A 57671-nucleotide genomic window follows, 5' to 3' on the forward strand; every position below is an offset into this window, starting at 1 on the left:
TGTGGGAGAGTATGTCGTCGCCTTTCTTTTGGAAACCCTGTCCATATCGGACGGGGTTTTCTGTTTTATGCCCGTTTTTTTTTTTTTTTTAAGTTTTAAATCTAAAATCTAAATAACTTATTCTTGAGTGAAATATTTCCATATTTTTGTTTTACAATTTTATATAAATAATTATGAAAAACATTTTCTCAAAAAATGATTCTGACGAATTCATAAATCGTATTAATCAATTAAAAAATGATTCTCAACCGCTTTGGGGTAAAATGTCAGTAGATCAAATGTTGGCTCACTGCAGTGTTACCTATGAAATGGTATATGATAATATTCATAAGGAACCTAATGCTTTTATGAAATTCTTTTTAAAGTCATTTGTGAAGAAAAATGTTGTTAATGAAGTGCCTTATCCTAGAAATATTAGAACTGCGCCTCAATTTATAATTATAGGTAATCGTGATTTTGATGCTGAAAAACAAAGGCTTATCTCATATATTAATAAAACTCAGGAACTAGGAGAGCAAGAGTTTGAAGGAAAAGAGTCTCATTCTTTCGGGACATTGAGTTCTTTAGAATGGAATAATATGTTTGCAAAACATTTGGACCATCATCTTGCACAATTTGGTGTTTAAAATCAGATAATTATGAGATTCATTATATTATTAGCGTTTTTCTTGCTTGGAGTATCAGCAAATGCGCAAAAGCAAGAAGTGCAAAAAACAATTGAAATATTTTTTGAAGGTTTTCATCAAAAAGATTCTATGAAAATAAAATCAGTTTGTTCGGATAAAATTATTTTGCAATCTATTAGTGAAAGTTCGATAAAAGGAAATAAATTATCTGATGAAAAAGCAAATGCCTTTTATAAATCGATTGCTTCCATTCCGGTTAATATGAAATTTCAAGAAAAGATTTTAAGTTATAATATTCAAATTGACGGTGCAATGGCGCATGTTTGGGCTCCATACGAATTTTATTTGAATGAAAAGTTAAGTCATTCGGGAGTTAATACATTTACTTTGTTTAAAGAAAAAGATTCTTGGAAAATAATTTACTTAATAGATACTAGAAGAAAGTAGTGCTTTTATTACGCTACTTCTGTGGCATAATATAAGCAAATATCTGCTAAAAGACATTCTTCACACTTAGGTTTTGGTCGACATGTCTCTCTTCCTAGAAAAGAAATTGCCATGCCAATTTCTGACCAGATATTTTTTGGTAAAACCTGCATTAGATCTTTTTCGACTTTATTCCCGTCTTTGCTTTCTTTTATTATTCCAATTCTTGGAGCCACACGAATTACATGTAAATCAGCAATAATTCCTTCTGCTGGTTTTCCGGTTTCCCTTAAAATAACATTGGCAGATTTTCTTCCGACTCCTTTTAATGCTGTTAATCCTTGCATTGTTAACGTAATATCGTCATCATTTTTAATCGTTTTCGCGATTTCTAATATCCAGTTGGCTTTTGTTCCAAAATTGCGAACTTTACTTATATATGGAATTAATGTTTCTAAATCTGTTTTAGCTAAACTCTTAAGTGTTGGAAATTTTTCAAATAACAAGGGGGCTATTTTATTGATATTAGCATCAGAATCCTGTGCCGATAAAATGACCATAACCAATAATTGATATGTGTTTTGGTATTCTAAAGGATGTCTTTTTCCTTTATATTTCTCTAAAATTGGTTCTAATTTTGCTTCCCAATCTGACGTTTCTCCAAATAAATTCATATCAAATTTGTTTTAAGTTAATCATGATAAAAATATAACTATCACAAAATTAGTTAGTTTTGATGAAATCTAAAGTCTTTTTGATCACATTTTGATTTCCAAGGATTTTACGATGCCCTAAACCATCGGTCAAAAATAAAGTTCCATTTTCGAGATTTTGATGAATATGAATTCCTGCCTTAACTGGAACTTCTGGATCGTCATTATCATGAATTACTAAAACCGGGATTTTTACTTTTTGGGCGGCTCTATACGCTGAAAAATTATCCATTTTTACTTGATATTTATCTTCAAAACGATCTCGAAGACGTTCGCTAATTTCTTGTTTTAAGCCTAATTTAGAAATAAATTCATCTAAAATATCCTGAACAATATCGCCACTTCCGATTATAATTGCTTTATCTACTTTAAGTCCGTCTTTAAGCGAATTTAAAACAGACATCCCCCCAAGGGAATGACCAATCGCAAATTCAAAAGGCCCAAATTGCTTTTCAATTTCTAATATTGAGGCAATAAATTCGGACATGATGGTTGATTTTCCTTTGGATTTTCCGTGCGCAGGAGCATCAAAACTTACTGTCGAATAGCCATTTTTTAAAAGTTCATCTGCAATTTTAAATAATTGAGTTCCCCTTCCTGACCAGCCATGAACAAGTAAAATTTTTCGATTACTGCTTCCATAATGATAGGTAACAATGTTTTTATCGATTTCTGGAACATGAATTATTTTTTGAACACTTTTAGAATCCATTTCCAGTTCTCGTTTTGGAACTTTATGTTTTATAGGTGTCGTAAAAAGTTTTGCTGCGTATGATGTAACTAATTTGGTTGAAATAAAAGCGCAAATTTTACAGGATATAATAATAAACTGTGGAATTTTTAATGATTTAGTAGGATTAGTTTCCTTTTTTGACATATTAATAATTTTTTTTTGACCGCTGGATTCTCCTTATTTTTTTCCTAAATTTAAAGAACATAAAAATAGCATATTATTGATTAGTTGAAGAAAAAAAATAAATTAGTGATTGCTATTTATTACTGTTATAAATTTTTAGGATGGAAATATTTCATTTAAGTGCAGAATGTTACCCGATGGCAAAAGTTGGCGGATTAGCCGATGTTGTTGGTGCATTGCCTAAATATCAGGCAAATGCAGGTCACCAAGTAAGAGTTATCGTTCCTTGTTATGACACAAAATTCAGAAGAGAAAATGATTTTGAATGTGTTCATTGGGGAAATGTAAAACTCGGAAATTTCAATTTTCCTTTTAGTGTTTTAAAAGAGACTTCTGATAAGCTTGGATATGAATTGTATCTTATAGAAATTAAGGAATTGTTTGATAGACCAAATGTTTATGGCTATGAAGATGATATTGAACGCTTTATCTCTTTCCAAATTGCAAGTTTAGATTGGATTGTTGCGCGCAATAAAGTTCCAGATATTATAAATTGTCATGATCATCATACGGGAGTAGTCCCTTTTATGATTAAGTATGCTTACAAATATGAAAGTTTACAAAGTGTAAAAACGGCAATTACAATTCATAATGGTTTGTATCAGGGATGGTTTGGTTTTGATAAATTGCATTATTTACCGGAATTTAATCTAATTCATGTTGGATTTTTAGAATGGAATCATTCGATTAATTCATTGGCGGTAGGTGTGAAATGTGCACAGGCTGTTACTACGGTTTCTCCAAGTTATCTTAATGAAATAAATCGTTATGCAAATGGATTGGAATCCTTATTTAATTCAGTTAGAACTAAATCTAAAGGGATTTTAAACGGAATTGATATTGAAGTTTGGGATCCATCGAAAGATAAAATGATTGAACATCATTATTCAATTGATACTTTTGAAATTGGAAAGCAAAAAAACAAAGAAAAGCTTTGTGAGCAATTTGATTTAGATCCTTCAAAACCGTTATTTAGTTTTATTGGGCGTTTGTTTGAAGAAAAAGGAGGTGATTTGCTTCCACAAGCTTCTGCATTAGCATTATCTGAAAATTTTGAAAACATTAATATACTGATTTTAGGATCAGGAAATTCAGAGATAGAAGCGCAATTAACACAATTACGCAACGATTATAAGGGCAATTACAATGTTTTTATTGGATATAATGAAGATTTGGCGCATTTAATTTACGCTGGTTCTGATTATATTTTAATGCCTTCTAGAGTAGAACCGTGTGGTTTGAACCAGATGTATGCCATGCGATATGGAACAGTTCCAATTGTAAGAAGAACGGGTGGTTTACGAGATACTGTGATTGATTTTGGTGATGAAGGAAATGGTGTTTGTCACGACCAAGCTTCAGTTGGCGATATTTGTTATTCTATAAATCGTGCTGTAAAGTTGTACGATGATAAAATAAATTTCAACAAAGTTTTAAAAAGAGGAATGTCTGCAGATCATTCCTGGGAAAGAGTTTGCCAAGAATATATCGAAATATACAACTTAATAATTCAGCAAAATGAAATTTAAAAAGAAAAATGTAGTTGCCATTATTTTAGGAGGAGGACAAGGATCACGCTTGTTCCCATTGACAGAAACAAGATCTAAACCAGCTGTTCCTATTGGAGGAAAATATCGTTTGGTAGATATTCCAATTTCAAATTGTATTAATTCGGATATTTTTAAAATATTTGTTTTGACACAATTCAATTCAGCATCATTAAACGCTCATATTAAAAACACCTTTAATTTTAGCATTTTCAGCCAATCTTTTGTTGATATTTTGGCTGCAGAACAAACTCCCGATAATCCAACTTGGTTTCAAGGAACCGCAGATGCTGTAAGACAATGTATGTCTCATTTTTTGAAACACGATTTTGATCATGCTTTGATTCTTTCTGGAGATCAGCTTTATCAAATGGATTTTAATGAAATGTTAGAAGCCCATATTGCGGCTGACGCTGAAATATCTATTGCAACTTTGCCTGTAAATGCTAAAGATGCGCCTGAATTTGGAATTTTAAAGACTAACCACGAAAGTGTTATCCAAGCTTTTATAGAGAAACCTCACGCTTCATTATTGCCAGAATGGGAATCTGAAGTAAGTGAACAAATGCAGGAAAAAGGCAAAAAATATTTAGCTTCAATGGGAATTTATATTTTCAATAAATCTTTATTGGAAGAGTTGATGGCAAATCCAGACACGAAAGATTTTGGAAAAGAAATTATTCCGCAAGCTGTTGGGAAACATAAAATCTTGAGTTATCAATATGAAGGATATTGGACAGATATTGGAAATATTGAATCTTTTTTTGAAGCAAATATTGGTTTGACTGCTGATATTCCAGAGTTTAATTTATTTGATAACGATAATAAGATTTTTACAAGACCAAGATTGCTTCCGCCATCGAAATTTAGAAATTCAATTATCAATCAATCATTGATTTCAGAAGGTTGTATTATCAATGCAAAAGAAATTAAAAGCTCGGTAATTGGTATTCGCTCTAGAATTGGTGTTGGAACTGTTCTTGAAAACTGCTATGTGATGGGGAATGATTTCTATCAAGATTTAGATGAACTGAATCACGAAGCAAGTGTCAATAAAATTCATGTTGGAATTGGAGAAAATTGCTTCATAAAAAATGCTTTAGTAGATAAAAATGTGCGTATCGGAAACAACGTTCATATTAGTGGAGGAAAGCATTTAGATAATTTTACCAATGAATTATATAGTATAAAAGATGGTATTGTTGTCATTAAAAAAGGAGCGATTCTTTCAGATAATTTTAGAATCGAATAAACTTAAAATGAAATTCTAACAGAAAAATTCCAAATCCCAAATTTCAATTATTGCTTAAAAACAAAATATGACAAAAGTAATTACGCATTCTCTTTTTACCGATTTTGATATCGATTTATTCAAAGCTGGAAAACATTTCAAATTATATGAAAAGTTGGGAGCACATTTAATTGAATTGAATGGAGTAAAAGGCGTTTATTTTGCTGTTTGGGCACCTACTGCAAAGTCGGTTTCTGTTGTGGGTGATTTTAATTATTGGGTGCAAGGCGAGCATGAATTACAAGTTCGATGGGATTCTTCGGGAATTTGGGAAGGATTTATTCCTGATTTATCAAAAGGAGCACTTTATAAGTATAAAATCGAATCTAATATTGACGGGATTGTAACTGAAAAAGCAGATCCTTTTGCTTTGTATTGTGAAAAACCGCCACATACTGCTTCTGTTGTTTGGGATTTGGATTACAATTGGAAAGACAATAGTTGGATGGAATCCCGTCATGAAAAAAATGCTCTCGATAAACCCTATTCAGTTTATGAAGTGCATTTGGGGTCTTGGAAACGTGCAGAACATAATCGCTTTTTGACATATCTGGAATTGGCAGATGATTTGGTAAAATACGTTAAAGAAACTGGTTTTACACATGTTGAATTTATGCCAATTATGGAATATCCATATGATCCTTCATGGGGATATCAACTGACAGGATATTTTGCGCCAACTTCTCGTTTTGGAAAACCGCAAGATTTTATGGTTTTGGTTGATAAGCTACATCAGGCTGGAATTGGTGTGATTTTAGATTGGGTTCCGTCGCATTTTCCTGATGATGCTCATGGCTTAGGTTTTTTTGATGGTTCTCATTTGTATGAGCATCCAGACAGAAGAAAGGGGTATCATCCAGACTGGAAGAGCTTGGTTTTTAATTATGGGCGAAATGAAGTTCGTGCTTTTTTGATTAGCAACGCTGTTTTTTGGCTTCAGAATTACCATGCTGATGGATTAAGAGTTGATGCTGTTGCTTCAATGCTTTATCTTGATTATTCAAGAAATGATGGCGAATGGGAACCAAATATTTATGGTGGAAGAGAGAATTTAGAAACCATTAGTTTTCTTAAAGAATTTAATGAGGTAATTTATTCTAATTTTAATGGAGTTCAGACAATTGCAGAAGAAAGCACTTCTTTTCCAATGGTGTCAAGACCAACCTTTACTGGTGGTTTGGGGTTTGGAATGAAATGGATGATGGGCTGGATGCACGACACGCTAAAATACTTTCAAAAAGAAACGGTTTATCGAAAATATCATCAAAATGATTTGACTTTTTCAATGACGTATGCTTTTACAGAAAACTTCATGCTTCCGTTTTCACATGATGAAGTAGTTTATGGGAAAAAATCGCTGATTTATAAAATGCCTGGAGATGAATGGCAACGTTTTGCTAATTTGAGATTGCTTTACGGATATATGTTTACACATCCCGGAACAAAATTGTTGTTTATGGGATCTGAATTTGGACAAACTGATGAATGGAATTTTGAAAAAAGCTTAGATTGGCATTTGCTTCAATATGATTATCATTCCGGAATCAAAAAAGTAATTACAGATTTGAACGCATTGTATAAATCTCATCCAGCATTATATGAAAAACAATTTACTGGAGAAGGTTTCGAATGGATTAATTATTCAGATCATCAAAACGCGGTTGTTTCTTACATCCGAAAAGGAAATATTCCGAATGAAAATTTAGTTGTGGTTTGTAATTTTACGCAAGTAGTCAGAGAAAACTATAGAATTGGCATTTCTGAAAAAGGAAAATTAAAAGAAATTTTCAATAGTGATGCTGTAGTTTATGGTGGAAGTGGTGTTGGAAACTCAAAATCAATAAAAATTGATATTTCTCCTTATGATGGCAGAGATTATTCGGTCGAATTAATTTTGCCTCCTTTAAGTGTTACTGTTTATTCTTTTGAGTAGAAAATTCGAACCAATTTTCAGTAATGCTGTTTTATCAATTTTGTGTTTTTAAATTATCGAATTATTGATTTTTTGTAAACTAATTTATAACTCATTCAGAAAAAACGTTTTCGTGAATAAACCTTTTATTCATAGTGCTTTACCAAGTTTTTTTGTATGTTTGAAGTAAAGATAGAGTTCTTAAATTAAGACATTAGCGTTATGATTACAAATACTTCATTAGAACATAAGGGCAATTTATTTCCGTCAAAAATAGTTTCATATGAACACGAGGGAGATTCTATTTCTTTTTACACGGATAATAATGTAATTTTAAAAGTCACAATTCTTAGAGACAGTTTAATTCGTTTTCGTTTTACCACAAAAGGTTATTTTAGTAATGATTTCTCCTATGCAATCGATAAAACGCAATTGCACGGGTATAATTTTTTGCAGGTTGATGAAGACGAGAATTATTTTGAAATTAGAACCAGTAAAGTGGTTTGCAAGATCAAGAAAGCTGATGTTCGCTTGTCTATTTATGACTTAAATGATTGTTTGATTCTTCAGGATGAACTTGGGTTTCACTGGGAAGAAAGCTACGAATATGGCGGAAACATTGTAAAAATGAGTAAATCGTCAAAAGACGGAGAATGTTTTTACGGTCTTGGAGACAAAGCCACTCAAATGAATTTAAAAGGCAAAAGAGTAGAAAATTTTGCTACAGATCAATATGCTTATCATAAAGATCAAGAGCCACTATACAAGGTTGTTCCGTTTTATATCGGATTGCATAACCAAAAATCTTATGGTGTTTTCTTTGATAATACTTTTAGAACTTTTTTTGATTTCTGTCAGGAAAGAAGAAATGTGACCAGTTTTTGGGCAGAAGGAGGTGAGATGAATTATTACTTCATTTATGGCCCGCAAATGCAGGATGTGGTTACAACTTATACCGATTTAACCGGAAAACCTGAATTACCGCCACTTTGGGTTTTAGGATATCATCAATGTAAATGGAGTTATTATCCGGAAAGCAAAGTAAAAGAAATCACTTCAAAATTCAGAGAACTCAAAATTCCGTGTGACGCCATTTATTTGGATATTGATTACATGGACGGTTTTCGATGCTTTACATGGAACAAGGAATATTTTCCTGATCCGAAAAAGATGGTTGCTGAATTGGCCGAAGACGGTTTTAAAACCATTGTGATCATCGATCCCGGAATTAAAATTGATAAAAACTATTGGGTTTATAAAGAAGCTTTAGAAAAAGATTATTTCTGCAAAAGAGCCGATGGTCCTTACATGAAAGGGAAAGTTTGGCCAGGAGAATGTAATTTTCCTGATTATACAAATCCCGTAGTTAGAGAATGGTGGGCAGGATTATTTAAAGAATTAATTTCAGAGATTGGAGTAAAAGGTGTTTGGAATGATATGAATGAACCGGCTGTTATGGAGGTTCCAAATAAAACTTTTCCGATGGATGTGCGCCACGTTTACGACGGAAATCCGTGCAGTCACAGAAAGGCGCATAATATTTATGGAACCCAAATGGCGAGAGCTACTTATCACGGTGTAAAACGTTTTGCGTATCCAAAACGCCCTTTTGTCATTACAAGATCGGCTTATTCGGGAGCTCAGCGTTATACATCATCATGGACGGGAGATAACGTTGCGACTTGGGAACATTTATGGATTGCAAATATTCAAGTGCAAAGAATGTCAATTTCTGGAATGGGTTTCACAGGTTCTGACATTGGAGGTTTCGCTGAACAGCCAACAGGCGAATTATATGCACGTTGGATTCAGTTAGGCGTTTTCCATCCGTTTTGCAGAACGCATTCTTCTGGAGATCATGGAAACCAAGAACCTTGGGCTTTTGATGAAGAAGTAATCAATATCACCAGAAAATTTGTGAGCTTGCGCTATCAACTTCTGCCGTATTTATATACCATGTTTTGGCAATATATTGAAGAAGGTATTCCAATGTTGAAACCTTTGGTTTATTACGATCAAGATGACACGCAAACGCATTATCGCAATGATGAATTCATCTTCGGAAATCAAATTTTGGTTTGTCCAATTCTTGAACCTAACGCTGTAGGTAGACGTATGTATATTCCTAGAGGCGAATGGTATAACTTCTGGACTAATGAACTTTTTATTGGAGGAAGAGAAATTTGGATTGATACTAAGTTTGATGAAATCCCGGTTTTTGTAAAAGCCGGTGCTATTATTCCAAAGTACCCTGTTCAGCAGTACGTTGGCGAATTAGAGTTTGATGAATTGACATTGGATGTCTATTATAAAAAAGGCAAAGAGCAATCAGCAGTTTATGAAGATGCTCAAGATGGGTATGATTATAAAAAAGGACGCTATAGTCATTTGTCGTTGCGAACTATAGGAAAAGAAAAAGAATTGATTATTCAACTTCATAAGGAAGGAAAATATGATACGCCTTATTCCAAGTATAAAATCAATTTAATTGGTCTTCCATTTAAGGTTACGGAGATTGAAGTTGATAATGAAAAAATCGAATTTGATAAAATTGGTTTCGAACAAAATAATTTCTTGATCGTTGATAAAGAGTTTAATGAACTTCATATCGTTGGCGAATAAGTAAATTCTGTTAATCTTTTTCAAAATTCTATAATAATTTAGCTTAAATTTAGATGTATTTTTGTTTGTGTTTAAATTTTTAAAATCATGAAAAAACATCTAATTCTAGGAATTTTTACAGCTGTTTTGGTTTACAGTTGTGCAACAAATCCAATTACAGGGAAGCAGAATTTGAATTTTGTTTCTAACAGTGAATTATTTCCATCTTCATTTCAACAATATAATCAGTTTTTAACTGAGAATAAAGTTATTACCGGAACGGCAGATGCAAAACTTGTAGAAACAGTAGGGTATAAAATAAAATTGGCTGCTGAAAAATATCTCAATTATTTAGGACAGACACAATATCTAAAAGATTATCGCTGGGAATACAAACTTGTTGATAATAAAGAAGTAAATGCATGGTGTTTGCCTGGTGGAAAAATTGTAGTTTACTCAGGTATTTTGCCAATAACCCAAAATGAATCGGGTTTGGCAACCGTAATGGGGCACGAAGTTTCTCATGCCTTGGCTAATCACGGTGCGCAAAGAATGTCTGCAGCACAATTGCAGCAAATAGGTGGCGCTGCTTTAGGAGCCGCGACAAGTGGACAATCTGAAGCAACACAACAAATTTTTGCTCAAGCATACGGAATTGGTTCTGAAGTAGGAGTAATGTTGCCTTTCAGCAGAAGCAATGAAAGTGAGGCTGATAAAATCGGTTTGACTTTAATGGCAATCGCAGGTTATAATCCTGAAGATGCAGTTACATTTTGGAGCAGAATGGCAGCAAAATCTGGAGCATCTGGAACTCCAGAATTTATGAGTACACACCCATCTGATGCGTCAAGAATCGCAAATATAAAAGCATTAGTTCCTGAAGCTAAAGCAATAGCAATGAAAGTGGGAACTATAAAATAAAACTTTGTCACAAAAAATAAATTTAAAGCTATTCGTTTTTCGAATAGCTTTTTTTATTTTATTATTTATTAATATATGAATCGTATAAATTGTATTCGATTGTGATAAAAAATAGATAAATTCGTAGCGCATTAACAAAACCATTTCTATGAAAAACCTACCAAAAGGAGATAAAAAATTATTAAATGCTTGGGCATTTTATGATTGGGCAAATTCCGTTTACACATTGACAATAGCATCGGCAGTATTTCCAATATTTTACGAAGCATTATTTACAGATCGAGGTCATTATATTGATGTTTTCGGTATGCATCTTAAAAATTCTGCTTTAATTAGTTTTACTACTGCAGCGGCGTTTTTGGTGGTTTCTTTTATTTCGCCATTATTGTCTGGAATTGCTGATTATGTGGGGAATAAAAAAGCATTCATGAAATTTTTCTGCTATTTAGGAGCTTTGTCATGTATGGGGTTATATTGGTTTGATCTTGGAAATATTTATATCGGATTGGCATTTTATTTCTTAGGATTAATTGGATATTGGGGAAGTTTGGTTTTTTACAATTCTTATTTACCAGATATTGCTTTTGAGGAGCAGCAAGATAAAATTAGTGCCAAAGGCTATTCTTTAGGATACATTGGTAGTGTGATTTTATTGCTGATTAATCTTGGCATGATTATGTTTCCAAAGACTTTTAATATTACAGCAATGGAAGCAATGCGTTACTCTTTTGTAATGGTAGGTGTTTGGTGGATTCTTTTTAGCCAATATACTTATTATTATTTGCCAAAAGGAAGTAAAGAAAATGGTCAAAAACTAACAAAAGATGTTGTTTTTAATGGTTTTAAAGAATTGAAAAAAGTGTGGAGCTTGTTGAAAGAGAATGTTCCATTAAGACGTTATCTAGGTGGATTTTTCGTTTCAAGCATGGCCGTACAAACTGTAATGTTAGTAGCAACTTATTTTGGTGCGCAGGAAATTCAGTGGGCATCAAAAGAAGAAGGGACAATTGGCTTAATTATCTGTATTTTAATTATTCAATTAGTAGCAGTAATTGGTGCCGTAGCGACATCAAGAGCTTCTGCAAAGTTTGGAAATATTCCGACTTTAGTTGTAATTAATGGAATCTGGGCCGTATTTTGTGCATTAGCCTATTTTATTACGCTACCAATGCAATTTTATGTTATGGCAACGATTGCAGGATTTGTAATGGGTGGAGTTCAGGCACTTTCACGATCTACTTATTCAAAATTATTGCCTGAAACAGAAGATACAGCTTCTTTTTTTAGTTTTTATGACGTTGCTGAGAAAATCGGAATTGTAATAGGGATGTGTATTTATGGACTAATTGACCAGCAAACAGGAAGTCCGCGCAAAGCAATTGTCGTTTTAGCAATTTTCTTTCTAACATCAATCTTCCTTTTAAGAAGAGTTCATAAAAAAGAGGCACTTTAAGCGCCTCTTTTTATTTAATAAAGTATTAAGAAAATAAAACTCAATAATAAAAGACGTATGATTGTTCGATTTTTGATTGAATGATTTTATTAAAATCTTTTATTATTGAGTTCTTTTAATTTATGCTTTTGAAATACTTCCTGATCCAGAAACCTTTGTGTCTTTTTTTCCTGGATTTCCACTATATGTAATGTCACCTGAACCAGAAACTCTTGCTGTCAAGCTTTCATTGCAATTTAGTTTAACATCGCCAGAACCTGAAACCATTACTTCAGCATTTTTAGATTTCAGATTAGCAGCTTCAATATCGCCAGATCCAGAAAGTTTAATAGTCAAATTGTCTGAACTACCTTTTAATTTGATGTCACCTGAACCACTCAAACTGAAGTCAAAAGAATTTGCGACAACATTTAAATCAATATCTCCAGAACCTGATAATTTAGCTGAGAATTTATCATTTTTAATTGCATCTTTAGCTACAATATCTCCTGATCCAGAAAGATTTAATTCTGAAATTTTTTCAAATGGAACTGTGATCTCAACTTTTTTTCCTGTGCTAGGGCGTATATTTGTTCCTTTCTTTACATGAATTTTCAATGCGTTGTCTTCAACTTCAACAACAATTGCTGACAAAATATTTTGTTCACCTTTAATGATGATTTTACCTTCTTTTCCAGCTACTAAATCAACATCAAAAAAACCTGATATTTTGATTGCGTCATATTCTGAAGTTGTTCTTGTTTCAGTTACAACATTTCCGTTTCCGTTAATTTTTTCTGTTTGTGCACTTGCTGTAAAGCCAATTAAAAGCGCACTGTAAACTACTGATTGAATAATTTTTCTCATGGTTTTCGATTGTTTAAAATTATTGTTTTTTGATTAATGATACGTTTCCGTAATTTGAATTAATTATTACTTTATTCTGACCTTTCTTTTTATGGTAACCGCTTATGCTTTTTGAATTGTTTTTGACTTCGCTTACATTAATCTCAAGATCGTCTCCATTTTTGATGCCTCCATATTTGGTATTAATGTCAAAATCAAAAGCATAATTGTAATTGTAGCCTAATGAAATATCAGTATATCCAGAGTTAATGTTTACATTGTTTGCCTTTTCGGTAAGTGAGCCAATTGTTACTTTACTGTAATTTGTATTGATGCTTAGATTGCTTGATACTTCGGCAACAGACACGGTTAGATAGTTTCCAGAACCTGAAAAAGAATTTACTTTTTGAAATTTCAGATTTCCGTAATCAGCTTCGTATTTAATGTTTTGAGCATCAGCAACTATTAGATCTGTATATTTTGCATCAAAATTGATATTTCCAGAATCATTGATTTTCAAACCAGAATAGCGAGCTTCTACAGTTCCATTTTTCATATAATCGATTGATGAATTTTGACAATATTCGATATTTAGTCTGTTTGTGGCATTGTTCAATTTTCCAAGAGTAACTTTTCCATATTTACAGCTAATGTCAGTTGCGCCTTCAATAGACATTGTTGTAATATTTCCGTATTTGTTCATCAACTTTACGGTTCCGTTTTTCGGAATTTTAATTACATAATTGATCTCAAAACTATTGCTGCTTCCTCTTCCTTTGTTAGTTGAATTTCCAATTTGTGTAACTGCAGTAACCATTGATTTCAAGGCAGTAATGTCAACATCAATCGTGTTGAGTTTTTCGTTTACCCAATTTTCATTTCCGCCAGTAACTTTAATCGTGATGTCAAGATCTACCTTGTCTTCGTCCCAAGTCGATACAGAAATGTTCCCATATTTATTATCGATATCAATTCCTGCGTTAGAATTTACGATATAGGTTTTTTTGATGTTTTTTTGTTTTGAAATATTCGTGTCATCATTTGAAAATCCCAAAAACGGAATCAAGATGAATAGGATTAGAATTTTATAATGTCTTTTCATTGCTAGTGTTTTTTAAATTTTCGTTTTCTTCAATTCGTTTTAAAACCGTCTGCAAAAAGGAAATTCTAGTTTGCAGATTGCTAATCATGGCATAAATAATTTGTTTGTTTTCGCCGTTTTTTTGCAATTCATTAATGATTTTTTGATAGTCAGCATCAAAAACTTTCATTTGTTTTAATGCATCATTTATGATCTGCTCATTTTCGGGTGAACTTTTTTCTTTAAGTTTAACCAGCTCGTTATCAATCAGAATGTTGAAAATAGAATCTGTGCGTTGTGTCTCTTTAGATGCAAATTTGAATTCCTTTGGTTTGTCATTTTTATAAAAAACAGTTATTCCCAGCATTAAAACTATAGTTGCTGCAATTGCTGTAGCGAACCAATAATTTCTCTTTTTAGGCTGTTTTTGGTTTAATTTGTTCAAGAAGTTTTCCTGATGATTCGGATTTAATTCTTGAACATCCCATTGGTCTTCAAACTTGTTGAATAATTGATCTAAATTGTCGTTGTTATTTTCCATTTTCATATCTCCTCTAATTTTTTTCGCAAACTTTCTTTTGCTCTGCTTAATGTAGTTCGGCAGTTTTGATAACTAATATTCAAAATTTCGCTTATTTCTTCTTGATCGTAACCTTCTATGTAAAATAGTGTCAAAACCATTCGGTAGCTGTCTTTCAGGCTTAAAATAGTGTCTAAAACTTGTTTTACTTTTAAAGTGTTAAAATCAATGGTTTCAGAATATAAGTCATCGTTATCTTCGATTTTATAAAGCGTCTTGCTCAGATCATCAATCTGAAAAGCATTATTCTTTTTGTAAAAATCAATACTATAATTGATCACAATTTTCTTCAGCCACGCGCCAAAAGCAACTTCCTGTTTGTAGTCGTTTATTTTTGTAAATGCCTTCAAAAAACCTTCTTGCATGACGTCTTGTGCAAAATGTTCGTCTTTTACTATACGATAGGCTACGTTGTACATAGCTTTACTGTATCGGTTGTAAATTTCAAATTGGGCTTTCTGATTGTTCTCTTTACAAAGCGCGATTAATTCTTCGATATTTTGGTTGGTTATACTCAAGTAATGATTGCTAGTTTTTTATAATGACTTGACTTTTTTTTATTTGTTACAGTTTGTATAAAATTAATTTTATTTTTTTTTAAATAATTCGATTGTGTAAGATTTTTATTTCGTTGTATAAAATCTATATTTGTGCATAAAATATATACCACATGAAAAAAAATACTATTTTATTTCTTTTGTTTTTCACAATATGCAACTTTTTGGCTTCTTGTACTTCTTTTGATGATGGACGTGATATCCAAAGTTCTCAGAATAATGGAAACGGAAATGGAAATGGAAATGGAACTGTCGGAGAAAAGGCGGTTTTTAAGGCTAAAATAGGTACAGAAGAATTTGTTGCAAATATTGCAACTGCGGTTGTGACAGATAACTATGTAATGGTATCAGGTATTAGATCTTCAAAAGGAGATTTGATCCAAATCATTTTGCCGAGCAATAAAGTAGGAACTTATACATGGGCAAACAGCAAAGAAAATGCTGAAAAATTTGTTTTGGCTTACGCCGAAAAAGTAGATGACGATGGATTTGTTAGTATTTCTAATGAAGATGCGGCATTTTTGGAAGTAAAAAATTATACGGATACCGCGATTATCAAAATCACTGCGGTTGATAAAACAAAAAAGACAATTTCAGGCACTTTTCAATTTACAGGTTTTAGAGAGACAAATAATGGGGCAACTCAGACAAAAGTGATTACAAATGGTACTTTCACAAATGTGCCTTATACGACAGATATTCCTGCAGATGATTCAGAGCAAATTTTGAAGGCAAAAGTAAATGGCGTTGAATTTATTCATGACAAAGTTGATGTAACTGGAGTAACTGCAAGCGGCACTTACCCGTATTACAGTATAGTAGGGAAAAAGAATGATGGTAGTATAAGTGTGGGTATAAGTATTGACAAATCATATGCAGCTGGAACTTATCAGGCTTCAAGTACTTCACCGAATAGTATTGAACATGTTATTGCCGGTACTTTCAAGTTAAATGACCTTATATACATATCTAAATCGGGTTCAATCACAATTGTCTCAAAAACAGCGACAAAAATTGTAGGGACTTTTGATTTTGTTGTTCAAAATTTTAGCATAAATGATGAAAAAACAATTACAGGATCTTTCGAAATAGATATAGAAGGTCTGAATTAATAATTTATCGAATCATTTAAAATCCGCCTTGTGCGGATTTTTTTTGGTAATACAATTTGATTTTATTAGTTTGGCTAATTAAATAGATTTTGTATGTTTCATTCTTGGCATAGTGATTGTCTATTTTAAAGGTGTATCTTGTAAATTAAGTTTTCATTGCCTTTTATTAGAAAATAATGAATTTCGGGCTTTATTTACAAGTTGTATTAATCATTTAATGACAAAACGACTTATATATTATTATGTCAAATCATAAAATACTTACTATTGACAATCTGTCACTTCAGGAATTTGATTCCGAAGCAGAATTAATTCCATTATTAACTCCCGAAGACGAAGAAGAAATGAATAACGAGGAACTTCCGGTTTCTCTGCCAATTCTGCCTTTGCGTAATACTGTTTTATTTCCAGGTGTAGTTATTCCGATTTCTGCAGGAAGAGATAAATCAATCAAATTAATTAATGATGCCAATGCTGGCGGAAAAATCATTGGAGTAGTTTCTCAAATCAATGAAGAGGACGAAGATCCATCTAAAGATGATATTCATAAAATAGGAACTGTAGCTCGAATTCTTCGCGTTTTAAAAATGCCTGACGGAAATGTTACGGTTATTTTACAAGGAAAAAAACGTTTTGAAATTGACGAAGTAGTTTCTGAAGAGCCTTATATGAATGCAACGATTAAAGAAGTTGCAGAAGAAAGACCAGATGACAATGATACTGAGTTTACAGCAATTTTAGATTCTGTAAAAGAATTAGCGATTCAGATTATCAAAGAAAGCCCAAATATTCCATCTGAAGCGACATTTGCAATTAAAAACATTGAGAGCCAATCGTTTCTGATCAATTTTGTTTCGTCAAACATGAATTTATCGGTAAAAGAAAAACAAGGTCTTTTATCAATAAATGGTTTAAAAGAGCGCGCTTTGGAAACTTTGCGTTATATGAATGTTGAACTTCAAAAATTAGAATTGAAGAATGATATTCAGTCTAAAGTTCGTTTTGATTTAGATCAGCAACAAAGAGAATATTTCCTTCATCAGCAAATGAAAACCATTCAAGAAGAATTGGGAGGCGTTTCGCAAGAAGAGGAAATGGATGAAATGGGGCAGAAGGCGAAAACTAAAAAATGGGATGAAAAAACGCAGAAACATTTCGAGAAAGAATTGTCTAAAATGCGTCGTATGAATCCTCAGTCGCCAGATTTCGGAATCCAAAGAAACTATTTAGAATTGTTTTTAGAATTGCCTTGGGGCGAGTATTCTAAAGATAAATTCGATTTAAAACATGCTCAGAAAATATTAGATAAAGATCATTTTGGTCTTGATGAAGTTAAGAAAAGAATGATTGAACATTTAGCAGTTTTGAAATTGCGAAATGACATGAAATCACCAATTATCTGTTTAACAGGGCCTCCGGGAGTTGGTAAAACTTCAATTGGACGTTCGGTTGCAGAAGCTTTAGGTCGTGAATATGTACGTATTTCATTAGGTGGTTTGCGTGACGAAGCAGAAATTCGCGGACATAGAAAAACCTATATTGGAGCAATGCCAGGACGAATCATTCAAAGTTTGAAAAAGGCAGGAACTTCAAATCCGGTATTTATTTTAGATGAGATTGATAAATTATCTAACGGAAATTCTGGAGATCCATCTTCTGCATTATTAGAAGTTTTAGATCCGGAGCAAAACAATGCTTTTTATGATAATTTCCTTGAAATGGGATATGATTTATCAAAAGTGATGTTTATTGCAACGTCAAATAATATGGCAGCAATTCAGCCGGCATTGCGCGACAGAATGGAAGTGATCAAAATGTCTGGTTATACTATTGAAGAAAAAGTTGAAATTGCAAAAAGACATCTTTTTCCAAAACAATTAGAAGCACACGGTTTAACTTCTAAAGATTTGACTATTGGCAAAAAACAATTAGAAAAAATTGTTGAAGGTTATACGCGTGAATCTGGTGTTCGTAACTTAGAAACAAAAATTGCTCAAGTTATTCGTAATGCAGCGAAAGCTGTTGCAATGGAAGAAGAATACAATAAAAAAGTTACTGACGAAGATATTGTAGCAGTTTTGGGTGTACCAAGATTAGAGCGTGATAAATATGAAAATAATGATGTTGCCGGAGTTGTTACAGGATTAGCTTGGACAAGTGTTGGTGGTGATATCTTATTTATAGAATCATTAATTTCTGAGGGTAAAGGCGCATTGACAATTACAGGAAATCTTGGAAATGTTATGAAGGAATCGGCTACAATTGCTTTAGAATACATTAAAGCAAATGCTAAGAAATTAGGCTTAAAAACAGAGATTTTCCAAAAATATAATATCCACCTTCACGTTCCAGAAGGAGCAACTCCGAAAGACGGCCCAAGTGCTGGTATAGCGATGTTGACATCTTTGGTTTCGTTGTTGACTCAAAAGAAAGTAAAGAAAAGTCTTGCTATGACTGGAGAGATTACACTTCGTGGAAAAGTATTGCCGGTAGGTGGAATTAAAGAAAAAATCTTAGCAGCAAAAAGAGCTGGTATTAAAGAAATCATTTTATGTCACGAGAATAAAAGTGATATTGATGAAATCAAAGCAGAATACTTAGAAGGGCTTACTTTTCATTACGTAAAAGAAATGAGCGAAGTTTTGGCTATTGCTTTGACAGATCAAAATGTTAAAAATGCAAAAGATTTGAAATAATTCTTTTAGAAGTAAATTTCAAAATATAAAATTCCAAATTCCAATTTTCCGATTGGGATTTGGAATTTTTTTATGCTCAGTTTTGATGAATTTTGATATTAAATTTTGGCATAGTTGTTGATTTTAAGGTAATTATAAAAATTATTTTTTCAATTATATAATTTTATCTTTGTATTTACGTTATTCCCACATAGGAACGTTCCAAAAGCATGCTAAAACAGATTGTTTTATTTTTTATGTTGCTAATTTGTTCGGCTTCAATCGGGCAAGTTGGAGGGCGCTACACCTATCAATTTCTAAACCTGACATCATCGCCCAGGCAGGCAGCGTTAGGAGGAAAAGTTATTACGATTTATGATGAAGATGTTAACCAAGTGATGTTTAATCCCGCGGTTTTGAATGAAGATATGGATAATCATTTAGCAATAAATTACGGGAGTTATTACGGTGAAGCTTCTTACGGAACAGCTTCGTACGCCTATACTTACGACAGACACGTTCAAACTTTTTATGCTGGAGTAAGTTATGTAAACTACGGAATCTTTGAAGGTTATGATGAAAATGGCCAAGCAACTTCAGATTTTACAGGGAGTGAAGGCGCATTATCATTAGGATATGCTTACAATGTTCCTTATACAGACTTACATATTGGAGTTAATGCAAAGCTAATAACTTCAACTTTAGAAAGTTATAATTCTATTGGTGGTGCAATTGATGTGGGAATTTTGTATGAAATTGAAAAAAATAATGTAAATTTGGCCCTAGTATTTCGTAATATAGGGACACAGTTTACTACATATTCAGGAATACATGAAAATTTGCCCTTTGAAATCATAGCTGGTGTTTCACAAGAATTAGAACATGTACCGCTTCGCTGGTATCTTTCTTTAGAGAATTTGCAGCAATGGAACATTTCTTTTTCGAATCCCGTTCGTGGTGAAACAAATATTGATGGGTCGACAAGTGACGAAAAAGTTTCGTTTGTAAATAATGCTTTGCGACATGTTGCTTTTGGTGCAGAACTATTCCCCAAAAGAGCATTTAATTTGCGTTTAGGATATAATTTTAGGAGAGGAGAAGAATTGCGAATTAACGATCAGCGTAATTTTTCTGGGGTTTCATTAGGATTTGGTTTAAGAATGAATAAATTAAAATTCAACTATTCTTATTCAAGATATACATTGGCAGCTAATACAAGTCTTTTTGGTCTAACTTTAAATTTTCAATAGTTAATGAAAATATTTACTTTATTTTTATTTATGACTGTAGGTGTTTATTCGGGAGCTAAACACTACATCAAAGAAGAAGAATCTACTATAACCAATGTTGAGATCGAAAGGATCAATACCCGAATAGCAGATATCAAAAACATGATTAATAACGATCACAAATACAATTCTAAAATTGCATTTTTGATTGATATGAAAGTTCCTTCTGGAAAAAACCGTTTTTTTGTTTACGATTTAGAAAAAAATGAAGTTATCGACCAAGGTTTGGTAGCACACGGTTCTGGATCTGAAACAGGAATAAGAGGTATTCTTAAATTTAGCAATATGCCAAATTCAAATTGTACCGCTTTAGGAAGATATTCTGTTGGAAAAACGTACAAAGGCATTTTTGGAAAAGCATATAGACTTGCTGGTCTAGAAGAAACTAATGACAATGCTTTAAAAAGAGCAATTGTTTTACATTCTTATTCAGCTGTGCCATATGATGAGCAAGATCACTATATCAGCAACAGCCACGGATGTCCAATGGTAAATGAGGAGTTTTTCAAAAGAATTCAAAAAATAATTGATAGTTCTAAGTCGAACATCATCATGGATATTTACTACTAAAGAATAGCCGAAAAGTATTTTTTAGTTTAAAAATTATTAAAGCTTTTTATTGTCAGAGGCATTATTGCATTTTGATAATTTAAAGCTTTTTTTATTTAAAAGCAATAGCTGTAAAAGTTATAAATCTTCCAAATAAAAATAAAGATGGTTACATTTGCAAGCTTGAAATTATTATAGATAAAGTAAAAATTTAAAAATAAAAAATTGAAAAAGATTACCATTGCAATCGACGGATTTTCATCAACTGGAAAAAGTACTTTGGCAAAACAATTGGCAAAAGAGCTTGAATACGTATATGTGGATACTGGAGCTATGTATCGTGCAGTAGCTTATTTTGCTATGCAACAAAATTTAATTGGAGCAGATTTTTTTGAGAAAGAAGCGTTAATCGCTTCGTTGCCTAAAATCCAGCTAGAATTTAAATTTAATTCTGATTTGGGTTTTGCAGAAATGTATTTGAATGGTGAAAATGTCGAAAAACAAATTAGAACTATTGAGGTTTCTAATTTTGTTAGTACAGTGGCGGCAGTTTCTGAAGTTCGTGCAAAATTAGTAGAGCAACAACAAGAAATGGGAAAAAATAAAGGAATCGTAATGGATGGTAGGGATATTGGAACTGTTGTTTTTCCTGATGCCGAACTTAAAATTTTCATGACGGCAAGTGCTGAAACTCGAGCACAAAGACGTTTTGATGAATTGCAGCAAAAAGGTGATAATGTCACTTATGAAGAAGTCTTGAAAAATGTCGTTGATCGTGACCATATGGATACGCACCGTGAAGATTCTCCTTTGGTAATCGCTGATGATGCTATTGAGATTGATAATTCTTACTTAAATAAAGAAGAGCAGTTTGCAGCTGTTTTAGAATTGATAAATGATGTTGTAAAAACAGCTTAAATTTTTGCAGATATTATTTTAAAAAATTAGTTTTACCGCTTTATTTTATCTAAAAGACAATTTTATCATATGGGGATTAAAAATAGATTGATTTTAATGAGCTTTCTTCAATTTTTTGTTTGGGGAGCCTGGCTTATAACAATTGGAAATTATTGGTTTGGCACAAAAGCCTGGGAAGGAACTCAGTTCGGACTCGTTTTTGGAACCATGGGAATCGCTTCTCTTTTTATGCCTACGCTTACAGGTATTATTGCAGACAGATGGATTAATGCCGAAAAACTATACGGCGCTCTTCATATACTTTATGCTGCAGTTTTGTTTGGAATTGCACAAGTTACTACACCAGATACATTTATTATAGTAATGCTTTTGGCAATGTGCTGTTATATGCCGACAATTGCTTTGAGTAATTCAATTTCTTATACTTCGCTGAAATTAAATAATAAAAACATTGTAAAAGATTTTCCGCCAATTCGTGTTTGGGGAACAATTGGTTTTATTGTTGCGATGTGGATTACTAATTTAAGTGGAAGCAAAGCGACTGAATATCAGTTTTACATTGCTGGAATTGGAGCTTTAATTCTTGGAGTGTACGCTTTTACTTTGCCAAAATGTGAACCACAACGTTTGATTAAAGAAAATGCAACTTGGACAGAAACCCTTGGTTTGGAGTCTTTCAAATTGTTTGCGAACTACAAAATGGCTTTGTTTTTTGTTTTCTCTATGTTTTTAGGAGGAGCGTTGCAATTGACAAATGCTTATGGAGACGTTTTCTTAGATGAATTCAAACACTTTCCAAAATATGCAGATTCGTTTGTGATTAAATATTCAACTATTATTATGTCGATTTCTCAGGTTTCTGAGACATTGTTTATTTTGGCTATTCCATTTTTCTTAAGACGTTTCGGAATCAAGCAAGTTATGTTGATTAGTATGCTGGCTTGGGTTCTTCGTTTTGGATTATTTGCTTTCGGAGATCCTGTAGGTGGTTTGTGGATGATTATTTTGTCTTGTATCGTGTACGGAATGGCATTTGATTTTTTCAATATTTCAGGTTCGTTATTCGTGGAGAGCAATACCGATTCTAAAATTCGTTCTTCTGCACAAGGTCTTTTCATGATGATGACCAATGGAGTAGGAGCAGTTTTGGGAAGTTTGACTTCTGGTTGGGCAATTGATCGTTTTTTTACGAAATCATTTGCTAATACAACGGAATTAGCTGGGTTTTTACAAACAGATGCTACAAATGAAAAAATGGTTGAATTTGTAAAAGGCCAAGGAAATTCAATTTCTGCAGACGGAATTTTTACAAATCCGGTTTTGATGAAAGACTGGCATACGATTTGGCTGTCTTTTGCTGCTTATGCTTTAGTAATCGCAATTGCTTTTGCTGTTTTATTTAAGCATAAACATGATCCAAAAGAAATTGAGAAGTTGAGTCATTAATAAAATTATTATATAATTAAGCCCGAAAGATTTAATCTTTCGGGCTTAATTTTTAATTTCTTGAAAAAAAAATAGTTATGAAATTTGAATTGACTTTTAATAAAGAAATTTATAATAAACAATTGCAATTATTGTTTGATTTGACTTTGGGAAAGAAAATAATATATTATAAAAATTCTCAATATTTAGGCTTGTTTTTGTTGACGATTGGGATAGTCTTGATTTTAATTTATCCAAATAAATTAGGAGTAGGGTATCTTTTTGTAGTATTTGTTGTGTTTAACATAGTTCCTTTTATTTATTATTACTTTAAATTGAAGTCTTTTAAGAATGCTCGAGTACAAGCTGTTGCACAATTAAGTTCTTTTGAAAATATCAATTGGGAATTTACAGAAAGTTCCCTAGTCGAAAATTATGATAAGTTTTCCAAAGTAGTTAGCTGGGAAGAGTTTGTTTATTGGGTTGTAAAAGAGGGTACTTTGATCATGATTACTAGGGATTTTTATCCGTACATTTTGAGTGAAGCTGAAATCGGTATTGAAAGTTTTCAGGAAATAAGATCTTTTGTAAAGACAAAAATTATAAATAAAGAACATGTTAATTTTAGTTAAAAATATAGATTTTTAAAAGTCGTGGGATTTAGTATTTTGTTGTCACATTGCTTTTAAAAGTATATCTAAGTTTTATCACTAAAAATAAAAACACAATATAGATTAAGAAATAAATTTTAATTGTTTCGTTGTTTTCAATTTCTTGTGAAATAACGATGTTTTTCTGGTCTTCATAAGCAAACTTTGAGGTTCCCCTGTCTAAGTACCAGATATAAACGGAATCATGATGCTTGGCCATATATTCGTTTATTTCAATTTCGTATGATTGATGTTTTAAGCCAAATCCGCTACCATTATGAGGTCTCAAAAAACTTCCTTTGTTGAAATAGAAGTATGTTGATCTCGTCCCGCCTTTTGAAGTTGATGATTTTGAAGAGTCAATTTTTACTTTAATCTTTTTAAAATCTTTTTCATGTTTAATAATTTTGTAATTGAATGTAAATTGCATTACAAGGATTATTAAACAAATGGTTGAAAAACATAATATTATGGTTGTGATTACAGCAAAAACACTTGGACTGTTATCTTTTTGTTTCATACTTTGAGACTATTTTATGCTGTAAATATATAGTAAACCCGATAGGTTTTCAAAATTTGCCGATTTCGTTTTGCAGGACTTATGAAAACAAAAACTTCTCATCTAGCCCCGATGGAGCCAAATATCCTTTTATGCCGGTGTTCGGCATAAAAGATATGGGTGATAGCGGGACTAAACGTCTTTTGAAACCGAAAATGTGCTGCTTCTTAATAATATGCTGATAATCATATCGGTTTTGTTTTGTTAATTCAGAAAAATGTATTAATTTTGCAGTCCTTTTGGCAGAGAAGAGTTTCCATTAGGTATCAACCATTTATGTAAAACAACTTCTGTATTTTCTATCGCATAGAGAAACTCGAGAAAAACAGAATACAAATTTTTTTATCAGCATGTCTGAACAAACAAAATCACAAGAAGAGTTTTTAGCAAATTTTAACTGGCACAACTTCCAAGAAGGAATCGATGCAGTAGATGAGAAAAACTTGCAAGAGTTTGAAGAACTAGTATCAAAAACTTTCATCGCTACAGATCAAGAAGAAGTAGTTGAAGGAGTTGTTGTTAGAATTACAGATAGAGACGTTATCGTTGATATCAATGCTAAATCTGAAGGTGTTATTTCTTTAAACGAATTTCGTTACAACCCAAATTTAAAAGTAGGTGACAAAGTTGAAGTATTAATCGACATCCGTGAGGATAAAACAGGTCAATTAGTATTATCTCACAGAAAAGCACGTACTATCAAATCTTGGGATAGAGTTATTGCAGCAAATGAAACTGGAGAAATCGTTAACGGTTTTGTTAAATGCAGAACTAAAGGAGGTATGATTGTTGACGTATTCGGAATCGAAGCGTTCTTACCTGGATCTCAAATTGACGTTAAGCCAATTAGAGACTACGATGTATATGTAAACAAAATGATGGAATTCAAAGTGGTAAAAATCAACCACGAATTCAAAAACGTTGTTGTATCTCATAAAGCTCTTATCGAGGCTGATATTGAAGTACAGAAAAAAGAGATCATCGGTCAATTACAAAAAGGACAAGTATTAGAAGGTGTTGTTAAAAACATTACTTCTTATGGTGTGTTCATTGACTTAGGTGGTGTTGACGGATTAATCCACATTACTGACCTTTCTTGGTCAAGAATCAACCACCCAAGTGAAGTTCTTGAATTAGACCAAAAATTAAACGTTGTAATCCTTGATTTCGATGATGAGAAAACAAGAATTCAATTAGGATTGAAACAATTAAACGCTCACCCATGGGATGCTTTAGATGCTAACTTAACTGTTGGTGATAAAGTTAAAGGTAAAGTAGTTGTAATCGCTGATTACGGTGCTTTCATCGAAGTTGCTGAAGGTGTTGAAGGTTTAATCCACGTTTCTGAAATGTCATGGTCAACTCACTTGCGTTCTGCTCAGGACTTCGTGAAAGTTGGAGATGTTGTTGAAGCAGTTATCTTAACTCTTGACAGAGACGATCGTAAGATGTCATTAGGTATCAAACAATTGACTCAAGATCCATGGACTGACATTACTTCTAAATACCCGGTAGGTTCTAAACATACAGGTATCGTTAGAAACTTCACAAACTTTGGTATTTTCGTAGAATTAGAAGAAGGAATTGATGGATTAATCTACATCTCTGACTTATCTTGGACTAAGAAAATTAAACACCCATCTGAGTTTGTAAACGTTGGTGAAAAACTTGATGTTGTTGTATTAGAATTAGATGTTGAAGGACGTAAATTATCTTTAGGTCACAAACAAACTACTGCTAATCCTTGGGATCAATACGAAGATTCTTTCGCTGTAGGAACTATCCACAACGGTGAGATTTCTGAAATCGTTGACAAAGGAGCTACTGTAGAATTCGGAGATGATATCGTTGCTTTCATTCCTACTCGTCACCTTGAAAAAGAAGACGGAAAGAAATTGAAAAAAGGTGATACAGCTGATTTCAAAGTAATCGAATTCAACAAAGAATTCAAAAGAGTTGTTGCTTCTCACACTGCTATCTTCAGAGAAGAAGAAGAGAAAAACGTGAAAGCTGCTGCTGAAACTACAACTGCTGCATCTACTAACGCACCAGCTGCGACTTTAGGTGACAACAATGATGTATTAGCTGCTCTTAAAGCTAAAATGGAAAAAACTGAGAAAAAATAATTCTTAGTTTCCTAAAATAGAAAGTCCCACAGCAATGTGGGACTTTTTTTATGTTTTTTTGTTTCAAGTTTCAAGTTTCAAGTTGTATCCGGTTTGCCAGTTCGAGCGGAGTCGAGAACTTTTTTGAAAATGAGAAATATCTTGAGTTAATTTGAAGCTAACAATTTTGTTTCTTCGGGCATAAATTCTGGCACGATAGAATAAGATGTAATTCCTGTTATTTTCATTTCATTCAAAATATCTACTAAATTACCATAATTAGATTTCTTGGTAGGCTTAATAATAACTACGAGATTATCGTGTTTTAATTTACTGGATCTGTTAATTATAGTCAGTAAGTCCTTTCGAATTCCATTTTTTCCGTATGTGACACTTTTGGGTTTTTTAATCGGAGTAGCTATAAGACCAACATAATATATTAGTTTGTCGTTTTCACCCAATAGTATAGTAACTGAACGGTTTTCACCTTCATGGGTATAACTAAAACAGTCATCACAGTCACTTCCCGTACTTAAATCTAAAGCTTTAGGTTTTGATAATTCGCCAACAAGCATAAAAAATATTATTAAGAGGAACGAAACGCTAACCATTGCAGTTAAATCAACTCTTGAATTTAGTTTTTTGCTTCTGACTTTTTTTGGTAGATTTTTCATAGCAATGAATTTTTGGTTAGCTTTTTTTAATTTGAAGCTATTAATTTAGATTCTTCTGGACTAAATTCGTTTACAACGATGTAAGTATCAATTCCTGTAATTTCCATTTCGTCTAAAATATCGACTAGGTTTTTGAAATTAGATTTTTTGCTAGGTTTGATTATAACTGCAATCCCTCTCCCGTGTTTTCCTAATTGAGCAGAATAATTAAGAGTGATTTTGTTTTCTTTAAAAAGCTCTTTTCTAATTCCGTTCTTGCCATAAGATACTTCTTTTGGTGTAACTTCTGGAGCAGCTAATAATCCTTTGTAACAGACTAATTTATTATGGTTTCCAAGCAAAATTGTATAAGTTCGAATTTCACTGCCACAACTTACGCCTCTCCCGCAATCATCACAGTCATAATTTGGCAAGCTTAAATTCATTGCTTTTTGTTTAGACAATTCCCCAACAACCATAAAAAATATAATCAGCAAAAAAGAAACACTGACCATAGCCGTTAAATCAACTTTTGAATTTAGTTTTTTGCTTCTGACTTTTTTTGGAAGGTTTTGCATAATAAATGATTTTGGTATTCTAAAGTTAATAATAAAATGGAGACAAAAATGCGTTATATTTTAAATTTTATGAAAAAAAATAAAACTTTCATAACGCTTTATTTTCAGTAGTTAAGATTGATAATTTGATGATTTTGCCGTGAAATGTATTTTAAAATTAAAACCAAAACAAATTTATCTGCGTAAATGAGCTTATAACTTAAAAATTAATAACATTATGAAAACGAGAAAAATTTTATCAGCAGTAGTTTTGGTTTTAGGATTTGTATTTACATCACATGCGCAAAAAACAGTTATGGTTGGCGGTGCAGCAATGTATCCAAATAAAAATATTATTGAAAATGCCGTAAATTCAAAAGATCACACCACTCTTGTTGTTGCAGTAAAAGCTGCTGGTTTGGTTGAAACTTTACAAGGAAAAGGACCTTTTACGGTTTTTGCTCCAACAAACGCAGCTTTTGATAAACTGCCAAAAGGAACTGTGGAAACTTTATTGAAACCAGAAAATAAAAAAATGCTTCAAACGATCTTGACCTATCATGTTGTTGCTGGAAAAATGAACTCATCTGATATTGCGAAAGCCATAAAAGCAGGAAAAGGAAAAGCAACTTTAAAAACCGTTAGTGGAGGTACATTAACAGCTTGGATGAGTGGCAAGGATTTATATATCAGTGATGAAAACGGAAATAAATCGAAAGTTACAATCGCAGATGTAAATCAGTCAAATGGTGTGATTCATGTAGTTGATGCCGTTTTGCTTCCGAAAAAATAATATATTCTAAAAACAAAAAATCAAATTCCAAATTCCAATTTAAGCTTGGGATTTGGAATTTAAATTTTGAAATTTATTCAGTTTATTTTTTCGAAGTCAATGTAGAACCGGCCGAAGCGACAACAACACAAACTACAGCCAATATTTCATAAAAACTTAAATTCTCATTTAAAAATATGAATGCACAAATAGAAGCGGCCGCTGGTTCTAAACTCATTAAAATACTAAAAGTTCTAGAAGGAAGTTTGTCTAAGGCTTTCATTTCTAGAGTAAACGGGATTGCACTTGACAATAATGCTAGAGCAACTCCCATTCCGAAAAGTCTCGGTGTTAGATTTGCTAATCCGTTTTCGAAAACTCCAAAAGGCAAAACTAAAATTGCAGCTAAAAGCATTCCTGTTGACACCGCAGTACCTTCGTTCATTATTTTTGAGATTTTCCCGCCAAAAACAATATAGCAAGCCCACAAGCCACCGGCTATTAGAGCAAATACAACACCTAAAGTATCCAAGCGTTCATTTGTCCAAGGTGCAATTAATAAAATTCCTATTGCAGCAAGAACGACCCAGCAATAATCTAATAGTCGCTTTGAACCTACAATTGCAAGTAATAACGGACCGATAAATTCTAATGTAACTGCCAATCCAATTGGGATTCTCTCTATAGCAAAATAAAAAATCAAATTCATCGCGCCTAAAGACAATCCATAAGGAATTACAACTTTCCATTGTGCAGTCGTAATGGCTTTTAAATTTGGTCGATAAGCCAATAACAAAATTATTGCCGAAACTCCAATTCGGATAGATGCTGTTCCTGCGGCTCCAATTGCAGGAAATAAGGTTTTTGCAATTGCTGCGCCACATTGCACGCTAATAATTGCAAGTAATACTGCTTGAACAGGAGGAAGATTTATTTTTTTAGTTTTCATAAATAGGAATGCAGAAAAAACAAAATGTGTTTTCTACGTAATAACATTATTCGGCATTAATACTAATTGCCTAATGCTCGTTTAGTTACATAAGCTCTGTAGCCAATAATTGCCATTTGCCATTTTTTGGCTTTAGAAATATCTAAACCTTGCTTGGTAAAACTCGGCAAGAGCAGTTTGTTTAATTTAGCTAAAATTTTATACATGGCAGATTTGTTTTTTCAAAGATATAAAAAAAGACTTTGTGTTAAAACAAAGTCTTTTGTGGTTGAAAAACCCGAAAATAATATAAAAACCAGTGTTTTCGGCACTGGTTTTTTATATTATAATAAATGGATTAAGCTTTCTTATCAGCTTTTTCTTTTAGTTTCATGTCCTTTTCATGTTGCTTCATGTCTTTTGCATGCTGTTTCATTTGTTTAGCATGTTCTTTCATTTCTTTTTCATGTTGCTTCATGTCAAGTTCATAATCTTTCATATCTTGCTCGTATTGCTTCATATGATTTTCATATTCTTGAGAATCGCTGCCAAATTTCATTTTCATGTCAATATTGAATTTATCCATATTCATATTGAATTTTTGCATAGCAATTTGATATTTTTCCATTTCCTTTTCGAATATAGCGCCGCGCTGCTCCATGATCGCATCGATTTGTTTTTCGTAAGCGTCCATTTGAGGTTCCCATTCTTCCATTTTTTTCTCAAACTCTTTCATGTCTTTTTCAAATTTAGCCCAAGCTGCTTTATCGTTTACATCTCTAGGAGCTTTAGGAGCTTTTGGCATTTTTGACATATCGATTGGAGGAACGGGTGGCATTGGTCCCGTTGGGAAAACTGGAGCAACAGGAGGTACAGGAGCAACCATATCTGGCGCATTTGGCGGAGTTGGCGCATCTGGGCCTTCGCCTGGACCTTTGAAATCTTTAATAACGATGTTTTGTCTTTCAACAACTACAGGGTGATCTAATTGGTCATCAGTAGTTAGAGTGATGTTTTTAGAACCTTTTTCATCAGTGTTTAGCGCAATGTTGCAATCTTTTATTGCTTTTGTGCTGTTCATTTCTATGATTTGTTTTTTACCATTTTCTTTAAGGATTTGAACTTTGATACTTGTAATTTCGTTATCGCTGTTTCTTTTTACATCAGAAATGGTAAGATCAACATTGTGTTCTTTTTTTAGTTTCGTTGCCAAGTCCTTTAATTCTTGATCTGTCGTTGATTTTGTGATTTTAAAAATATTCGGATCTTCGTTTTTAGAAACAACAGTCTCTTTTTCAGCAACGCCTTTTTTCTCTTGAGCAATCGTTTTTATTTGGAATAAAAATACAAAAGCTGCAAGCGCCGGAATTACAGCATAATATTTCCAGTAATTCCATTTTTTTGATTGATTTTTGTTTAACATGACAATTCGTTTTTTGATTAATGATTGATAAAAATGATTGGTGATTGCAACACAAGTTTCATGTGTTGTTATTTTTAAAAGCGTGTATTGATATGCTTTTTTGTCTGATAATTTTTTTGAGGCTTCATTGTCTGCAATAAATTCTAAATTCTGCAGAATAGCTTTTTTGTAAAGCCAAATGATTGGATTGAACCAAAAAAGAATGCAAAAGATTCTAGAAATGATTACATCAACCGTATGATTTTGGTCGCTGTGCACTTTTTCGTGTTCCAAAATACTTTGCAATTCTGACTCGCTGTACAGTGATGAGTTGTACACGATATAATCAAAATAAGAAAAAGGAGCAATATTTTCTGAAACATCAACAAATTTGAAGTCTTCTTGCTGTTTGATGCTTTTTCCTTTTAAAACAGAATTTAAGCTATAAAAGTCAATGGCAAATTTTAGCATAAAAGAAGCAAATCCAATCGCGTAAATGGCCAATGAAACTAAATTCCAGTTTATTTCAAAAGGTTCTTCTTCAATAACTTGTGGCGTGTAATGTGAAACATAATGACTGTTTAAGGCAACAGTTTCAACAGCTGGAGTATAGACTATTGGTGCAGGATCAACCCAAATTATTTTTGTATAAATAACAAATGGCAATACAACCGAAGTTATTAATCCTGCAAGCAGAAAATACCTGTTGCTACTGAAAAAAGTCTCTTTGCGAAGTAAAAAATAATAAGCAAAATAGAACATAGCAATTAAGCCGCCAGATTTGATGATAAAAGTGAAAAGTGCTTCCATAACTACTATTTTTCTGCTTTTGGATTTTCAATCATTGCCAAGATTTCTCGTAATTCCTTTGCCGAAATTTTTTCTTCTTTGGCAAAAAACGAAACCATGCTTTTATAAGAGCTGTTGAAATAATTATCAATTGCGGTGCTCATAAAGCCTTTTCTGTATTCTTCAATACTCACCATTGGAAAATATTGATGCGTGTTTCCAAAAGCGTTATGACTTACATATCCTTTCTCCTCGAGATTGCGAACAATAGTCGAAAGCGTGTTGTAATGCGGTTGCTCTTCAGTGATTTCTGCCTGAATTTCTTTTACAAAAGCTTTTTTAAGCTTCCATAAAATGTGCATTATTTCCTCTTCTTTGTTGGTTAGCTTTTGCATAATTTTGGTTTTGGCTGTTAAAAGTCTGATTAATTACTTTTTGGTTTCAATTATGATTACACCTTTTTTCGCATCCTCGCCATATTTTGAAACTGCATTATCGCCGGTGTACATTTCCATTGATTTGATTTTCAATTTTTGAAGATCAAGATTTGTGAAATCAGTTACTTCGACTCCGTCGATAATAATCTTTTGATCAGAAGTGATGCGTACATTCGGTTGTGAATTAGTACTTATAACAACGTTTGATCCTTTCTTTTCATCTGTTGTTAATACTAACATTGTAGAAGTGCTTACATTCGTATTTACTTTAGTATTCACGCTAGTATTTACACTAGTATTTACATTGGTATTAACTTTTGTATTATCTCCAGCAGTCCTTGCATCACTGCTTGTAACAGTATAATGATTAGTTTTAACATTTTTGTTTGCTTTAGAGTTAGTACTTGTTTTTACTTCTAGCTTATCCTCTGAAGCAATAATAGAATCGCCCGTTTTGCTAGTATTAAAATTGATTTTTTTAGTTCCATCTGAATTAGTGGTTACAACGATACCGCAATCTTGAATTGCGTTGCTGCCATTGACCATAAAAGCCTTTGATAGTTGTTCTCCTTTAGTGAGTTCTACTTTTATGCCAGTTATTTCATTGTCAGCATTTCGTTTAACTTCAGATAAAGTAGCGTCAATGCCATGATCTTTTTTTAGATTTTCAGTAATTTCTTTTAAATCTGCATCGGTTGATTTTTTTGTGATCGAATAAACATCAATTGCATCAACTTTTTGAGATAAGTTTTTTGTTTCTTGCTGTTTTTCTTTTGCAATTACTTTGACCTGAAATACTAAAACAAAGGCAACAAGAGCTGGAATTATCGTATAATACTTCCAGGAATTCCTTCTTTTTGATTGATTTTTGTTTAACATAACAATTCGTTTTTTGATTAATGATTGATAAAAATGATTGGTGATTGCTACACAACTTTCATGTGTAGTGATTTTTAAAAGCGTGTATTGATAAGCTTTCTTGTCGGCTAATTTTTGTGCGGCTTCTTTATCTGCAATGAATTCAAGGTTTTGAACAATTGCTTTTTTGTAAAACCAAATAATTGGGTTGAACCAAAACAAAATGCAAAAGGCTCTTGAAATCAGAACATCGACAGTGTGGTTTTGATCAGAATGCACTTTTTCGTGCTCAATAATGCTTTCTAATTCTGAATCTGTAAACATTGATGAGTTGTAAACGATATATTCAAAATAAGAAAACGGAGCGATATTTTCAGTAACATCTATAAATTTGAAATCGGCTTGCTGTTTGATTTTCGTTCCTTTTATAATAGAATTCAAGCTGTAAAAATCAAAAGCGAATTTTGCTAACAAAGACAAAACACCAAGAATATAAATTCCGATAAAAACCATATTCCAGCTGATTTCAAAACTTTCTTTTGCCGGAATTACGACGAAATTTGTTCCCGATAAATTTTGATTTAAAATAGGAGAGGCGTTTATCCAAACTGTTTTGGTATAAACTAAAAATGGAAGAAGTGAAGCTGTTATTAATCCTGCCAATAAAAACCAACGATTGCTATTGAAAAAAGTTTCTTTTCGCAGCAAGAAATAATAGGCAAAATAGAATAATGCAATTAATCCTGATGCTTTTGCGATATAAATGAATACAGCTTCCATAATCGATTATTTTTCCTCTTTTGGGTTTTCGATCATATCCAAGATTTCACGTAATTCTGCTGCTGAAATTTTCTCTTCTTTGGCAAAAAACGAAACCATATTTTTATAAGAACTATTGAAATAGTTGTCAATAGCAGTTTTCATATACTTTTTGCTGTACGCTTCTAAAGTTATTATCGGATAATATTGATGCGTATTTCCAAAAGCATTATGCCCTACAAAACCTTTTTCCTCAAGATTACGAACAATAGTCGAAAGTGTATTATAGTGCGGTTGATCTTCGGTAATTTCTGCTTGAATTTCTTTTACAAAAGCTTTTCTAAGCTTCCATAAAATTTGCATGATTTCCTCTTCTTTGTTGGTTAACTTTTGCATGTGTCCTAATTTTAATTCAAACGTACAACTATTTTTATAGTTACGCAACTATAAAAGTAGTTATTTAACTATTTTTTAAGTTTGAATTGAGAATTTGACGCAAAAAAAAATCCAATTCAAAGTTAATGAATTGGATATAAACGATTTAAATAAAAGTGAATTTTAAGACTTTCGTTCGTGTGTTAAAGCTTTTTTGATCCAGAAACAACAAAGAGTTGCTACGAATCCGCTGCAGGCCATGAAAAGCCAGTTGGCTTGATATTTAAAAACAGCTATGATTCCAAAACCAACTTTAGAACTAATAATATGTGCCAAACTAAAACTCATGGTATAAAGTGCCATATAACGGCCTTCCTGACCACGTGGCGCACGACTTAAAGCAAATGCATTCGAAAACGGAAAAGTTAAGATTTCACCAATCGAAATACAAAGCATTGCTATTACAAGAATTCCTGCCCACATATTAATTAATAAAAGTATAAAGCTGAAAGCCATTAAAAACGATCCAACAATGATGATTTTGATTTTGGGAAAGCCTTTTCTTTCCATAAAACCAACCGTTGGCATTTCTAAAGAAAAGATCATAAGTCCATTTAAAGTCATTAATAGCCCAGTTTGAAATTCGCTCAAACCAAATTTCTCATTATGATATAAAGGTAAAGTGGTAAAAAGCTGGAAGAAAATCATTGCTGTAATAAAACTCACAAACAAGAAAACCCAAAAGATTTTATCATGAAAAACCGATTTTATATCAGCTGCGCTTTCGGTTTTGTCATTATGCTCTGCTTTTTTCTTTTCTTTTACCAAAAAAGCAAAAATGGAAATCGAAAGAATACAAGAGCCACCATCGACCCAAAAAAGGCCAGAATATCCCATTCCCATAATAATCAATCCGCCAAGTGCTGGACCAGCGGCGAAACCTAAATTTACTGCGAGACGAACAAGCGTCAGCGCTCGAGTTCTATTTTCTGGCTTTGCATAAGCGCCAAGTGATACAAACATTGCGGGTCTAAACATGTCAGCAATCGTCATTAATAAAAACATTGCGATGCAAAGTCCCCAAAAAGAAGTTATATATTGAACGAAAAAAAGCGCAACACCACTCGTAAACAAACTAAAAATCATGATTTTGTAAAATCCAATTTTGTCTGAAAGTTTTCCCCCAAGCCACGAACCCAACATCGAACCAAGGCCAAATGCAACCATAATCCATCCAACTTGATTGTAATCAAATTGTAAATCCTCTTTTAAATATTTTGACAAAAAGGGAAGCACCATTGTACCGGCGCGATTGATAAAAGTAATGATGGCAAGTATCCAAATTTCTCTTGTAAATCCTCTAAAATTGTTGATGTAGTGTTGAAAAGCTGTTTTAAGCATTATGTTTTGTGTATTTGCAACAAAGTTAGGAAACTTTGTAAGTTAGAACGGTTGTTGCTTTGTTACTTTTAAACTATTTTTGCAGAAAATTTTTGAAGATGAAAAACTGCCTGATTCTAATTTGTTTACTGGTTTTTGGTTTTGGTTTTAGCCAAAAGAAATTTGACCGCGTTGCAACAGAAAAATTTCAGAAACAGATTAATTCTGAATATGCCGATGCAAAAACAAGTCCGTTAATGGAAGAAGATTTGAAGACTTTTAAAACTTTAGATTTTTATCCGATAAATGGAAAATATTTTGTGGTTGCAAAATTTGAAAAAGCAAAAAATGAGAAAGTTTTCGAAATGAAAACAACAGGAACGAGAACTCCAAAATATATCAAATTTGGGACTTTAACATTCACATTAGAAGGCAAAGCATTGAAATTGAATATTTACAGAAGTATTGATCTTTCAAAACAAGAAGAATACAAGGATCATTTATTCTTGCCTTTTTCAGATTTGACTTGTGGAAAAGAAAGTTATATTGGAGGAAGATATATCGATTTAAAAATTCCGAAGGGAAATACAATTGCGGTTGATTTTAACCAAGCTTATAATCCGTATTGTGCTTATAATCATAAATATTCTTGCCCGTTGGTTCCTTTAGAAAATGATTTGAATATTGAAATAAAGGCAGGAGTTAAAACATTTCATTAATGGAATTCTTCAATTTTCATACACATCAGTCTGCAAATCAATCCAATGTTTTGGAGTTGGTAAATCAATATCCTCATGAATTTGATGCGGCAATTCCGTTTTATTCGATTGGAATTCATCCCTGGTATATTTCGGACGAAAGGTTAGAATCCGATTTGAAAATTATTGAAGAAAAATTACAAATTGAAAATTGCTTAGCAATAGGCGAGTGCGGTTTAGATAAACGAATCGAACAGCCATTTGAAAATCAAGTTTTAGTATTTGAAAAACAATTGATATTAGCTGAAAAGTATAAAAAACCGGTTGTTATTCATTGTGTTGCCGCTTTTCAGGAAGTAATCGAAATAAAAAAGAAATTGAAAATTTCGGTTCCTATGATTATTCATGGATTCTCGAAAAACAGCCAGCTTGCGAATCAACTTATTGCGGCAGGATTTTATGTTTCGTTTGGAAAATATTTATTGAGAAATCCAGAATTAAAATCGGTTTTTCAGAATGTCCCAAATGATAAATTTCTGCTAGAAACCGATACAATTGAAGAAGGTATTCAGCAAGTTTATGATTTGGCTTCAAAATATAAAGAAATGAATTTAAAAGAATTACAAGAGATTATTTCAAGTAATTATCGAGATATATTTGAGAAGAAGTAAGAAGTGAAAAGTGAAAAGTAATTAGTGATTAGCTTTAGTTATTTAGCTGTCACCCTGAGCGAAGTCGAAGGGCGTTCCAATTGGAAAACTTGGGCTTCCACTTCGCTCAGCCTGACAACCTGAAACTTGAAACAAAAAAAATAAAAAAAACAAAAGATTTATATATGGCAGAGTGGACAGAAAGAGCCGAGCTTTTATTTACAAAAGAAGGATTAGAAAACTTGCAGAATGCAAATGTTTTAGTAGTAGGATTAGGAGGAGTTGGATCATTTGCAGCTGAATTTTTAGCAAGAGCAGGAGTTGGAAACATGACTATTGTTGATGGAGATGTCGTTGATATTACCAATATTAACAGACAATTGCCTGCACTTCATTCAACAGTTGGCGAACCAAAAATCACAATAGTTGGAGATCGATTAATGGATATTAATCCCGAATTGAAATTGACACGAGTAAAAGAGTTTTTATCACCAGAGCGTGCTTTTGAAATTGTTTCACCTGAGTTTGATTATGTTTTGGATTGCATTGACAGTATTACGCCAAAATTAAATTTGATTATTGCTGCAAAACGCAAAAGAGTCAAAATTATAAGCAGCATGGGTGCAGGAGGAAAGATGCTGGCATCTAAAGTAAAAGTGGCAGATATTTCGAAAACAATCAACTGCTATTTTTCAAAAACAATCCGTAAAAGATTAAAAGCTGCCAAAATCAATAAATTGAAAGTGGTTTTCTCTTCTGAAATCCAGAATGAAAAAAGCCTAAAATTAACCGACGGAAAAAATTTCAAAAAATCTTTCTACGGAACAAACAGCTACATGCCTGGATTATTCGGTCTTCATGCCGCTGAAACTGTGATTCGTTATTTAATCGCAAATAAAAAAGAGTAATCAGAAGCAACTTGCAGAAGAAACCTTTGAACCTTTGCCCCTCAGAACCTTAGTACCTTTAAAAAAATGATTAAAACAGTAATTTTTGACATGGACGGCGTAATTGTCGATACCGAACCCGTTCATCGCTATGCATATTACAAACAATTTTCAGAATTAAATATTGAAGTTTCAGAAGAAATGTACACTTCATTTACTGGATTTTCAACTCGAAATACGTTTCAGACGCTGAAAGGATTTTTCCCTGTAATTGACCAAGAAGTAGAAGATTTGATCCAGAGAAAAAGAAATATTTTTAATGATGCTTTTGATACAAAAGAGGATTTATATTTATTAGATGGCGTTGAAGATTTAATCAAAGATTTGTATGCTAATGGAATCCAAATCATTTTGGCATCTTCAGCTTCAAAAGTTACCATTGAGCGTGTATTTACAAGATTTAATTTGCATCAATATTTTTCACACATTGTGAGTGGCGAGGATTTTCCTCAGTCGAAACCAAATCCTGCAATTTTTATTCACGCGGCTTCTTTGTCGATTGCGCCAAAAGAAGAGTGTATTATCATTGAAGACAGTACAAATGGCGTAAAAGCGGCAAAAGCGGCTGGAATTTATTGCGTTGGTTACAGAAGTGAGCATTCAAACTTGCAAGATCTTTCAGATGCTGATTTGATTATAAATCATTTTAACGAATTAAACGCGCAAAAAATATCACAGATCACAGTCTGAATTAAGTTAAATTTAACATTTGTTAGCTAATTGAATTTGTAAATTTGAACAGAAACAAATAAAAAACTAAAATGAAAAAAATACTTATTGCATTTGCTATTTTATTAGCACCTTTTGCTTCACAAGCACAGATAAAAACACCACAGGCGAGTCCAAAAGCTTATATCAAGCAAACTGTTGGTTTAACTGATGTTGAAGTGACTTATTCAAGACCAGGTGCAAGAGGAAGAGCAGTTTTTGGAAATTTAGTTCCGTTTGGAAAATTATGGAGAACAGGAGCTAACGAAAATACGATTATTAATTTTAGTGATGATGTTGTAATTGATGGGAAAACTTTGAAAAAAGGAAAATATTCAATTTATACGATTCCTAGAATTGAAAGCTGGGAAATTATTTTTTACTTATCTACAGACAACTGGGGATTGCCAGAAAATTGGAGCGATGCTTATGTTGCCTTGAGAACTACTGTAAAAGAAGAAGCGTTGCCAACTCCGGTTGAGACTTTCACGATTGGAATCAATAACTTAGATCCAAATTTTGCTTATTTGGAAATGGCTTGGGAAAACTCTCATGTTGCTTTGAAATTTGAGGTTCCAACTGCAAAAACGGCTACAGCAAGCATCGAGAAAACTTTGGCTGGACCATCGTCTAACGATTATTATGCTGCAGCTCAATATTTGTTCCAATCAAACGGAAATATTGAAACAGCAAGAGTTTATGTTGACAAATCTTTAGACATGGTTACTGATAAACCATATTACATCTTAAGATTAAAATCAATTATTCAAGCGAAACAAGGAGATAAAAAAGGAGCAATTGAAACTGCAAAAGCATCTTTAGCTGCAGCTGAAACAGCAAATAATCAAGATTATGTAAAAATGAATAAAGACAGTATCGCTGAGTGGAGCAGATAAGGTTTTTAAATTACAATAAAAAAATCCCAAATTCCAATTTCTGGTATTTGGGATTTTTTTTGTTTTTAACCGCAAAGTACGCAAGATTTTATGATATGCAAGATGTGCTAAAAACGCAAAGTTCGCAAAGCTTTATGTAAAAAACCTTGCGAACTTTGCGTATTCTTTCCGGCATCTGCGGTTAAATATTAGTTCATACTAGGCGGTTCGGGAATTTTGATGTTTCTTTTTGGTTTCTTTACGATTAGCAAGTAAAATGTTATTCCTCCGAGGATAATCAATAATGCAATTTCAAGCTGTCCAAAACTAACATCGTCATTGTACATAGCATTTGCGGAAGCCAGTTTTTCTTTTCCTTCTTTGATCTGTATTTGTGATAAAGATTCTAAAGTTTTCAAGGCTTGTTCGCTCGCATAAGCTATTTTGTTCCAATTTTTATTTGCTACTTGATTATTTATTTCTTTGCAAGAAGCTAAGAAAGCGTCGAAATGTTCTTTTTCTTTATTGGTCAAAACTGTTTTGGCGTACAAATCATCAATATTGTGAATGATATCAAGTGTATGAATGATTTCGTCTTTCTTGATATTATCGCTCAAATCCAATTTCTCAGCTTCGGCTTTTATAAAATGCAATTCTTTTGAATATTGAAAAATATAATGTGCAACAACCAATCGGTCATTGTAAATCGCATTTATGTTTTCATTTACTTTTTTGGAGTTTTCAAGCGTATTGAAGTTGCTCAAAATAATAATCAACATCACAATCAGCAAAATAAATGCAGCTTTGGTTTTATTGCTATATTTTTTCAAATCTCTCATAATGATGTATTATAAAGAAACAATCCTTTAGTAACCATTTTATTATCGATAAGTTCAATGTTTTTAACAGCTCCCAAAGGTGTTATTTTTATGATTTTGCTTCCTTTGGCAGTATAAAAATAATAAAGACTGTTTGTGTTTATCAAAAATATTTCTTCAGATTCGCCACTATTATAATTGATTTTATAAGTGTAACTCTCTTTGTGGTCTCTAATTTTTTTTGCGGTAGCATAACCGCCAGCGAGGCCATAACCTAGAAAAAAGGAACAAAGTATTGCCGCAAGTGTTTTTATCGAAATACTATTAAAGTAACTTTTCGCTTCTGCCGGAGAAAGCTTGTCAATATTTTTTAGATCAAATGTTTTTATTAAAAATTTCCTATCGTTATATTTTGATAAGATTGAAGGCAAATAATAATGAAATAAAAATAGTGAAAGTATAAAAATTAAAACTATCGGATTTGAAGTAAAAGTAGCAATCGGACTAATCAAGATATCCATGATTGTCGAATATTTCAATATGTTTATTCCTAATTGATAATGAAAAAAGCATTCTTTTATAATTCCCATTATAACTAGGAAAAGGTAACCAAAGGGAAGCAATTTTTGAATATCGTCTGAAATTTTCATTTGCAGTTTTTTAGGTTCAATTTAAAATTCGTCTTTGAACATCTAAAATAGTGTTTTTTACTTACAAATGTGGCAGAATTATATTAGGAAATTCTTTATTTAAATTTTTAGGAGCTATTTCTCGCTGATAAATATCTTTTATTTACTTGCCTGATTTATTAAAAACATGGTTTGTTTATTAATAATTTCAGCTGCTTTAATTAAATGGGATGGGTTCGTGCATTCTCCGTAACTTATATACACGAGGTGATTGTCATCTTCTAAATTTTGATTTTTCATTTGTGCATTTAAATAACTTTGCATGCCCATTACTAGATAAACAGGAGTTCCTTCGCGATAAAGCTGAGTAGCAATTTCGATTAACCTTTTTTCACCAGCAATTTTAACATCAAGTTCATCGTAAGACAATAAATACGAGCAAGTGAGTAAATCGCAAAATTTTACACTTTTTAATGAAGGATATTTTTCGAAAATTTCACTTCCTTGATTTAAATTCTCAAAACATTTTGTGTAGAGCTGTGTTGCAATGGAATGATCCTCAACTTCTGTATCAGTATTATTTTGGCTCTCGGCCTTGAAACAAATAAAAAGTATTGTGATAAAGAAGAATTTTTGAATCATAATTTTCTAGTTTTTTCTTTCAGCAAACAGTAAAAATGCAACAAATGCAATATTCAAAAAAGGAATAAAATTAAAAATTATAAAATTAGGACTTGCATTTAGATCTCGAAGTCTTCTTGCTGTAACAGCTTGAAAAGGAACAAACGTTAGCAGAATTATAAGGCAGGAATAAAATATATTTAGAATTTCTGGGGTATTCAAATTGACTTTTCCATATAAATAAAGAGCCAAGTAATTCATTGAAAAACAAACTAAAATGTAAATTCCATATTCAACTCTTCCTGATTTTTCAGAAAAGGAAGAATTGAAAAAGAATGCATTTTTAATATATTTCATTTAAATATTTTTATTCCAAAATTACTTTCTCCGAATCTGGTTTGTCTCTGAAAAACAAAAACTGCAGTACTAATGACAATACAACGGTAAGATTTGCTCCAATGAAATTTAGCCATAAATAACCAAGTTTTTCTTGACCACTCGGATAAATGTAAATCATGAAATAATAAATCACAAAAATCGTCAGTTGACTAATGATTGCACTGATAAACATTGGCTTTGCCTGAACGCGTTTTAAATAGAACCCAACAAGGAATATCCCTAAAACTGTTCCGTAAAAAATTGAACCAATAATATTTACAAGCTGAATCAAATTCTCAAATAAAGTTCCCACGCAAGCAAAAAGAATTGCTACAATTCCCCAGAAAAGTGTGAAGAATTTAGTTGCCATCAAATAATGTTTCTCTGACTTTTCGGCCTTTACGTTTCTTTTGTAAATATCGATTGCTGTTGTCGATGCCAATGCATTTAACCCAGAAGCTGTTGATGACATTGCAGCAGAAATGATCACAGCAAGCAATAATCCGATCAATCCTTTTGGCAAATAATGCAGGATGAAGTGGAAAAAAACATAATCCTTATCGTTCGTTTCGCTAGTACTATCTGCTTTTGAAATGATTTCTTTGGCTTTGTCGCGTAAATCTTTTTCTTTATTAGATAAAGCCACCAATTCTTTTCTTAAGATCGGATTATCGTAATCCTGATTCAGCTGATCGATGTATAATAAATTGATTACTTTTTTATCTTCAGAAAGTTTGTCAAGCTTCTTTTCCAAAGCATGATATTCTTCTTTATATATCGATTTATCAATCACCGTTTTATTATTCGGATTAAAATTTAACGGCACTGGATTGAATTGGAAGAAAACAAAAACCATAACTCCAGTCAGCAGTATAAAAAACTGCATAGGAACTTTTAAAAGTCCGTTCATGATTAATCCCATTTGGCTTTCCTTTATCGATTTTCCTGATAAATAACGACCAACTTGCGATTGATCTGTTCCAAAGTAGGAGAGAGCCAAGAAAAATCCACCGGTAATACCACTCCAAAAAGTATATTTTTCTTCAGGATCAAAAGAAAAATCTACGATATTCATTTTGTCATTGGCACCTGCAATATGCATTGCGCTTGTAAATGTCATATCGTTAGGCAAGTAGTGCAAAATCAGGAAAAAGGTGATGAACATTCCCGAAATAATCACAAACATTTGCTGTTTCTGCGTTACGTTTACTGCTTTTGTTCCACCAGAAAATGTATATATAATTACTAAAACTCCAATTATAATATTCATTATAGTCAAATTCCATCCCAATAATGCCGATAGAATAATCGCAGGAGCATAAATGGTAAGTCCGGTTCCTAAACCTCTTTGAACCAAAAATAAGATAGCTGCAAGAGAACGAGTCTTTACGTCAAAGCGTTTTTCAAGAAATTCGTAAGCGGTATATACTCTGTTTCTATGGTATAGCGGAATAAAAGTGGCACAAATGACAATCATGGCAATTGGCAATCCAAAATAAAACTGCACAAAACCCATTCCGTCGTGATAAGCTTGTCCAGGAGTTGAAAGAAATGTAATCGCACTCGCTTGAGTTGCCATTACCGAAAGTCCTACAGTGTACCAAGGTGTTTCGTTGTTTCCTAAAATAAAATCTTCAACATTTTTACTCCCTTTGGTTTTCCAAGAACCATATCCAACAATGAATAAAAGTGTAACAATAAGTACGATCCAATCAAATAGTTGCATAGGTTATGAGTATAATTGCATGATTAAGAAGAAAATAAGAATATAAATAGCATTTGCCACCAAAACCAAGGTGTAGCTTTTTTTCCATTTTTTTGTTTTTTTAGCTTCCATTTTACAAATGTTTTATTGCTTAAATTCTTGTTTAGGAGCTTCTACAGGCTGTTTTAGCGAAATAATATTTGATAATAATCGATATGCGCCTGCAACACCTTCTGGTAATTCTCTAAAAAAGCTTAAACCAGTGTAAATATAATATCCTTTTCCGTACGGTGCTACTAGCAAAGCACCATCTTTTGGAGATTCGCCTTTATCGTGAGATGAAATAATAGGAGTAAAGGCCGAATCATATTGGTCTGGATAATATAAGCCTTGTTCTTGCGTCCAACCTTGAAAGTCCTTTTCGCTGATTTTATTTGGCGTATTCAAAACAGGGTGATTTGGCGCTAAAAATGTGATTTTGGCATTTTCTTCTGTCACGCGATCATTTGAAACTTTTAACGGATATGGCGCAATTTGATCCGTCACCATTTTGCCATACGTATTGTATTGTACAATCATATTTTTTCCGCTTTTTACAAAATCAAAAAGTATTTTTTGTTTATTGGCTAAAGCATTAACAGTATTGTAAGCACGAATTCCTGTCATAACAGTGGCAAAAGAATCCAAACGCTCTGGCGTAATTTCTTCAGGTTTTAAAATAGTGACTTTATATCCCATTTGAGTTAAACTTTCTGGAACTTCGTCACCAGCTCCCATAATGTAGGCAATGGCATCACCAGAAGTTTTCAAATCAATTCGTATACATTTTGATTCGGCTGGTTTTAAGACCATTTGTTTTGTAATATGGCTGTATTCAATGACAGTCTCATCTTTGTCAAATTTTTTGTTGTCCGTTATGGCAACAGCTTTGGCAACTGCTTCTTCGGGATTTACAGGAGGCGTAACTTCAAAATAGAAAGTTTGTTCATTTCCTTTTTTATCTAATGAAAACGGAATTTGTTTTGGAGAAACTACCCAGCTTTTCGGTAATTCTAATTGTAGATTTCCTTTTATTCCGTCTTTTCCAGCACGAACTTTTACCGGAATCATTTTCGTTTTGGTATCTTTAAAAATCAATACTCTTTGTGATATTGAAGTAGTTACTTCAGGAACAATGTCTAAGAAATTGTACATTTCGCCTTTCACGCCGTCGTTGTATTTGTAAACAACTGTACGTTCAAAAGGAATTTCAACACCATTTATTTTCACATTAAAAATGACTTTAACTTCTCTAATAATGTCTGGAATCCCAATGATTTCTTGATTCGAAACCGTGTACATTCCAACAGTTGCTTTTTCTTTTAACCAATATGGTTGTGTATATTCAATTGTTTCAGGAAGTTGCAATTGAAGACCGATTTTTTGATCATTATTATTACTTAAAATACGGTTTTGAGCAGTAGTTTTATTATCAGGTAACGTTGTTACGCTGGCCAATTCCATTTCAACAGCACATCTATTGATTGCTTCAAGATTAAGCTTGATTGTACTTCCAGGAGTTGCTTCTTGTTCGCTTGCAACTGCTTCAAGATATAAGCCTGAACATGAAGCAATAATATTTTTAATTGCATTTGCTTTTAAAGGTTTCCAATGATCATCGTCTAGCGCTTCTATCATTGTGTACGCTTTGATTAAATCTGGAATGCTTGCAGAAGGATTGCTGAAATCATATTTTGAAATAATTTTAGAAATCAATTCGCCAACAGGTTTTCCATTTTTAACGCGATTCCAAGAAGTATCAATTCCGTCAAATAAATTATCTCTTTCTTTTGGTGTTTCGCCATTAATTAATTCAAGATATTCTGTTTCTTCACCACGAACTCCAGTACTTCCAAAACCTTGTGATTGATGACGGCTTCGGCTTAAAGCGGCAATTTCTTGATTCGATTTTCCAATTCCGGTGTAATAAACTCCGGTTTCTAGTTTTGTAAATTTTGATTTATTAGCAGCATCAAATTTTTCTTGGCTTCCATAAAACCACCATGATGGATTGAAAAATTGGCGTTTTACTTGCCATGGTGCAACATATTTTAATTGTTCCGGATATATTTTTGGGTCATTAGTAAGTTTATAACTTTCAACGCTCAACATTGCTGAAGAGGTATGATGCCCGTGTGTAGTTCCTGGCGAACGATGATCAAATCGATTTATGATTACATCGGGTTGAAATTTTCTAATAGTCCAAACTACATCGGCAAGTACTTTATCTTTATCCCAAATTTCTAAAGTTTCAGTTGGATTTTTTGAAAAACCAAAATCATTTGCTCTTGAAAAAAATTGCTCGCCACCGTCGATTTTTCTTGCTTCAATTAATTCCTGCGTTCGTATAACACCTAATAACTCTCGTAATTGCGGACCAATTAAATTTTGTCCTCCGTCACCTCTTGTTAGTGATAAATATCCAGTACGTGCATTCATTTCGTTTGCCATATACGAAATCAAACGTGTGTTTTCATCATCAGGATGCGCTGCAACATACAATACAGAACCTAAAAAGTTCAATTTCTTGATTTGATTGTAAATTTCGACCGAACTTGGTTTTTGTGGCTGTTGCGCAAATGAATTTGAGATTCCTGTTAAAAACAATGAAAGAATTAGTAACTGAATTTTTCGCATAAATTGGTTTGATGTTTTTGAAAGTGCTTCAAAAATAGTAATTATATTTTTGAAGACTATTTAAATGAATTGTTAATGTTTGGTTATTGATTTCCTTTTTTAAGAAAAACAACCCCACAAAAAAAATGCCATCAGATTGTCTCCGATAGCATTTTTTTTAAAGAATTGATTTAAATGAATTAAATCAGGTGGTATTTCTTAGGATTACAGAAAAATTATTTCAATTTGTTCTCTGTGTCGTTGTACGTACCTGTGATGGTTACGCCAGTATTTTTAGTCACTTTACCGTAAATAGTAATTGACGAATTATTTCCAATAAAATTAATTTTTGCACCACTGTTTAATCTTAAGTCACCCCAGATTACTACAGAACCTTCAATTTGCAATACAGCATTGCTGTTGATGATAAGTTCCGTTGGGTTTGATTGTTGGTATTTACCTTGTGCTAAACTTCCAGTCATATTAAAAGTTCCGCCACTGTTTAAGATCAAATTGTTTTGAACAGAAATTGATCCACAGTGCGTTAAAATACCTCCAGAATTTACAATTATAGAGTTGATTGCAGTTGAACCATTATATGATTTTACTTCGTTTGAATTCAAAATCAAATCTTTTCCTTGGTTATAAACACCGTAAGAAGAACAATTTGCGAAAGTAGTATTAGGTTTTTCCATCTTGATGATTTTTAAACCGCCTTTTCCACTCGCAACATAAATATAGTTTCCGCTAGATTTTACATAGTTAGATGAACCTGTAATTCCAACAGTACCAACTAAGCTATAAGGAGTTCCAGATTTGTAAACATTTAATCCAGCTGCACCGTTTGCCACAAAAGCATATCCGTCGTTTACAGAAACAGCATTTGTCACATTATCGCCTCCAGCAGAAGCCAAACCAATTGCTTGCAATTTTGATCCGCTGTTGATGTCGTAAATTCCTAAACCATTATATCCTTCAGAAACTAATAATTTTGTTCCATCAAAATCAACTGTTCTTTTTGCTGCACTTACATCAGTACTTGTTGCAAAAGATTTTTGAAGTGCAAGAGTTGATTCATTATATATATTCACACCTTTTGTACCACTTAAAGTCACGATTTTATCGCCGCTAATTGCTACAGTACGTAAATCTTCGACAGCAACTTTTGCAGTTACTGCTTTTGTCGAATTATTAATTTTAAATAAGCTTCCAGTATCACCAGTTACAGCAAAATAAGACGATGAACTTGCTGCAACATCAGTCGTAGCATGGCTTTCTAGTTTCGTAACAGTATATTTATCTGTCAACATTCCAGAGCTTAGCTGCATATTGATTACAATCGCAGGATTTGTCAAAGTCGCATCTTTGTCAATATCTTTTGCTCCAGCAATAATTAAATTTCCGTTTGAATATGTTAAAGAAGTAATATCTGTATTTGCAATTAATGCAGAATTAAGCAATTTTGGCTTATAAGGATCTGTTACATCAATAACATCGATTGCTCCAGAATACGCTTCACCCATCATAGTATAAGCAACATAAGCATAGTTTCCGTTTACAGCAACATGATTTGCTTGTAAAGTTCTACCGTTACTATCTGTTGGAGGGTTTACTTCAGCAATTTGAACTAAAGGCAAATCTGTAGTAGCCTGTGTTGCTAATCCTTTTGCTGTTGAAGTGTTGGTAATCGAAATAACTCCAGAATCACTGTAGTCAAGCCTTTTGCTTAATGAAGTAGCATCATTATTAATTGTGATACCATTTTCTGTTGCTTGATTTCCTGAATTGTCATCATTGTTGTCACAAGAGATAAAAAGTGACGTTGTTAATAAGGCGAATAGATAGAATTTATTTTTCATAATCAACTGGGATTTAAAATATTGTGCAAATATAAGTCACATTTATAATAGAATAAGCCATTTATTATAAATATAATCGATTTTGACATCATTTTTAAATATTAAATAACAAATTAACATTTACTAAATATAATATGCATGCATAAAAAAAGAGTATCAATATTTTTGATACTCTTTTGTATTGAATGCTAGGTATTTAGCAAATTATCTTCTTCCATGACCGTGGTGATCATCATGATCGTGTCTATCATGTCTATCATGTTTGTCATAATGTTTATCGTAGTGTTTGTAATCTCTATGGTCGTGACGATCACTATAGCCATAAACCGGTCTTGGGCTGTATGGTCTTTGAGGTGCTCCGTGATACCCTTTATAATATTTCACTCTATGACGGTCAAAATATACATATGGAGTTCTTCCGTGGTAATCAGTTAAAACTACTTTGTAACCTCCGTATAAATCATAGTTTCTGTATTGTCTTGGCAAATAAGTTGTTCTAACCCATCTTCCTCCTCCGAAATAGATAAACTGTGAAGCTCTTACATCATAATAGGCTTCGATGTCTGGCAAATAATAATATTCCATTTCAGAATATCCTGCAGGTCCCCAAGCTGGTGGCGTACCTATGTTTACATTAATTGATACTTGGGCTTGCGTGGCATTTGCAACCAAAAGAAATAATCCGGCGATTGCTATTTTTAGTGTTTTCATTTTTTCTAAAGTTTTAATGTTACTCTTGTCTAGTAATATTCATATACTGTGCCAAAAATAAAAACCGGGTGTATTTCGTCGGATAAAATTAGCAGTTTAACGAGTGTTAAGGTGCTAAAATATTGGTAATGTGTTGATTTTTAATTTGTTTGGAAATAATTAAAAAATGCAAAAAAAAATAAAAAAATGCTTCTACTTGTAATCGACAATTCTTGGTTTTGACAGCTCAAAATTCATTAAACCAAAGTCTGTTGTTTCAAAGGTGTTGGTTTTGAAAACATTATCTCCTTCAAATGGAATAGAAGGATAGTATGACAGTGATAATTGAAAGGAACTGAATACCAAATAGTCATTGCTAACAATTACGCCAAGTGTAAATTTTGAATACGCTTTATTTTTTCCCATAGCATCGTTCGGACTTCCCAAAACGGCAACGGAATAATTAAAAAACGGATTTAGACGAAAACCTAAAACTGCATTTGGTGAGTAAGTCTGCGTTTGAAGCGATAAAACCATTTTATTAGTTCCGTAAATGGCACTGTTGAAACCTGCAAGTCCGTTTTGTTCGTTTATATTTAATTGATCGCCAATAATATTTTCTCGATTAACACCAATTACAACTTTCGGATTCACGAATTGTCTCAGTTTCCAAGTTCCAATGCTGTAAAGCTTCGTAAAATAATTAGTTTCTATAGAAAATGCTGTTTCATAAGTTTTGGAATCATGAAAAAAAGTTCCACCTTCAAAATTGGCACTTAAAAACCCAAGCCGGTAATAATTTCCGAATGAAAATTGACCACCTATATAAGGCCTCCACATTTGATTTTTGTATTGATAACCAAATGTAGCGCCATAGATTCGGCCAATAGGAACGTCTTCGGTCTGCCCATTCCTGAAGATGTAATTGTCTTTGATGAATTTACGCGTATTAATTCCAACACCAGATAAAATCAATTTTTGATCAGAGTAAAAATCGGTTGGATCATACAATTCTGTTGGACTTTCGCTGTAATTAACATTCAGGAATCGGCCAGAAACAATTAAATTGGTAATTCCTTTATCTTCATCTTCAAAAACTTTAAAGGCTTTTCCTGCCCAAAAATCTTGAAAATTGTATTTAAAAGGTTGATAAGCATAGCTCATATCTGGTGCTTGCAAAGTATCTTTTCTAAAATTTTGCCCAACATATACGCCACCTGCCCATTTGGTTAAAGGAGAATAAAACAAACGCTCGATATTTATGCTTTTGGTATAATTATTATCGAGATCCATTTTGTAATTCAACGTGGTTCCTATATAGGTGTTCTTAATATTTGGAATTGTATAAGTAACATCATTTCCGTTTGCACCGTCATGAAAACGATTGGTAAAACGATATTCCAATTGTTGTCCAGTTCCAAAGAAATCTTTTTCTTTAAAACCTACAGAAACTTGATTGCTTGAGATTGAAAATCGAGGAATAGTACTCCAGGAATCCAAAACTCTAATCGTAACATCAACAGAATCGGACGCGACGTCAGTCAATTTATGCGTAATTCGAACTCCCGTCACATATTTTTGTGAACGAATCAAACGCTCCGTTTCCTGCACTTTATAACTGTCGTAAACACTATTCTTTTTAAATAAAAGCAAGTTGTAAATGGCAATTTTTTTTGTTTTTAGATGAAGCCTATTCCCGGTTCGTTCACCCCAATTTTTGGGCATTTGCGTGGTATCTGTGAGCGAATGTCCAAATGGATCTAGCGTGACAATATTTATTTTTCGGATGATTTTCCCATCGTAATTTGAAGTATCGCTTGGAATTAAAAGTTCTTCTTTCTTTTTTGGTTTATTGGTTCTGAAAAAAAGCTTATGAAGCGTCTTTGTGAAATTATTCTTTTTAGAATAATTACGAATTCGATCATAAACTCCGGTAGTATCCTTTTTTACTGTCGGATTTTTTTTTATGCTATCTGATTGTCCATGAATGCTTTGTAAACAAAAGCACAACAAAAGGAAAACGATTATTTTTTTGTTTAGAAGCATTCAGATAGTATTTCACTTATTTTAATACGGTTTGCAATATGAATTTAGGTTAAAAATTGCTGTTATTTTTAAAATTAACTGGTTTTTAACTGACAACTTTAGGTTTTCGAACACGCCAAGTAAATTTTCTGGGCACATGATTGCCCATCAAATATCCCCAAGCTTCCATCGATTCAATTCGGTCAAAAATAATTTTTAATATTGCCAAAAGCGGAATAGCTAAAAACATTCCTGAAATTCCTGCACCAGCTCCACCAACAATAATTCCGATAATAGAAACAAACGCATTGATTTCGACTTTGGAATTGATAATCAGCGGCACCAACAAATTATTGTCGATTAGTTGTACGATGATATTTACAACCAAAATTCCTAAAATGATTGAAGTTTCTCCAGTTCCAGTCAAAGAAGCCAAAACGGTAATTATTCCCGCAATAAATATTCCGATGTACGGAATAAGATTTAAAATCCCCGTTATCAATCCCAATAAGATGAAATATTTCACGCCAATAATCCAAAGTCCTAAACTGGTTAAGACGGAGACGATAATCATTTCTAGAAGTAATCCAGCAATATAGTTATTAATGGAAACTCTTATTTGAGACAAAATATCTCTTAAAGCTAAATGATTGTCCTTGTTGATCAATTTGGCTAAAAAAAGAATAAAATGATCTTTATAAATTAAAAATAAGAAGGTATAAATTGGAATAATGGTGCAATCCAAAAGCAAATCAGTAATTGAAATGAGGGCCGAGCTTATTGTAGCATTTCCATTTTTTACGGAATCTTTGGTTACATTATCAATGTATTTCTTTTGCTCGCCAATACTCACATTGAAGGTCTCTTTAATAAATTTGTGAAGATCGGCAATAAACGCATTTGCATTCCTTTTGATGGTTTCAAAATCATTAGCCATGTCTCTGACTTCAAACGAAATAAAAACTAAAATCCCGACAATAAAAGCAGCAAAAGCTAAAACACAAATTATAGCAGCTAAATGTCTTGGAAACCTTAATCTTTTGTTTAAAAAGGTAAAGATGGGCAATAGCAAAACCGAGAATAAAAATGCCATGAGCACGGGAGTTATGACATCTTTAGCAATACAGAATATATAGGCAAACGAAATTAAACTTAATAGTATGCAAGCAAGCTTTGCATAAAAAGGCAATTTTATAGGCTGAGTCATTTTTTGTGAAATTTTGAATAAACGTAAATTGGCTTAAACAAATATTACACTTAAAATCAGGAATTCTGTTTTATGTTTTTTGTTTTGGATTATAAAATTTCCATTCAAAAAATTAGTCAAAAAACTCTTTGTCTTCGTAATGTGCAGGCATGATTGAAATTCCTTTTTGCAATAAAAGGTTATTTGGGAAAATAATTCGCTCGCCTTCCTTAGTTTTTAAATTGACGTGAAATGCACTGATGTCTTCAATTTCTGCTTCAATAGGAAAATCCTTGTCGTGGATCTTTATGGTATCTCCAATTCTGAACGGAAACGAAAAAAACAAGATTATTCCAGAAGTAATGTTGCTTAAAATTGACCATTGGGCAAACATAGCCACGCCAACTACAGTTGCAATTGAAGAAACGTAGAAAAAAATATCTTTAGTTTCAACTCCCCAAATCACAGTCAGGCAAATCGCTACCAATATATTCATCAAAATATGAACATATTTAATGACCAAGTTTGTTCTATGTTCTAACAATTGGCTACTGCTCGCATAACGCCTGATTAATTTAGCAACGATAATTCGTAAGGCTATTAAAACCAAAAGCAGTATGATAGTGGCGAGTATTTCCTGGCTATATTCTTTAAAAGAAAACATACAATGATTTTTATACTAAAGTACTCAAATATTCGTAAACTTTAGCTGTTGGAAGTCCCATAACATTGGTGTAAGAACCTTCGACTTTTGCTACGGCCATAAAACCAAACCATTCCTGAATACCATAAGCACCAGCTTTGTCATAAGGCTTGTAGTTTTCGATATAATATAAAATTGCTTCGTCTGATAATTCGTTGAAGGTTACTTTTGTAATATCATGCAATAGAGTAGAAGAAGTGCTGGTTTTAAAACAAACCGACGTAATTACATCATGCGTAGCATTTGACATTGATTTGATCATTTGAAAAGCTTCTTCGGCATTTTTTGGTTTTCCTAGAGCTTTATTTTGGTGCCAGACAATAGTATCGCTAGTTACTAGAATTTCATTTTCTTTTAATTCGCCTTCAAAAGCTTTTGCTTTCAATTCGGCCAAAAAATCTGTGATTTCAACTGCTTTTAATTCTGGAGGGTATATCTCTTCAACATCTTTTAAACGAATTTCGAAATCCAAATCCAAATCCTTGAAAAATTGCTGTCTTCTTGGAGATCCTGAAGCCAAAATCAAAGTATATTTTTTTAGTTTTTCTTTAAGCATTGTACTTAATGTTTAATGTTATTACAAGAATGGACAAAATTCCGAAAAACAAAATCAGTTTTAAAACAGTACTCAAATGATGAAATTCTTTTTGTGTTTTTGCGGTGAAGATCTTGACAATAAAATATAATAAAGGTGCAAGAACAAAAGCAAAACCATATAAAGTGGCAATGTAAAGCTTGTTTTGCATGAAGTATTCGTTAATATAAAGCAACGATAAAATAAATGGAATTACAGCAAATCCTAAAGCAATTTTTGCGGCTCTATTGTTTCCAATTGCGATTGGTAAAGTGTTCATTCCTTGGTTATAATCGCCATTTACATCTTCAATATCCTTAACTATTTCTCTAATAAAGTTGATCATAAAAGCAAAAAGCGCATAATCTATCAAAATAGAAAACAAACTCGCCATTTGGGCTTGATTTTCAGCATTTGTAGCCGGAAACAAATCAAAAATACCAATGATAATAACGCTTAAGGCTAAAAGCAATGCTACGATAAAATTACCCACAATCATGATTTGCTTTAAACTAGTCGAATAAAAATAAAGCAGAGAAGCAATTAAAATAAAAAGCGTCGCAAAACTCGGCCTCAAAATCACATTAGACAAATAAAACCCGATAGCAACTCCAGTAATATTCAATCCGATATAGATATTGTAAGCTCTGGTTTCAGAAATTTCTTTACCAATAATTACTTTATTTGGCTTATTGATCGAATCTGTTGCTACATCAAAAATATCATTGACAACATAACCAGCTGCTGCCAATAAAACAGTGCTTAAAACCAATAACCCATATTGCCAGTCTGCTAAAGCAAGCGGAATATTTTGCTGTTTTAAAAAGGCATAACGGAACAACACCTGCATAAAAGCAAGCATCAGTAAGTTTTGATATCTAACGAGTTTTAAGTATTTCATTTTTTGAGGTTCTAAGGGGCTAAGTTGCTAAGGTTCTAAGTTTTTTTAATTCACAATTAATAATTAACAATTAAACTAGTCGTGTTTTCCATTAAAATATTCCATCCATTTTCCTTGTACTTTCATTACTTGTTCGATTACATCACGAGCAGCGCCACGACCGCCTTTTACATGCGAAATGTAACGGCAAATATGTTTGATTTCTGGACTTGCGTCTTGTGGGCAAGTTGGCAACCCAACCAGTTTCATAACATGAAAATCAGGAATATCATCACCCATGTACAATACTTGTTCTGGTTTTATATTATTGGCATTGATATAATCTTTAAACGTCTGAACCTTGTCAGGAGTTCCTAAATGAACAGCTGTAACTCCTAAATTATTTAAACGAATACGAACGCCTTCATTGCTTCCGCCAGAAATAATGCATACATGATAACCACTTTCAATTGCCGCTTTCATTGCATAACCATCACGAATATTCATCGTACGAAGCATTTCGCCTTCATTGGTTACAAATACTGAACTGTCTGTAAGTACGCCATCGACATCAAAAACAAATGTTGTGATATCATTCATTATTTCTTTATAACTTTTTGCCATTATTTTGTATAGATTGTGTGAGTATATTATAGATTTTCTTTTGATTTTCGTTGGTTAAAAACGCCAAATGCGCTTCTATAGTATTAGAATCATTACGTTTTGCTGGTCCAGTTTGAGCATCAAATGGATCTAACGTATTAATTTTTTCTGCAGTTTCCTGAATCAAGGGTTTCAAAACTTCAAATGGAACTTGATGTTCATCGCAAATTTCTTGTCCTAGTTGGTATAAGTGATTAGTGAAATTATTGACAAAAACGGCGGCAACATGCAAAGCTTTCCTTTGTTCCGAATCCACTGCAAAAACTGAATTTGAAATAGTTTTCGCAGTTATTTCCAAAAGATCAAAATCTATAGCATTTTCAGCTTCCAAACACATCGGAATAACTGAAAAATCTAAAGTTTTGTTTTTGGAAAAACTTTGAAGCGGATAAAAAACACCACGTCTGTTTTTTGAATCTAAGACATTTAAAGGCGCCGCACCAGAAGTATGAACTACAAGCTGATTTTGAAAAGGCAATTGCTGTGAAACTTCTGAAATTGCGTTGTCAGAAACAGCAATTATATATAAGTCAGCTGATTCTAATAGAGCTAAATCAGTTGTGATTTTATCTTCATTAATAAGAGAAAGCAAAGCATCCTTTTTTCTAGAAAATACCTGCACAATTTCAACAACTTCACTTTTTGTGAATGCTTTAATTAAATGCTGTGCCACATTTCCAGAACCAATTATCGAGAGTCGAATCATAGCACAAAATTAACATTTATTTTTTTAAATGTGGTTGGGTTTGTTTTTGTTTCAGTAAAATATAAAATCCGCTTTCTAAATATTTAAAAAGCGGATTTAGTTTGTTGATCTAAAGCAATTTTAAAATTTCACAGCTCCTTTAGGAACAGATTCGCCGATCGTAATATTTTTAGATAAATCAGAATTCGCATTTTTTGCAAACTCGATATTCTGGCTTACTTCACCATTAATTGAAATCGCTTTTTCAGATTTTGAATTGAATTCAATGTTTTTAAACATCATATTTTTTCCATTGTAAATTTCAAAAATAGTAGGTTTTGCAATATCTAATTTCGCATTGCTGATTTTGATTCCATTCGCATCAATTATTGAAAAACCATTTTCTGCTTTTGCCGTCAAGTTTGAAATTTCAATATTTTGCAGATTCATTTCAGGAAGTCCCTGCAAAAATACGGCTTGATATGCTCCCGCGATGGTAACATTTTTAATCGAAATATTTTTGAATTGAGGCGTTTCCTCATTCACAGGCATTATTTTGTTTTTGACTTGAGTGCCACCTTCGGCCAATGTTTCAGCGATTGATTTTCCTCCATAATATAAATCAAAAGAAATAGCTTGAGAAGGAATATCAGTCATATAAATATCTGAAATAAAGATATTTTCAACAATTCCGCCACGTCCTCGTGTACTTTTGAAGCGTAGGCCAACATCAGTTCCCATAAAAGTACAATTGGAAACATGCAGGTTTTTAACGCCACCAGACATTTCACTTCCTACAGTTACGCCTCCATGACCGTGATAAACGATATTATTTTTCACAATGATATTTTCGCATGGAACGCCACGATCGCGACCATCTTTATCTTTTCCAGATTTGATACAAATAGCGTCGTCACCCACATCAAAACTTGAGTTTTCTACCAAAACATTTTTGCAAGATTCAACGTCAAGACCGTCGCCGTTTTGAGAATACCAAGGATTTCTAACCGTAACATTTCTGATAATCAAATCTTCAATCATCAAAGGGTGAATGTTCCAAGCTGGAGAATTTTGAAAAACCGGACCGTCAAATAAAACTCTTTTACTGTTTTGGATACTGACCATCACAGGACGAAGAAAATCATGAATTTCTTCAAATTGCTCTTTCGTTTTTAGGTCAGAACGCACATTTTGATCTGCATTTTGATTTCCTTTTACATATTGTTCAGATGGATACCAACTCGTTTTCGATTCGTTTAAAACACCGCCTGAAGCAATAACTTGTTTCCATTGGCTTTCGGTTACTTTTCCTTTTTTCAGCATGCGCCAAACTTCGCCAGAACCATCCCATACGCCATTTCCTGTAAAAGCAACATTCTCCAAATTTTTTCCATAAATAGGAGAGATGCAACGCCACGTATTCAAACCTTCAAAGCTGGTTTCAATAATTGGATAAAGTTTCTTATCAGTAGAAAATTTGATCAACGCGCCAGTTTCAGCATGTAATTCAATATTGCTTTTTAAAATAATCGGGCCCGTAAGCCAAATTCCAGGAGGGATAATCAATTTTCCGCCACCTTTTTTTGAAAGTGCGTCAATTGCATCGGCGAAAGCCTTTGTATTTAAAACATAACCACCACTTGTGGCACCAAAATCTTTCAGGTTTACTGTATTTTTTGGAATTATAGGTTCTTGAACTTTAGCCATTTTAAATTCAATATCCTTATAAAAAGATGCAGACTTTGAATTTTGAGCAACAGATGTTTGTGTAACAGCGAACGCAAAAAGCGAAAGTGATAGCACAAGGTTAATGGTTGTGGTTTTCATTTTAATAATTTTAAAAAGAGATAGTTAATAAACGAATTTATATTTGAAGCTTTCTTTTTTGAGAAAAATAAAAATTTCCTGCTTTGAAAAGAATAAATCCAAAATGTAATCGATTACACAAATCTATGAAAAAATATCAATAATCAAAGAAATTCTTGGATAGTTTGATTTTGTAGTACTTAACTTATTTTAAAACTTATTTTCAGCAAAAAAGGATGTTACTTTTAGTTTTTATTAACAAATCTCAAATATTG

54 protein-coding genes are annotated in these 57671 nt (G+C 32.7%); 22 read left to right on the plus strand and 32 right to left on the minus strand.

Features of this window, described 5'->3' with window-relative positions:
- Positions 1–173: 173 nt before the first annotated feature.
- Together AAYQ19_RS19080 and AAYQ19_RS19085 are read left to right on the plus strand one after the other, a co-directional pair.
- Entirely contained in the window at positions 174–626 is a 453-nt protein-coding gene (locus AAYQ19_RS19080) for a DUF1569 domain-containing protein (protein WP_343538498.1), read from the plus strand.
- Between the two features lie 12 nt (positions 627–638).
- A complete protein-coding gene (locus tag AAYQ19_RS19085) occupies positions 639–1073 on the plus strand; it encodes a nuclear transport factor 2 family protein (RefSeq protein ID WP_343538499.1) in 435 nt (144 codons plus the stop codon).
- Between the two features lie 8 nt (positions 1074–1081).
- On the opposite strand, the gene AAYQ19_RS19090 is transcribed toward AAYQ19_RS19085, so the two are convergent.
- A complete protein-coding gene (locus AAYQ19_RS19090; RefSeq protein WP_343538500.1) occupies positions 1082–1726 on the minus strand; it encodes an endonuclease III domain-containing protein in 645 nt (214 codons plus the stop codon).
- Positions 1727–1775: 49 nt separating this feature from the next.
- A complete protein-coding gene (locus AAYQ19_RS19095) occupies positions 1776–2642 on the minus strand; it encodes an alpha/beta fold hydrolase (protein ID WP_343538501.1) in 867 nt (288 codons plus the stop codon).
- Positions 2643–2782: 140 nt separating this feature from the next.
- Here AAYQ19_RS19095 and AAYQ19_RS19100 point away from each other — a divergent pair, with 140 nt between their 5' ends.
- From AAYQ19_RS19100 to AAYQ19_RS19125, 6 genes are all read left to right on the plus strand, one after another.
- Positions 2783–4210, plus strand: coding sequence for a glycogen synthase (locus AAYQ19_RS19100; RefSeq protein WP_343538502.1), 1428 nt, complete (start codon positions 2783–2785; stop codon positions 4208–4210).
- On the plus strand, positions 4200–5480 hold the full coding sequence (locus AAYQ19_RS19105) for a glucose-1-phosphate adenylyltransferase (RefSeq protein ID WP_343538504.1): 1281 nt from the start codon (positions 4200–4202) through the stop codon (positions 5478–5480). The genes AAYQ19_RS19100 and AAYQ19_RS19105 overlap by 11 nt, the downstream gene beginning before the upstream one ends.
- Before the next feature lie 67 nt (positions 5481–5547).
- Positions 5548–7452, plus strand: coding sequence for a 1,4-alpha-glucan branching protein GlgB (gene glgB, locus AAYQ19_RS19110; protein ID WP_343538505.1), 1905 nt, complete (start codon positions 5548–5550; stop codon positions 7450–7452).
- 201 nt (positions 7453–7653) lie between these two features.
- Entirely contained in the window at positions 7654–10053 is a 2400-nt protein-coding gene (locus tag AAYQ19_RS19115) for a glycoside hydrolase family 31 protein (protein WP_343538507.1), read from the plus strand.
- Between the two features lie 87 nt (positions 10054–10140).
- Positions 10141–10953, plus strand: a complete 813-nt coding sequence (locus AAYQ19_RS19120; RefSeq protein ID WP_343538509.1) for a M48 family metallopeptidase — start codon at positions 10141–10143, stop codon at positions 10951–10953.
- Positions 10954–11101: 148 nt separating this feature from the next.
- Positions 11102–12406, plus strand: coding sequence for an MFS transporter (locus tag AAYQ19_RS19125; protein WP_343538511.1), 1305 nt, complete (start codon positions 11102–11104; stop codon positions 12404–12406).
- Between the two features lie 120 nt (positions 12407–12526).
- On the opposite strand, the gene AAYQ19_RS19130 is transcribed toward AAYQ19_RS19125, so the two are convergent.
- From AAYQ19_RS19130 to AAYQ19_RS19145, 4 genes are read right to left on the minus strand one after another with little or no spacing between them, the layout of a single operon-like run.
- On the minus strand, positions 12527–13252 hold the full coding sequence (locus AAYQ19_RS19130) for a head GIN domain-containing protein (protein ID WP_343538513.1): 726 nt from the start codon (positions 13250–13252) through the stop codon (positions 12527–12529).
- 19 nt (positions 13253–13271) lie between these two features.
- Complete coding sequence (locus tag AAYQ19_RS19135; protein WP_343538515.1) at positions 13272–14333, minus strand: hypothetical protein; 1062 nt, start codon at positions 14331–14333, stop codon at positions 13272–13274.
- The gene (locus tag AAYQ19_RS19140) at positions 14317–14859 is read right to left on the minus strand and encodes an anti-sigma factor (protein WP_343538517.1); all 543 of its coding nucleotides are present in this window, start codon (positions 14857–14859) and stop codon (positions 14317–14319) included. Before AAYQ19_RS19140 ends, AAYQ19_RS19135 begins: the two co-directional genes overlap by 17 nt.
- Positions 14856–15410, minus strand: coding sequence for an RNA polymerase sigma factor (locus AAYQ19_RS19145; RefSeq protein WP_343538519.1), 555 nt, complete (start codon positions 15408–15410; stop codon positions 14856–14858). Before AAYQ19_RS19145 ends, AAYQ19_RS19140 begins: the two co-directional genes overlap by 4 nt.
- 152 nt (positions 15411–15562) lie before the next feature.
- Between AAYQ19_RS19145 and AAYQ19_RS19150 the strand changes: the two genes are divergently transcribed.
- The 7 genes from AAYQ19_RS19150 (at position 15563) to AAYQ19_RS19180 (ending at position 24049) form a co-directional block, all read left to right on the plus strand.
- On the plus strand, positions 15563–16561 hold the full coding sequence (locus AAYQ19_RS19150; RefSeq protein WP_343538521.1) for a DUF6252 domain-containing protein: 999 nt from the start codon (positions 15563–15565) through the stop codon (positions 16559–16561).
- 242 nt (positions 16562–16803) lie between these two features.
- Positions 16804–19257 (plus strand): endopeptidase La, encoded by a 2454-nt coding sequence (lon, locus tag AAYQ19_RS19155; protein WP_343538523.1) that lies wholly within the window; start codon positions 16804–16806, stop codon positions 19255–19257.
- A 209-nt stretch (positions 19258–19466) separates the two neighbouring features.
- Positions 19467–20486, plus strand: a complete 1020-nt coding sequence (gene porQ, locus AAYQ19_RS19160; RefSeq protein WP_343538525.1) for a type IX secretion system protein PorQ — start codon at positions 19467–19469, stop codon at positions 20484–20486.
- Between the two features lie 3 nt (positions 20487–20489).
- Positions 20490–21095, plus strand: a complete 606-nt coding sequence (locus tag AAYQ19_RS19165; protein ID WP_343538527.1) for a murein L,D-transpeptidase catalytic domain-containing protein — start codon at positions 20490–20492, stop codon at positions 21093–21095.
- 204 nt (positions 21096–21299) lie between these two features.
- Entirely contained in the window at positions 21300–21992 is a 693-nt protein-coding gene (gene cmk, locus AAYQ19_RS19170) for a (d)CMP kinase (RefSeq protein WP_343538529.1), read from the plus strand.
- A 69-nt stretch (positions 21993–22061) separates the two neighbouring features.
- Positions 22062–23438, plus strand: a complete 1377-nt coding sequence (locus AAYQ19_RS19175) for a nucleoside permease (RefSeq protein WP_343538531.1) — start codon at positions 22062–22064, stop codon at positions 23436–23438.
- Between the two features lie 77 nt (positions 23439–23515).
- Positions 23516–24049, plus strand: a complete 534-nt coding sequence (locus tag AAYQ19_RS19180; RefSeq protein ID WP_343538533.1) for a hypothetical protein — start codon at positions 23516–23518, stop codon at positions 24047–24049.
- Positions 24050–24077: 28 nt separating this feature from the next.
- On the opposite strand, the gene AAYQ19_RS19185 is transcribed toward AAYQ19_RS19180, so the two are convergent.
- Positions 24078–24587, minus strand: coding sequence for a hypothetical protein (locus AAYQ19_RS19185; RefSeq protein WP_343538535.1), 510 nt, complete (start codon positions 24585–24587; stop codon positions 24078–24080).
- Positions 24588–24976: 389 nt separating this feature from the next.
- Here AAYQ19_RS19185 and rpsA point away from each other — a divergent pair, with 389 nt between their 5' ends.
- The gene (rpsA, locus tag AAYQ19_RS19190; protein ID WP_184166535.1) at positions 24977–26752 is read left to right on the plus strand and encodes a 30S ribosomal protein S1; all 1776 of its coding nucleotides are present in this window, start codon (positions 24977–24979) and stop codon (positions 26750–26752) included.
- A 146-nt stretch (positions 26753–26898) separates the two neighbouring features.
- On the opposite strand, the gene AAYQ19_RS19195 is transcribed toward rpsA, so the two are convergent.
- A complete protein-coding gene (locus tag AAYQ19_RS19195) occupies positions 26899–27405 on the minus strand; it encodes an ExbD/TolR family protein (protein WP_343538539.1) in 507 nt (168 codons plus the stop codon).
- Positions 27406–27431: 26 nt separating this feature from the next.
- Positions 27432–27962: an ExbD/TolR family protein gene (locus AAYQ19_RS19200; RefSeq protein ID WP_343538540.1), complete on the minus strand. Its 531-nt coding sequence runs from the start codon at positions 27960–27962 to the stop codon at positions 27432–27434.
- Between the two features lie 217 nt (positions 27963–28179).
- Between AAYQ19_RS19200 and AAYQ19_RS19205 the strand changes: the two genes are divergently transcribed.
- Positions 28180–28734 (plus strand): fasciclin domain-containing protein, encoded by a 555-nt coding sequence (locus AAYQ19_RS19205; protein ID WP_343538542.1) that lies wholly within the window; start codon positions 28180–28182, stop codon positions 28732–28734.
- Between the two features lie 82 nt (positions 28735–28816).
- On the opposite strand, the gene AAYQ19_RS19210 is transcribed toward AAYQ19_RS19205, so the two are convergent.
- From AAYQ19_RS19210 to AAYQ19_RS19240, 7 genes are all read right to left on the minus strand, one after another.
- The gene (locus AAYQ19_RS19210) at positions 28817–29662 is read right to left on the minus strand and encodes an EamA family transporter (RefSeq protein ID WP_343538544.1); all 846 of its coding nucleotides are present in this window, start codon (positions 29660–29662) and stop codon (positions 28817–28819) included.
- Between the two features lie 62 nt (positions 29663–29724).
- Positions 29725–29868, minus strand: a complete 144-nt coding sequence (locus AAYQ19_RS19215) for a hypothetical protein (RefSeq protein WP_026728751.1) — start codon at positions 29866–29868, stop codon at positions 29725–29727.
- 131 nt (positions 29869–29999) lie between these two features.
- Complete coding sequence (locus tag AAYQ19_RS19220) at positions 30000–31853, minus strand: M56 family metallopeptidase (protein ID WP_343538547.1); 1854 nt, start codon at positions 31851–31853, stop codon at positions 30000–30002.
- A 5-nt stretch (positions 31854–31858) separates the two neighbouring features.
- On the minus strand, positions 31859–32227 hold the full coding sequence (locus tag AAYQ19_RS19225; RefSeq protein WP_343538549.1) for a BlaI/MecI/CopY family transcriptional regulator: 369 nt from the start codon (positions 32225–32227) through the stop codon (positions 31859–31861).
- Positions 32228–32260: 33 nt separating this feature from the next.
- Positions 32261–33907, minus strand: a complete 1647-nt coding sequence (locus AAYQ19_RS19230) for a M56 family metallopeptidase (RefSeq protein ID WP_343538550.1) — start codon at positions 33905–33907, stop codon at positions 32261–32263.
- Between the two features lie 6 nt (positions 33908–33913).
- Complete coding sequence (locus AAYQ19_RS19235; RefSeq protein WP_343538551.1) at positions 33914–34282, minus strand: BlaI/MecI/CopY family transcriptional regulator; 369 nt, start codon at positions 34280–34282, stop codon at positions 33914–33916.
- 162 nt (positions 34283–34444) lie between these two features.
- Complete coding sequence (locus AAYQ19_RS19240; protein ID WP_343538553.1) at positions 34445–35662, minus strand: MDR family MFS transporter; 1218 nt, start codon at positions 35660–35662, stop codon at positions 34445–34447.
- A gap of 98 nt (positions 35663–35760) precedes the next feature.
- Between AAYQ19_RS19240 and AAYQ19_RS19245 the strand changes: the two genes are divergently transcribed.
- The 5 genes from AAYQ19_RS19245 (at position 35761) to AAYQ19_RS19265 (ending at position 39540) form a co-directional block, all read left to right on the plus strand.
- Positions 35761–36360, plus strand: coding sequence for a DUF1684 domain-containing protein (locus AAYQ19_RS19245; protein WP_343538555.1), 600 nt, complete (start codon positions 35761–35763; stop codon positions 36358–36360).
- Complete coding sequence (locus AAYQ19_RS19250; RefSeq protein WP_343538557.1) at positions 36360–37010, plus strand: TatD family hydrolase; 651 nt, start codon at positions 36360–36362, stop codon at positions 37008–37010. Before AAYQ19_RS19245 ends, AAYQ19_RS19250 begins: the two co-directional genes overlap by 1 nt.
- A 164-nt stretch (positions 37011–37174) precedes the next feature.
- A complete protein-coding gene (locus AAYQ19_RS19255; protein ID WP_343538559.1) occupies positions 37175–37897 on the plus strand; it encodes a tRNA threonylcarbamoyladenosine dehydratase in 723 nt (240 codons plus the stop codon).
- A 66-nt stretch (positions 37898–37963) separates the two neighbouring features.
- Positions 37964–38626: an HAD family hydrolase gene (locus AAYQ19_RS19260; protein ID WP_343538561.1), complete on the plus strand. Its 663-nt coding sequence runs from the start codon at positions 37964–37966 to the stop codon at positions 38624–38626.
- Positions 38627–38697: 71 nt separating this feature from the next.
- A complete protein-coding gene (locus tag AAYQ19_RS19265) occupies positions 38698–39540 on the plus strand; it encodes a DUF2911 domain-containing protein (protein ID WP_343538562.1) in 843 nt (280 codons plus the stop codon).
- Between the two features lie 188 nt (positions 39541–39728).
- Here AAYQ19_RS19265 and AAYQ19_RS19270 read toward each other — a convergent pair whose 3' ends face one another.
- The 16 genes from AAYQ19_RS19270 to AAYQ19_RS19345 form a co-directional block, all read right to left on the minus strand.
- Positions 39729–40358: an MCP four helix bundle domain-containing protein gene (locus tag AAYQ19_RS19270; protein ID WP_343538564.1), complete on the minus strand. Its 630-nt coding sequence runs from the start codon at positions 40356–40358 to the stop codon at positions 39729–39731.
- The gene (locus tag AAYQ19_RS19275; protein ID WP_343538565.1) at positions 40355–40987 is read right to left on the minus strand and encodes a hypothetical protein; all 633 of its coding nucleotides are present in this window, start codon (positions 40985–40987) and stop codon (positions 40355–40357) included. The genes AAYQ19_RS19270 and AAYQ19_RS19275 overlap by 4 nt, the downstream gene beginning before the upstream one ends.
- Before the next feature lie 138 nt (positions 40988–41125).
- Positions 41126–41608, minus strand: coding sequence for a hypothetical protein (locus AAYQ19_RS19280; protein WP_343538566.1), 483 nt, complete (start codon positions 41606–41608; stop codon positions 41126–41128).
- A gap of 6 nt (positions 41609–41614) precedes the next feature.
- Positions 41615–41944 carry a DUF805 domain-containing protein gene (locus tag AAYQ19_RS19285; protein ID WP_343538567.1) on the minus strand — a complete coding sequence of 110 codons (330 nt, stop codon included), beginning with the start codon at positions 41942–41944 and terminating at the stop codon, positions 41615–41617.
- Between the two features lie 10 nt (positions 41945–41954).
- Positions 41955–43691, minus strand: coding sequence for a sodium:solute symporter family protein (locus AAYQ19_RS19290; protein ID WP_343538568.1), 1737 nt, complete (start codon positions 43689–43691; stop codon positions 41955–41957).
- A gap of 123 nt (positions 43692–43814) precedes the next feature.
- Positions 43815–46346, minus strand: coding sequence for a PIG-L family deacetylase (locus tag AAYQ19_RS19295; protein ID WP_343538569.1), 2532 nt, complete (start codon positions 46344–46346; stop codon positions 43815–43817).
- A 215-nt stretch (positions 46347–46561) separates the two neighbouring features.
- Positions 46562–48184 (minus strand): LVIVD repeat-containing protein, encoded by a 1623-nt coding sequence (locus AAYQ19_RS19300; RefSeq protein ID WP_343538571.1) that lies wholly within the window; start codon positions 48182–48184, stop codon positions 46562–46564.
- A gap of 204 nt (positions 48185–48388) precedes the next feature.
- Entirely contained in the window at positions 48389–48895 is a 507-nt protein-coding gene (locus tag AAYQ19_RS19305; RefSeq protein WP_343538572.1) for a hypothetical protein, read from the minus strand.
- 192 nt (positions 48896–49087) lie between these two features.
- A complete protein-coding gene (locus AAYQ19_RS19310; protein ID WP_343538574.1) occupies positions 49088–50920 on the minus strand; it encodes a hypothetical protein in 1833 nt (610 codons plus the stop codon).
- 85 nt (positions 50921–51005) lie between these two features.
- The gene (locus tag AAYQ19_RS19315; RefSeq protein ID WP_343538577.1) at positions 51006–52106 is read right to left on the minus strand and encodes an AI-2E family transporter; all 1101 of its coding nucleotides are present in this window, start codon (positions 52104–52106) and stop codon (positions 51006–51008) included.
- 112 nt (positions 52107–52218) lie between these two features.
- Positions 52219–52749 (minus strand): mechanosensitive ion channel domain-containing protein, encoded by a 531-nt coding sequence (locus tag AAYQ19_RS19320; RefSeq protein WP_343538580.1) that lies wholly within the window; start codon positions 52747–52749, stop codon positions 52219–52221.
- Between the two features lie 10 nt (positions 52750–52759).
- Entirely contained in the window at positions 52760–53344 is a 585-nt protein-coding gene (locus AAYQ19_RS19325; protein ID WP_343538581.1) for a Maf-like protein, read from the minus strand.
- Positions 53337–54263 carry a geranylgeranylglycerol-phosphate geranylgeranyltransferase gene (locus tag AAYQ19_RS19330; protein WP_343538582.1) on the minus strand — a complete coding sequence of 309 codons (927 nt, stop codon included), beginning with the start codon at positions 54261–54263 and terminating at the stop codon, positions 53337–53339. Before AAYQ19_RS19330 ends, AAYQ19_RS19325 begins: the two co-directional genes overlap by 8 nt.
- 75 nt (positions 54264–54338) lie before the next feature.
- Positions 54339–54866, minus strand: a complete 528-nt coding sequence (locus AAYQ19_RS19335) for a KdsC family phosphatase (protein ID WP_343538583.1) — start codon at positions 54864–54866, stop codon at positions 54339–54341.
- The gene (locus tag AAYQ19_RS19340) at positions 54850–55611 is read right to left on the minus strand and encodes a Rossmann-like and DUF2520 domain-containing protein (protein ID WP_343538584.1); all 762 of its coding nucleotides are present in this window, start codon (positions 55609–55611) and stop codon (positions 54850–54852) included. The genes AAYQ19_RS19335 and AAYQ19_RS19340 overlap by 17 nt, the downstream gene beginning before the upstream one ends.
- A 120-nt stretch (positions 55612–55731) precedes the next feature.
- Positions 55732–57417 (minus strand): glycoside hydrolase family 28 protein, encoded by a 1686-nt coding sequence (locus AAYQ19_RS19345; protein ID WP_343538586.1) that lies wholly within the window; start codon positions 57415–57417, stop codon positions 55732–55734.
- Positions 57418–57671: the final 254 nt, after the last annotated feature.

It is taken from the genome of Flavobacterium mesophilum, assembly GCF_039581405.1.
Taxonomy (GTDB): domain Bacteria; phylum Bacteroidota; class Bacteroidia; order Flavobacteriales; family Flavobacteriaceae; genus Flavobacterium.

Excerpts from the sequence above, each read along its gene's own strand:
- AAYQ19_RS19080 (WP_343538498.1), top strand. The coding sequence starts at position 174 with ATGAAAAACATTTTCTCAAAAAATGATTCTGACGAATTCATAAATCGT.
- AAYQ19_RS19085 (WP_343538499.1), top strand. The coding sequence starts at position 639 with ATGAGATTCATTATATTATTAGCGTTTTTCTTGCTTGGAGTATCAGCA.
- AAYQ19_RS19090 (WP_343538500.1), bottom strand. The coding sequence starts at position 1,726 with ATGAATTTATTTGGAGAAACGTCAGATTGGGAAGCAAAATTAGAACCA.
- AAYQ19_RS19095 (WP_343538501.1), bottom strand. The coding sequence starts at position 2,642 with ATGTCAAAAAAGGAAACTAATCCTACTAAATCATTAAAAATTCCACAG.
- AAYQ19_RS19100 (WP_343538502.1), top strand. The coding sequence starts at position 2,783 with ATGGAAATATTTCATTTAAGTGCAGAATGTTACCCGATGGCAAAAGTT.
- AAYQ19_RS19105 (WP_343538504.1), top strand. The coding sequence starts at position 4,200 with ATGAAATTTAAAAAGAAAAATGTAGTTGCCATTATTTTAGGAGGAGGA.
- glgB (WP_343538505.1), top strand. The coding sequence starts at position 5,548 with ATGACAAAAGTAATTACGCATTCTCTTTTTACCGATTTTGATATCGAT.
- AAYQ19_RS19115 (WP_343538507.1), top strand. The coding sequence starts at position 7,654 with ATGATTACAAATACTTCATTAGAACATAAGGGCAATTTATTTCCGTCA.
- AAYQ19_RS19120 (WP_343538509.1), top strand. The coding sequence starts at position 10,141 with ATGAAAAAACATCTAATTCTAGGAATTTTTACAGCTGTTTTGGTTTAC.
- AAYQ19_RS19125 (WP_343538511.1), top strand. The coding sequence starts at position 11,102 with ATGAAAAACCTACCAAAAGGAGATAAAAAATTATTAAATGCTTGGGCA.
- AAYQ19_RS19130 (WP_343538513.1), bottom strand. The coding sequence starts at position 13,252 with ATGAGAAAAATTATTCAATCAGTAGTTTACAGTGCGCTTTTAATTGGC.
- AAYQ19_RS19135 (WP_343538515.1), bottom strand. The coding sequence starts at position 14,333 with ATGAAAAGACATTATAAAATTCTAATCCTATTCATCTTGATTCCGTTT.
- AAYQ19_RS19140 (WP_343538517.1), bottom strand. The coding sequence starts at position 14,859 with ATGAAAATGGAAAATAACAACGACAATTTAGATCAATTATTCAACAAG.
- AAYQ19_RS19150 (WP_343538521.1), top strand. The coding sequence starts at position 15,563 with ATGAAAAAAAATACTATTTTATTTCTTTTGTTTTTCACAATATGCAAC.
- lon (WP_343538523.1), top strand. The coding sequence starts at position 16,804 with ATGTCAAATCATAAAATACTTACTATTGACAATCTGTCACTTCAGGAA.
- porQ (WP_343538525.1), top strand. The coding sequence starts at position 19,467 with ATGCTAAAACAGATTGTTTTATTTTTTATGTTGCTAATTTGTTCGGCT.
- AAYQ19_RS19165 (WP_343538527.1), top strand. The coding sequence starts at position 20,490 with ATGAAAATATTTACTTTATTTTTATTTATGACTGTAGGTGTTTATTCG.
- AAYQ19_RS19175 (WP_343538531.1), top strand. The coding sequence starts at position 22,062 with ATGGGGATTAAAAATAGATTGATTTTAATGAGCTTTCTTCAATTTTTT.
- AAYQ19_RS19180 (WP_343538533.1), top strand. The coding sequence starts at position 23,516 with ATGAAATTTGAATTGACTTTTAATAAAGAAATTTATAATAAACAATTG.
- AAYQ19_RS19185 (WP_343538535.1), bottom strand. The coding sequence starts at position 24,587 with ATGAAACAAAAAGATAACAGTCCAAGTGTTTTTGCTGTAATCACAACC.
- rpsA (WP_184166535.1), top strand. The coding sequence starts at position 24,977 with ATGTCTGAACAAACAAAATCACAAGAAGAGTTTTTAGCAAATTTTAAC.
- AAYQ19_RS19195 (WP_343538539.1), bottom strand. The coding sequence starts at position 27,405 with ATGAAAAATCTACCAAAAAAAGTCAGAAGCAAAAAACTAAATTCAAGA.
- AAYQ19_RS19200 (WP_343538540.1), bottom strand. The coding sequence starts at position 27,962 with ATGCAAAACCTTCCAAAAAAAGTCAGAAGCAAAAAACTAAATTCAAAA.
- AAYQ19_RS19205 (WP_343538542.1), top strand. The coding sequence starts at position 28,180 with ATGAAAACGAGAAAAATTTTATCAGCAGTAGTTTTGGTTTTAGGATTT.
- AAYQ19_RS19210 (WP_343538544.1), bottom strand. The coding sequence starts at position 29,662 with ATGAAAACTAAAAAAATAAATCTTCCTCCTGTTCAAGCAGTATTACTT.
- AAYQ19_RS19215 (WP_026728751.1), bottom strand. The coding sequence starts at position 29,868 with ATGTATAAAATTTTAGCTAAATTAAACAAACTGCTCTTGCCGAGTTTT.
- AAYQ19_RS19220 (WP_343538547.1), bottom strand. The coding sequence starts at position 31,853 with ATGGAAGCACTTTTCACTTTTATCATCAAATCTGGCGGCTTAATTGCT.
- AAYQ19_RS19225 (WP_343538549.1), bottom strand. The coding sequence starts at position 32,227 with ATGCAAAAGCTAACCAACAAAGAAGAGGAAATAATGCACATTTTATGG.
- AAYQ19_RS19230 (WP_343538550.1), bottom strand. The coding sequence starts at position 33,907 with ATGGAAGCTGTATTCATTTATATCGCAAAAGCATCAGGATTAATTGCA.
- AAYQ19_RS19235 (WP_343538551.1), bottom strand. The coding sequence starts at position 34,282 with ATGCAAAAGTTAACCAACAAAGAAGAGGAAATCATGCAAATTTTATGG.
- AAYQ19_RS19240 (WP_343538553.1), bottom strand. The coding sequence starts at position 35,662 with ATGCTTAAAACAGCTTTTCAACACTACATCAACAATTTTAGAGGATTT.
- AAYQ19_RS19245 (WP_343538555.1), top strand. The coding sequence starts at position 35,761 with ATGAAAAACTGCCTGATTCTAATTTGTTTACTGGTTTTTGGTTTTGGT.
- AAYQ19_RS19250 (WP_343538557.1), top strand. The coding sequence starts at position 36,360 with ATGGAATTCTTCAATTTTCATACACATCAGTCTGCAAATCAATCCAAT.
- AAYQ19_RS19255 (WP_343538559.1), top strand. The coding sequence starts at position 37,175 with ATGGCAGAGTGGACAGAAAGAGCCGAGCTTTTATTTACAAAAGAAGGA.
- AAYQ19_RS19260 (WP_343538561.1), top strand. The coding sequence starts at position 37,964 with ATGATTAAAACAGTAATTTTTGACATGGACGGCGTAATTGTCGATACC.
- AAYQ19_RS19265 (WP_343538562.1), top strand. The coding sequence starts at position 38,698 with ATGAAAAAAATACTTATTGCATTTGCTATTTTATTAGCACCTTTTGCT.
- AAYQ19_RS19270 (WP_343538564.1), bottom strand. The coding sequence starts at position 40,358 with ATGAGAGATTTGAAAAAATATAGCAATAAAACCAAAGCTGCATTTATT.
- AAYQ19_RS19275 (WP_343538565.1), bottom strand. The coding sequence starts at position 40,987 with ATGAAAATTTCAGACGATATTCAAAAATTGCTTCCCTTTGGTTACCTT.
- AAYQ19_RS19280 (WP_343538566.1), bottom strand. The coding sequence starts at position 41,608 with ATGATTCAAAAATTCTTCTTTATCACAATACTTTTTATTTGTTTCAAG.
- AAYQ19_RS19285 (WP_343538567.1), bottom strand. The coding sequence starts at position 41,944 with ATGAAATATATTAAAAATGCATTCTTTTTCAATTCTTCCTTTTCTGAA.
- AAYQ19_RS19290 (WP_343538568.1), bottom strand. The coding sequence starts at position 43,691 with ATGCAACTATTTGATTGGATCGTACTTATTGTTACACTTTTATTCATT.
- AAYQ19_RS19295 (WP_343538569.1), bottom strand. The coding sequence starts at position 46,346 with ATGCGAAAAATTCAGTTACTAATTCTTTCATTGTTTTTAACAGGAATC.
- AAYQ19_RS19300 (WP_343538571.1), bottom strand. The coding sequence starts at position 48,184 with ATGAAAAATAAATTCTATCTATTCGCCTTATTAACAACGTCACTTTTT.
- AAYQ19_RS19305 (WP_343538572.1), bottom strand. The coding sequence starts at position 48,895 with ATGAAAACACTAAAAATAGCAATCGCCGGATTATTTCTTTTGGTTGCA.
- AAYQ19_RS19310 (WP_343538574.1), bottom strand. The coding sequence starts at position 50,920 with ATGCTTCTAAACAAAAAAATAATCGTTTTCCTTTTGTTGTGCTTTTGT.
- AAYQ19_RS19315 (WP_343538577.1), bottom strand. The coding sequence starts at position 52,106 with ATGACTCAGCCTATAAAATTGCCTTTTTATGCAAAGCTTGCTTGCATA.
- AAYQ19_RS19320 (WP_343538580.1), bottom strand. The coding sequence starts at position 52,749 with ATGTTTTCTTTTAAAGAATATAGCCAGGAAATACTCGCCACTATCATA.
- AAYQ19_RS19325 (WP_343538581.1), bottom strand. The coding sequence starts at position 53,344 with ATGCTTAAAGAAAAACTAAAAAAATATACTTTGATTTTGGCTTCAGGA.
- AAYQ19_RS19330 (WP_343538582.1), bottom strand. The coding sequence starts at position 54,263 with ATGAAATACTTAAAACTCGTTAGATATCAAAACTTACTGATGCTTGCT.
- AAYQ19_RS19335 (WP_343538583.1), bottom strand. The coding sequence starts at position 54,866 with ATGGCAAAAAGTTATAAAGAAATAATGAATGATATCACAACATTTGTT.
- AAYQ19_RS19340 (WP_343538584.1), bottom strand. The coding sequence starts at position 55,611 with ATGATTCGACTCTCGATAATTGGTTCTGGAAATGTGGCACAGCATTTA.
- AAYQ19_RS19345 (WP_343538586.1), bottom strand. The coding sequence starts at position 57,417 with ATGAAAACCACAACCATTAACCTTGTGCTATCACTTTCGCTTTTTGCG.